Genomic DNA, 56,154 nt, shown 5'->3' with positions numbered 1-56,154 from the left:
TAATAACAAGGTGTTTGTTCCTTCGGATGCCAAAAGAATCTCCTTGAATGTGAAGACTGTGTTGTTCGCCCTTAAAATATTCAATATTTCTGATTTTTGCATATGTGGACTGGAAGCTACCATGGGTGTTACCTCCAGTTCAATTGTAATCGGTATTTCGAAAAAACACAAGTTTTAGCTGTGGATAAGGAGTATTTACTTACCCCAACAACTTTCTGACATTATCCCAACCGGGGATAGTATCTATATTTCCCTCCTCCCAGAATGTCGGCTTGCGCCTGAAATCTTTTTGATTCCAGCGCTTCCAAGTGGAATTTTCTCCGTGAGAAACATCTATATTAGGAAACGCCGGCATAAAGTTTTCAAAATTACACCAAAAATTCCATCTAATCCTGCCGTGCGTAAACGGCTCAAAACCCATGTGGCGAGGCCTATAATCGTTGCCAAGTTTTTCTATCATTTCTACCCGCTCCCTGAAATGTTTTATGGCCGCCTCCCGATAAACCACCAGCCCCGATAAAGGCGAGGCATTATAATGAACCGCGAAGCCATCTTTCTGTCTTAAAAACCAATAGTTGCCGTTATAGTAAAAAGTGTTTTTGTCGGTTGGGGTAAAGAGGAAATGATTCGGGTGGTACAGAACATCATGCTCGCATAGAAAAACGATGTCTTCCTTTATCTCTTCCAAACCTTTGAGAATCTGCTTATACATTGTTTTATATCCCTTTTCCCCGCTTACTACAAAATTGGTGCCGAAGTTAGTAGGCTTCAATGTAACTGACGTGATATTGAGCCCCGATTTTGCGATCTGTTTCTTGATAGTTTTGGCAAATTTGATATTTAGCCGGTTGTCCGAATAATACAATATGCCCTTAGTCGGCGCGACCGGCGAAATCGTGGAAACATTGATTCCACGATTTTGATTCTGAAGCGGCCAGGCCTTGATTTTTGCTCTCATCTCTTCCGTCCAGCCCGGCACCGGCCAAAATTTTTCTATAAGCCATGACAACGGGCGGATTTGCTTGTCCCATTTATTATCAAAAAATATTTCTCTTACCGTTTTCTTCGCCTGCTGGACTTTACTGCCCGGGTTCTCATAAGGAAAACCAAAATCGCCGCCCTGCGTCCTGAACATGTGGGCATACCATGTTTTGTGATTAACCACTACCCTGCCTCCTGAAAGCCATGTTTTACATGCCACTTCAATCCCCTGCGAACCCCATGAGCCGAAAGATTCGTCACAAATATTTAGTTCCCAGTATTTGTCGCGAGTAAGCATGAAACAAGAGCCCTGAATAGACATTGTTTCCGTTAAATTTATTTCTAAATCTTTTTTATATTCGGGACGCTTTTTGAATCCTCTGAAATATTGGAAATGCGGTTCCTGATCAAAACAATAAGCGGTGCTTTGCGGGTTTGTTTTCGCTATCCAGACCACATCCTTGATTGTGGGCTTGCCGCACTCTTTGCACGGGCCGGAAGGACTTTGGTATCTGCTATGCCCGTCCGGACAAACCCAATTAAAAGCATGGAGATTCCTCATAACCGGAATCATCGTCCAGTTATCTTTCATTTCGGCTGTCATCTTGACGTCAAATCCTTTGTCAAAAGCGCAATGAGCGTCGCATTTCATTATATATTTTGCTTCCGAAAGCCGGCAGGCCTGGTTGGTAGCGGCCCGTTGGCCCTTGCTTTCCGGATTGCATATTACTTTCAATCTTGGATCGTCCGGCAGTTCTGTCTCATAGCCGTCTAAGACGGCGATAATTTCCGTATTTCCTTCAATGTTGCTCAAAATATCCTCAATTGTTTTTTTGAGGAATTCTTCGTTGCGAGCGGGGATAAGAATGCTTAGGTTGTATTTCATAAATTACGATTTTCATTCTTTTAGAGGCTGCGGGGCCTGATCATGGCTTAAATTATGAAATAAACCTTTGGGATTTAAATCACCTCGCACATGATATTGGCCGATTGGGAAAATATATATCTTGGGGCCCCAAATTGATTGTATACCGTTAGCTTTGGCATAACGATTCCACAAATGATTAAAATGACCGTCTTCTCCTCCTCTTGAAGGAGCGTGGTGGCCGTAAGTGCAGTATCTGGCCGAATAGCCCCCAATCCTTTCGAATGTCGTCTTTTTTATAGCATAAGTATTCCCGTGAACGCTGGCGTATAAGCCCCTTTCAGTTTTCAGCCTTCCCATATCCATGCCATACTCTTCTAAAACTGATGGCTCTTGGGAAAGAACGCCGTCTTCCAGTAAAACTCCGAAGTGGCGCGGAAAAACCATTTTATCGCCCGTAAATTCATAAACCGCTTCAATAGCTTCTTTTGAAATTATGTGGTCAATATCTGTAAAAAAAAGATACTCTCCCTTCGCTAATTTGGCGCCGGCATTGCGGGCCAGACCTTGGGTCCAAGGACGCTTATCGTTAGTGTAATGAATGCGCAGGTTCGAAAGTTCGTAATCCTCAATTTTATGCGGCGGGTTGCTGCCATCGTCCATAAAAATAAACTCAATATCATCCGGCAAATTCATCGCCTTGAAATGCTTCACTTGCCTGGCCACAGCTCCATGGCTATTATAAATCGCTATAATAATGGATATTTTAGTCGGATTCATATTATCTTTTTACATACATCCACGATGGACATTTATCCGCCCACGTAAATAATGGTTTTATGTCATAAGCGGAACACCAGCCATTTACGGCTTCTACGACTCCAAAATTATACTTGCGATTTTTAAAATAATCATGTCCCAACACCAGGCCTCCTTTGCGGACTTTCTTGCTCCAAGACGCGATATCGGCAACCACATATTCGTAATTATGGTTTGCGTCAATAAAGACAAAATCCAGCGACTCGTTCTCAAACCGCTTAACGACATCGAGAGACCAGCCTTTGATAAATTTTACATTTTTATATCCTTTGGTCCTTGCCATCGCTTCAACATAGGCCTCATTTTCTAAGTCCTTTGCGTCATAATCATTGTAACCGGGGTAAGCAGTCCAAGCGTCAACGCCTATCAACTCCAAATTGGGAGCTTTCTTAGCTATCCTACTCGTGAAGTTCCCTCTATATACCCCCAATTCAACTCCTTTTCTAAATCCTAGATCGTTGAATAAACAACCCATGTCATGCCACCGGCTCACGGGTATTTTAATTGGAGACGAAGTTTCGTTTAAATCAATTTTATATCGATTGCAAATAAAATTTAGCGTATCCATTTAAATAAAGAATTCTTTTTTTAATTTTTCATGATTTCCCCAAATAGGCAGGTCTTCTTCGCGCCCATGCGACATTCCTCCGAAATGCCTTAACCCATCGCCGGTTTTTACGCTTATGATAGGGTCGGTATGAAAATATTCCCATCTAAATTTTACGAAAGGATTTCTTATTTTATTGGAACCTCCGTTAACATACAAGGTGGAATGATTCCACATGGGCAAATTTTGAAGCGCCTCTTCAAGTATAGATAGATAAAATTCCCTACCGATTATCTGGCCCCCTTCAGAATATTCTTTTTTATGATACCCCGGCCTTGTTTTGTATAAAATCCATATGTTGTCGCTTCTGTAAACTTGATCCAGGCGCGAGGGAATAAATTTGAAGTAATCCTTGGGATAAATGACATCCGACTCCGTAGATATTATGTAATCGGCATCCGTGTTCTGACAAGCAATTTGGACTTGCCTGAATAAATTATCGTCATTAATGCCGACTTCGCCGACACATATATTTTTTCCGAAATCTATTGGCCTTTGGGATACGGAAATAATAGGTATTCCGCCACAAACATTCAGGATATTCTGCCTGATTTTGTTTTCAAACTCTTCTTTTTCCCTGTTTGATGTGTAATATATTATCGCTGGTTTCATGCGTGTAATTGTCCCCCATTTAAGTCTTCCAAAAAATCAGTCACAAAATGCCACTCAACCGATTGGGGCAGTTTTAATAAAGCGGGAAGGCATTTGCCTAAATCATTTTTGAGTCCATAAACATGGCCGTGAAGTTTTAAAACTTCAGTATTAAAATCATGGTAAGGCTCATGCAAACTATGCGACCATTTATAAAACTTTTTGGTAGAAAGCATTTGGGGCTGGTTTCTGTCCACCGCTCCCCACCATCCTTCTTCATCCAGCGCCCTCACCACGCCCTCGCTCCACCTCCAATGGGGCGCGCAGAAACCTTTTTGAAAAGGCAGACCGTCCTTTTCAAAAGCAGCTGTAACGGCCGGCATAATTTCATACTTGAAAATATCGTAATCGCAGAATTCCAGATCTTTATTATGGGTTAAACCGTGCGGAATTATCTGTATCCAATCAAGATGTTTTTTGATTTCTTTGAGCATATCTTTCCGAATACAAAACGGCCCCCAATCCGCGCTTATATCCGAAGCGACGGTAAAAAGAGAAATTTTAAAGCCGGGAAAATGCTCCTTAAGTTTCAACAAAAGGTCTAGCCGATTATTCACAACACTAAAATCGTGGAGGTCAAGACAGACTTTTTTCATATTTATATCGAGAATTTTTTTAACCAAGTTTTGAAACATCTATAAAATTACTGACCGCGCTTGTCCAGGGAATATATTTAGAAAAATCCAGACGGTATTTGAATAAAGGGAAAATTTTGCTGTAGCGATAAACCCAGTCGCTTTGCGGTTGCGTATCATGTATGACAATAATGTCGGCATAATTGGCCAGCCTTTTTATGTCAATATATCTTTCCCTCATCGGACTATGGTCTATAAAAGCCAGCCCCCAATGCCGTTCTATATCCGCGCTTGCCCAATCTTGGCAAAAAATCACTTTATGAAAAGGCTTGCTTTCGCTAGCAGCTTTTTCATACCAATCCATTTTGCTTTCATAGGAATACAAAGTTCTTCCGCTCATCTCGCAAAGCCATTTTAATACCGGAGTGGAAAAATGCCCCATTCCCATCTCCAAAACATCGCCTTCGGTTTTATCAAACATTCTCACCAAGAGCGGCAAGTGAGTCCCCCATTCAATTATATTTTTACCCATATATTGTAATTATGGCTGCTGTGACCATTTTCTTATTTCTTCTTTCCAATTCTCGGGCCAGTCGGGAACCGGCCAGAATTTATCTATAAGCCAGTCAAAATCGTAGATTCTGTCCGGCCATTTGTTGTTTAACCAAAAATCGTTCGTATAATTTATTGCCGCACGTCTATTCTCGTGTATTTTTCTGACTTGTTCATTTGAATAATCCCAACCTTTATGTTTGGGTCCCCTTTCTCCCCATCTATGCGCGCACCAGGTTTTTTTATTTGTTACCACTCTGCCGCCGCCTAGCCATGTCTTGAGGCATACCTCCAAGTTCTCAAAAGATGGAAAGGCGCCATAATTCTTTTCATCAAGCAGGCCAAGTTTATTCCAATGCTCCCGTTTCATAAAATAGCACGCTCCGGCCGAAAGCATGCAATCATCTATCAATATCTCTTTCCTGCTCTCAAGCCACCCCGACCACGGCTTGCCGGAGAGTGTGCCATCTTTGAGAGGATATGTCACGTATCCCGCGTCAAACGGCGCTCTGCCGGCGTTATCTTTGGTCCAGCCTTCATCTTTTAATGCATACAATCTTGGAACAACAACCCAATCATCTTTACAATCAGCGGCCAACTTTACATCAAATCCTTCATCAAGAGCGACATGGTCGTCTATTTTCATTATATATTTTCCTCTGGAAACCAATACGCCTCTATTTACACTCGTTCGAAGTCCGAAATTTGAACGTAGTTCTCCGTGGTGTATTACTATAACCCGCTTATCATCTCTTACCATCGTACCGGGCCAATAACCATCCAGCACAACAACTACTTCTACCTCCCCTTTCGCCTTATTTAAAACATCATCTACAGTTTTTTGCAGATAAGCATCGCTTCTTGATGGAATTATTACAGATAACATAAGTTATAATTTTTTAAACTTAGCATAGATGCACTGCTCTTTCAAAACAAGAAGCGTCCGGCCTTCCAGAGTAAACCCTTGCCCTTCGACAAACTTTACGAGCTCTTCTTCCGTCCATTCCTGATAATGATATTTATCCATTCTTCCCAGCATGCCTCTCGGCGGCGTGGCGATGTAGATATAATATTTGAGAACCCTCCTTGCTTCCTTGAGCGCCTTTTCCGGAAATTCGAAATGTTCCAGCGTATCTACCAAAAGCACGGAGTCAAACTCTTCATCTTTATAAGTCAGATTATAGGCGTCGCCAAGCACCACATTTGCCCCCTTTTCTATTGCTAACCTTACCGCCTCCGGTTCATCGTCTACTCCTATTATACCCAGAAGGTGAGTTATTCTCCCATCCCCGGCGCCGATATCGAGAATATTTTTTTCTTTTACCCACTCCTTTATCCTATGCGCATGCTCGCGGTAATATCTGTCCTCATCGTACATTTTCCAATGATAGGCCCCTTTTTTCCGGTATTTATCAAACTTCATAATTTAATAACCAAATCCGTTTCTAACATCTCCTATATGTATCACTCTTGGCTTATCGGTGCTTTTGCCCCAATAAGCGCATTTTGCATTTGGATCCTTAAATAGCATTCGCCCGTATTTACGTTCTGAATATGGCATATCTGGCCAAGGATGTTCGTAAATAAGAGATTTATTATAAACAGAAGGATTGGTAGAATAATTAACTCGATGTTCTATCCAATAATTAGTACCGTCAGTTTTATCTTCATATCGTTCAGGGTGCGAAGCTATTATCCCTCCTTTTCTTCGCTCCCGGTTGCCGATCGGCTGTCTGAGAAGCACGATTTGTTTGATATAGTCGTTATTTTTAATGACATTAATCATGTTGTCAATATATATATCCTCCATAAAAATAAAGTCGTCTTCCAGGTGGAAGACCCAGTCATTGGAATCTTCTTTGAGTTTTTGCCATGCGGAAACTATGGCCTTTGTGAATCCGACTCGCTGGGTTGTGGCAAGCTCGTAGCCGAATTGTTTAAGCCAATCACGATAATCTTCATCTCCCGAATCGTCATGAATCAGAATTCTCGAAAAATTACCGTGAAGTTTCCCCAGTGTGGACAAAGTTCGTTCTAGATATTCCCGGCGGCCATTTGTCATTATAAGAAGCGTTACCATTGTGAAGTATGAATTTTAGTAACCATGTTTTTCAAATATTCCGATTAAATGATCTGGGAGAAGCGGTTTAACTTCTTCATAAAGCTGGGTCATCCGGGGGTGGAAATGGAATACCTTAATGGGTTTATCCGCTTTTTTAAAAGTAAGTTCATTGTGTCTCATTCGCCCCAAGTTATAAGTATTATTAAGTTTTATATACCGTTCGTTAATATTGTTTATATTTCTAGAAGTCAGCCATCTTAAGGCTATTTCTTCATTTACAACCCTCGCGTTCATAGTCTGACGGATAAGTTCAAAAATATCCCTTGCTTTCTGGGTAAAAAAGAAGCTTCCGGTATTCCACATTGTATTAAACCCATAATCGGTAAAGGCCGCGTCTTTGTTTCCTAATATATCTTCCGGAAATATATCAACTTGATACGCGTCAAAATCATGAAACCAGCACATGTCGTCTACCATGTAGTTATCCATCATGTGGCAAATTACATTTATCTTACTGGCTCTTTTGCGATGGTTACAAAATAAGTCATCGGGCACCACTATTGAATTAATCCCCCCGTAGGAATAAGGGAAATTAGTTACCAATAAGATATCTTTTCTATCCCATGTTCGTATAGAATTATCTATCTGCACCTTAACCAGGCGTATATAATCTTCGGTAAATTCTTTTAACGGATTTATGTAAATCATTAAGTTTTTCATGTAAACATTTGTTTTCTAAGTTCTATAGCGCTTCCCCAATATGGCAAGCTATATCGTGGAGGAACCCCCCTCTTGGTAGCCGTGTTTGATTTAACTCCATTGAGGGTTTTGAATGTGACCACCGGATTACCGTTCCACATACACGCTCCATTTGCCCGATATTGTATCCGATAAGATTCTTTATTTTCTTTTGATGTCCATTTGGGGGTCGAATCTAAGACCTTATTGATCTTTTCCAACCACATACTCCTGTCGATTACTTGAGCGCAATCACTGTTTTTTTTGAACCAAAATTTAGGTTTACCGTTGAATCGAGTGTAGTGAACCCATACATTGTCATACATATAAGCATGCCCTCTTTCTGGCGGTCTGAACGCAAAGTAATCCGGCGGGTAAAGCGTATCTGCTTCGGCGATAATCACATATGGCGTCTTCACGGCCAGCAACCCTAACTGTATCTGGCGAAATTCATTATGGTAGCAGTTATCTTGTGTTCCCACGCAGATATTATATCCAAAATTCATGTGTTTTTGAGAAACAGAAACCACAGGCAAACCTCCCTTGTTCTGTATTATTGTTTCTACAACCTTATTCTCAAAAAATTCATCCTCTCTATTTGATGTGTAGTAAAGTACTGTTAATTCCATAAACGTTCTTTCCAGTCAGCTGGCCATCCCGGAATCGGCCAGAACTTTTCTATTACCTTTATGAAACCCTCTTTGTTCTCGTTAGCCCAATAATTATAAGAATATCTATAGCAGTCCCTGCCCTGATTTCTGTCAATAAAATAGCCACGCCCGTATTTCTTCCCTTTGAACAGGTGCGCATACCAGGTTTTCTTATTCGTCACTACCCTGCCTCCTGAAAGCCACGTGGTCAATCCCAATTCCTCCGGCTCTCCGTAAAGCAGGCCGTGGAATTCTTTTACCTTCAGAAACTTGTGCTTTTCGAAGTGACTCTTTTTCATAAACCAGCATGAGCCTTGGAATGTCAGAGTATCGTCTATTAAAATATCTTTTCGCTCTTCGGCTCTGCTTTTCCACCTAAATCCGTGAAGGGATACCGGGTCGTATTTTAGGGGATATATGAAATGCTCGTAATCAATCGGCGTCTCATTCATATTGGCGCGCCAATTCTCGTCGTCCAGCTTGTATCTCCTCGGTATCATAACCGTATTATCCCCGCAATCCGCCGCCAGTTTCTCATCTATACCTTTGTCTACAACGCAATGCGCGTCGATTTTCATCAAGAATTCGCCTTTGGCGATCTTCACGGCGGAATTTATGCCCGCCCTCATACCAACGCTATCTTCATGAAGAATGTACTTGACCCTCGAATCAGAATTTCTCTCCGGGGGATTGTAGCCATCCAAGACAACGAGAATTTCAAACTCACCGGTACAGTTATCGAGAAGACCTTTGACCGTTTTTTCGAGAAATATCTCGTTTCTTGATGGAATTATTATTGAGACCATTTGGATAGAAGTTCTTTCCAGTTATCCGGCCAGTTTGGCAGCGGCCAGAACTTTTGGATAAGCCATTCAAAATCATGAATTCTTTTTTCCCAGCGATTGTTTACCCAGAAATCGTATGAATAGTTATTGCATTTCCTGATTGATTCCTTGCTCATATGATACATTCGGCCGTATTTGGGTCCCTTGTGCAGATGCGCGTACCAAGTATTCTTATTGACCATCACCTTACCCCCCGATAACCAGGTTTTAAAACAAATTTCCTCTCCTTCTTGTCCCCACCCGCTGAATCCTTCTATCTGCATTAAATCTATTTTGCGAAACCAGTCCTTGGTCATAAACCAAAAACTTCCCTGTATGGTTATGGTTTCGTCAGTCGGGATGTGGGAACGGGCCAGAGTTCTCGCGTCCCACTTAAAGCCGTGCAATGCCGGATGGTAATCTTTCTTTGGCTCTTTGGGCGAGCCTGACATGCGGTGATAATTCAAGGGAAACATTAGATATTCATAGTCAATTGGCGGCCGGTTATCGGACTGGGTTTGCAGACACCAATTTTCTGCGTCTAATCTGTGCCTGCGAGGAACTTGCACCCAGTTTGGCTGATGATCTTTGGCTAACTGTTCGTCAAATCCTTTGGCCATCATGCAATGCGCATCCAGAGAAGAAACGTATTCTCCCTTGCATACATCGACCATCATGTTTATGCCCTGGCGCTTATGGCATTTCCCATCCCCTAAAGGAATCCGCAAATAATGAACCCTGGGATCATCAACAATTTCTTCGCTTGGCGGTTCATATCCGTCCAGAACAGGAAAAATCTCAATTTCTCCGGTAGCGTTAGCCAATACATCAAGAATTGTTTTTCTCAAAAATATTTCGTTTCTGCTTGGTATTGCTATTGAAAGCATAATATTTTAATTAGATATGCCAAATATACAAAAAAATACCATAAACGACAGGTATTTGAAAAGAGCTCTCAATATAAGGACGTCCGACGTCCTTAATTATGTATGAGTAATATAGTCCGCGGACGGATTGAAATTAATAGTGTCGGTGTGGGTGGCGATTCCGACAACCTGAATTACATCGTTTGTCGCCGCAGGTTGAGATTGGGTTATTCCTCCCACTGTAGTTGACAGATAACAAACGCCCCAACAGTTAAGACGCTTCCTCCGGTCCATTTAACGCTGTCTCTGTAAATACCGTGCAAGAGGACATTGTTTGACCCGCTGCTCGCGGTGGCCAAAGCCAAACCCGCCACCGGATAAGTGGAAGCCCCGTTCGCGTCCGCCTTATAAACTTTTTCGTCCGATTTGAAATATAAAAGGTCGCCTAAAGTAATAGATTCGCCATAGGTCATACTAACTATGAGTCCGGAAGCAGTTTGATTGGCCGTCGGCGATTCAACCAATTTAATGCCGAGAACATTATTTATGGGCAGTTCGCCCATATCCAGACGATATTGAGAAATTTTAATGGTCTGTTCGCCGACTTTAAGGTCTCCGCATTTTAGACAAGTAAAAAGAGAGGTAACAACGCCTTTTCCCTTATTAATCCCTAAAAGAGGGATCCATTCATGATTTTTACATTCTATTTTTTCTGCCATCCTGTTAGAAATCTATGTTTAATTTATTATAATTTATCAAAAATAATTACTGATTTATAGTCCCGGCAGGTTATATTTTATAAATTTCTAACGGGACCATTGATTTATTGTAATGAAATTTTACGCCTCATCATCAATTTGAAATATTTCTTCTCCCGAACTGTCGCGAATAGACAGTTTTTCTTTATTTTCCACAATTTTAAAATTCCCAAAACTGGTTTTATTAAGCAAACCGGTTTTGGCGGATGAATCATTTAGAAACGAAAACAGAGGAGTTAAAACCTTCTCCGCTAAAATAGCCCCGCCGCCAATCAGTATTATTTTAAGGAATTTTCTTCTATTTTCATCCATCCCGTTAGAGATAGGAAACTTTCGTTTCCGTTATTAAGTCTAATACGTGATTTAACATGTTTTGATAATTTATGATACCCGTCAGATCTAAACAAGGCCTGAATCTCTAACGGGATCCATCCTCGTTTACTACGATTTTTTATCAGATTTAAATTCTTTTTCGACTTTTTTTATTTCTTTTTCCATTTCCGCTTTGCCTTTTTTAAATTCTCCGGTAAACCGGCCCAACGCCCTCGCCAATTCCGATAGTTTTTCCCCGCCAAAAAAGAAAATCACCGCCGCGATTAAAATTATTGTTATTTCGGGGATACCTAGTCCAAACATATTGTTATTGAGCCTAATTTTTTATCAATCTATTTTTTTTTCCAGTAAAAAAAATAAATTACGACGGCTGCCGCGACTAAAATTATTGTTATTTCCGTAAACCCTAGTCCAAACATATTGTTATTGTATTTAATTTTTTACAAATTTTCGACCTTTTTTATAGTCGCATGTCTATTACTAAGTTTAACAGCAAAAAAAGACCCTATAAAGTACAAGAACGACAAAGGAATGAAAAGTAAAATCATAGTGATTCCCGTCCCATCCGGAGTGATTATGGCGGCCAAAACCAGAAAAAGAAAGTTAGCGTATCGCCAATTTTTTTTCCATACCCAAGCCGGTATAATCCCTAAAATGCTCAATAAGACCATAAATAGTGGCAGTAAAAACATAGTCCCGGTGGCAATAGTAAGGCCGAAAACATAATACATAAATTCGTTTATTGAAAAAAATGGAATCGCGCCGATAGCCGCGGTGTACGGATAAAGCGTTTTAAAGGTGGTCGGGATCAGAAAAAAATAAGCGAACGCGGAACCGGAAAAAAATAAAAAAACAAAAGGCAGCAAAGACAACATTACCGCCCTTCTTTCGCGAAAAAGAAGGGCGGGCCGGAGATACATAATAATTTTATAAAGAAAAAAGGGAACGGTTACCAAAAAACCTAATAACAGAGAAAGCGTTATCTGGGATATAAAAGCGCTCATTGGATTGGTGGCGATAAGAGCAACGTCCGGCGGAAGAAGATCGTGCCTGATTTTTTTAAAAACTTGCGCGGAAAAAGAATTTTCGGTCGGCAGCGGCAGAAAATAATTTTGCCCGAAAATCGCCGCTTTTTTTAAACCAAAAGCGAAAAAGAAAAAAGAAAAACCGATAAAGGACAGAATCCAATAAAAAATATTTTTTATGAATATTTTTAGTTCTTCAAGAAAAGACATGGGGGGGGCGCGTCATCATTGCTCCTGGTCAAATATCAGTATTGGAGTCCCTGTTGAATTATACATGGTTGTTGTTGTGGCGCTGGTGTATCCAAGTTTAAAGTTATTATTAAAAATAACTTTCGTTTCCACTATTACATTTCCCTTATCCGCCGGATCATCTGCGCCACAACCCGCACCCTCGCAGATCCACAAATTTTCATTATCTCCCCTAATATTTCCGCCGGTTGAAGAAATTTTAATGTCACCAGAAGAATCGGCTTGAAACTCGCCGTAGTTGGAATTTGACTGGTTCAACCTAAACTGCGGAACGCTATCCGCGCTAAAAACATTAAATTTCCTGGTCAGAGTTGTTGTACCAACGCCGACATTACCAAGGATTGCGGTGGTTGAAGCGGAAAAAATACCGCCGGAGTAATCAATAGAAAACAAAAGGTCTGAAATTGAATTTTCAATTCTAAATAAATTTGCCACCTGCCCCAGCGCGCCGCGTATGAAAAGAGGAATGGCGGAAGTGGTAGTAGCCGCGACAGTAACGATGGCTCCCGAACTTGGGGTTGTGGTGCCAAAAGATGATTGACCCGTTCCGCTTACTGCCGCGGCAAGCCGGGCGAAAACAGCGGAAGAAATTCGCTGTCTTGGGTCAAGAGTTTCAAAACCGCTACCACTTGAAGAAGAAGCCTCAACCTGAAGATAAATATCTTTATTGGTATTAAAATTATAATCTAAAGAATCCGGATATCCATTATCCGTGTCGCCTATATTCACGTTAAACACTCCGGACGTAACCGTAGCTGAAACTTCAGCGGGACCGCCCGATGGCCAAAGACGATTGGTTCCGGCAGTTCCCCCCGTAGCCACGTCCCATATGGAAAATTTAAAATAAAAAGTACCGGTTTGCAAAGCGCCGGCGGCATTAGTCAGTCGCCCCTGATAACTAAAAATTGTCGGGGTTCCGGTAGCGGCATAAGAGGTGGTATTCAGGGACAAAAAAACTATAAAAATTATAACAAATTGCCATTTTATCGTTTTTATCATAATTAAATTATACCACGATAAACTCCCGCCGTAGACGGGAGTTTATCCACATCAAAACGCTTATGCCCCCACCAGGAATCGGACCTGGGTCAATTCCGACGCTCCAATGCTTTGGAGGTCGGAACTCCGACTTCTGGCGTAAACCAGAACGTCGGAGTTGCTGTGCGCCCTGAAGGATTTGAACCTTCGACCATCTCCTTAAAAGGGAGTTGCTCTACCGGGCTGAGCTAAGGGCGCATGTTAATCTTTCCATCTTCTACTATTTTCTCAATCTACATAAAATTTTCCACTTTGACCCCTTAAGATATACACAAAGGCGTTCATATTTTATTTTCTTTCTAACCAATATAAAACAAAAATAGGGATGATAAACCAAATAAACTGCGCCGTATCAAAACCAAAAAGTAATTTTGTCAGTGGAGCTAATTTTAAAGCCTCTGTATTTAAATCCAGGGCATAACCAAAAATTATACTAGCCCAAAGTCCGACATTAAGAAAACTTAAAAATAAAATTTGACCGGTTTTTTTATTTATTTCTTTTCTTGAAAATCCCAGATTACTTAAAATCCAGAAAATAAAAAAAGTTAAAATAAAAAAACTAAAAGCTCTAATAAACAGACCCTGATAAATATTTAGATTATTTAAAAATCTCCCGTAAAAAGGCACATGACTATTGATGAGGGCGGCAGGATAAGAAGCTAATAATAACACAATTATTCTATTTCGTCCAACAACAAGACCATAAATAAAAACAGTCGCGAAAAAAAATAATAAAAGCAAAATATCCCAAGTGGGATCAGATAAAAACGAGTTAGTTGTTTCTCTTAATACATTTATATATTCCATAACTCATTTTTGATTTTTAATCCACCTCATTTCTTAATTCTTCAAGAAGCTCTTTTGCTTTTTTAGAAATATGTTTAGGCATTTTAATGTTGATAATAAAAATTATATCACCGTTTTTACCGTGATGCACCAGGGCTTCGTTATTTTGAATGCCGGAAGGAATTTTAAGTCTTATTCTTTCGCCTCTTACGGAAACTTCAACATCTCCTCCCAATACGGCGGTTACAAAATCAATAACTAAAGTCGTCTGCACGGTTGACCATTGGCGGCCAAACCCTCCTCCCCTACCAAAATCAAAACCAAAGCCGCCTTCGCCCCGCTCCGCGTGGCTTCGGCGGCCAAAGCCAAACAATTCTTCCAAAATATCCGACAGACCGCCAAAATCGCCAAAACCTTCCCTACTTGAAAATCCCTGATTCTCAAAAGAACTCCCGAATCTGTCGTATTGTTTTCGCTTATCACGGTTTCCTAAAATCTGATATGCCTCATTTATTTCTTTGAATTTTTTATCGTCACCTTTATTTTTGTCGGGATGATATTGGTGCGCCAATTTTCTGTAAGCGCGCTTAATTTCATCATCAGACGCGCTCTTTTGCACTCCTAAAATTTCGTAATAATCTTTTGCCATTTATTTTATTTTCCCTCCCGCCCTTCGGGGCGAGGCTCGCCTTCGGCGGCGCCCTCCGTAGCCCCGCTTTGCGGGGCGGAGGAGGGTTCTTCCTTACTCTCTTCTGGTTTTGTTTCTTCTTTTGAAGCTTCATCTTTTTTGTATAATGCCTCGCCGATTTTTTGGATTTCAGTTGAAAGTTCAGTTGACGCTTTTTTAATCGCTTCAACATCGGCGCCATCTTTTATTTTTTTAAGAGCCTCAATCCTTTCTTCAATTGTCTTTTTATCTTCCGGTTTTATTTTTTCACCAGCATCTTTTAAGGCCTTTTCGGACATATATACCATTGATTCGGCGGAATTTTTAATTTCTATCGTTTCTTTTTTCTTCGCATCTTCGACCGCATTCACTTCGGCTTCTTTTTTCATTTTCTCAATTTCTTCTTTGGATAAGCTTGTGGAAGCGGTAATAGTAATCGCCTGTTTTTTATTGGTTGCTTTATCAATCGCGGAAACATTCAAAATACCATTGGCGTCAATATCAAAAGTAACTTCAATTTGAGGAACGCCCCGAGGCGCAGGAAGAATGCCGTCTAAAATAAACTTGCCGAGCGTTTTATTATCGGTCGACATTGGCCGTTCGCCCTGTAGAATATGAATTTCTACCTGCGGTTGATTGTCGGCTGCCGTTGAAAATGTCTGGGTTTTTGCCGTCGGAACAGTCGTATTTTTAGAAATCATAGGAGTAGCAACGCCGCCCAAAGTTTCAATGCCGAGAGTCAAAGGCGTAACATCCAAAAGCAGAATATCGCGGACATCGCCGGCCATAACGCCGCCCTGAACCGCCGCGCCAAGAGCAACAACTTCGTCGGGATTAATACCCTTATGCGGTTCTTTGCCAAAAAGATTTTTTACCGCTTCAACTATCGCCGGCATTCTGGTTTGGCCGCCGACAAGAACAACCTCATCCACATCGGTTAGGGCAAACTTTGCTTCTTTAACCGTTTGTTTTGTGAGCTCAATAGATGCGGCAATAAAATCATGAACCAATTCTTCCAGTTTAGCGCGAGTCATTTTGGTTATGAAATGTTTGGGTCCGGAAGCATCTGAAGTAATGAACGGAAGGTTTATTTCAGTCTCTAAAACCGTGGAAAGTTCGTGTTTGGCTTTCTCGGCACCTTCTTTAAGGCGCGAAAGAGCCATGGCGTCTTTTGATAAATCAATCCCTTGTTCTTTTTTAAATAGATCCGCGAGATAATTAGTAATACGCTGGTCAAAATCGTCGCCCCCAAGATGCGTATCGCCGCCGGTTGATTTAACTTCAATCGTATCATCGCCAATTTCTAAAACCGAAACATCAAATGTGCCGCCACCAAAATCATAAACTACAATTTGCTCTGATTTCTTTTTATCCAAACCGTAAGCTAAAGCCGCCGCCGTCGGTTCGTTGATAATTCTTAAAACTTTTAAACCTGCGATTTCGCCGGCGTTTTTTGTCGCTTGTCTTTGGGAATCATCAAAATAAGCCGGAACCGTAATAATTGCTTCGGTAATTTTTTCTCCGAGTTTTTCTTCAGCATCCGCTTTTAACTTCTGCAATACCAGTGCTGAAATTTCTTCAGGCCGATACCATTTATCCGCCATTTTAATTTCAACACCCCCTGATTCGGATTTTCTAATCTGATATGGCAGCCATTTTTGGTCGCGTAAAATTTCCGGATCATCCCACCGGCGGCCGATAAGACGCTTTATGGAAAAAAGAGTATTTTCCGGATTAACTACTGCCTGCCGCTTGGCCAAAAGACCGGCTAGCCGTTCGTTGCCTTTTGATACAGCAACTATAGAGGGCGTCGTTCTGTTGCCCTCTTTGTTTTCAATTATCTTTGGAGTGCCGCCTTCGGTAATCGCCATTGCCGAATTGGTGGTGCCTAAGTCAATTCCTAAAATCTTTGTCATATATTTATAAATTTTAAATTTTAATTTCTAAATTTTAAATTATTTATATACTTTTACTTTTGCCGGACGCAAAACTTCGCCATTTTTGAGATAACCTTTTTGTAATTCTTCCGCGACAATTTGAGACTCGCCTCCCTCTACTGATTCCACCGCCTCGTGTTTTATCGGATCAAACTTTTCACCTTTTGCCGCCATCGCTTCAACTCCTTGCGATTTAAGATAATCTTCAAGTTGTTTTTTAATACCTTCTATTCCTTTAATCCAGCCGTCGGTCGCAATACTTTCTGGAATATTGGCAAATGCTTTATCAAAACCATCCATAATTCCAAGAAGCGGTAACAGCATTATCTTTGACATCCAATCTTTAATCTCTATACCTTGCGACTCCATTTCTTTTTTAAGGTTAAGGTAGTCTGCCTTAGCCCTTTTCCAGCCATTTAAATATTCTTCGGCTTGTTTTTTTAAATTTTCAATTTCATTTTTATTTTCTTCGTTCATATTCATTGTTAAATAATTTATCTACTAAAAATTTCTTAAAAAATTCATCGGAGACCTCGGGAAACATTTTTGAAACACACGACATAATTTCTTGAGAAGTGCTTAACAGCTTATTCGTTAAAGCATTAAGCCGCGCCATTTCTTCCATTGAAAACTCATCTGGCTCATGAATTTCGTGAGTAAAATAATGCCAGCCCTTTGAAGTCGGAATTCGCCCGCCGGAAGGATGCGGCTTAGTAAGAAACCCCAGCTCTTCCCAAAAAGCCAAATCATTTCTGATAGTTGCGGAGCTTACTTCTAAATCGTAATTTTCAGCCAGAAACCGCGAACCGACCGGCCGGGCCGTTTTTATAAACTCCGCAACTACAATTTCAAATATATATATCTGTCTGCTATCTAAGTCCATGACAAATACTAGTGTATACGATGGCTGGCACTCTTGTCAAGAGATTGCCAAATTACGTGTTTTTAATCGATCGATTTATTATACGTAATTTGGCAAAAAATAAAACGGCGTTTAGCCGCTTAATTATTTCCCGCAGGATATGCCATCAAAAAATAAATATTATCAAGAGCTTGAATATGTTCTATAACCGTATGGCCGCAAGCAAGTTCTTTATTACCTTCCGTAAGTTGTCCCCTCTCTAAAATAGCAAGTGTTGCGTAGAATTCACGATGAATTCCCCGAGGAATGAAAATAAGGTTAATTGTATTTGTAAAGATTTCCGCCAAAATCGCCCAAGAGTGTTTCGGCTCTTTTTCCCCAGCTTTTTTAATGAATTCGCGAATAAATTCCCGATGAGTTGCGTTTTCAACCGCGATTTTTAAAGCACAGCACTCTTTTTCCCCAAACTCAACCGTTGAAGGATGGTTTTTGATTTCATCCATTTTTGCCTCCTCTAGGCAATTTTATTGTTAAAGATTGGGAATATAATATAACATTTTACTAACAAAGTCAAATAAATGTACCAGCCAAGCGCATCATTTGCCAGCGAAAGCAAGTAAATGCTTCGCAAAATCATGCGTGCTCGTCGCACAAACTTCCTATAGGATTCTTATGCGACAGTTTATATTCGCGGCCGCTATAATAAAAAAGAAAAACGGCCGAAAGCCGTTTGAAAAATCTGCTCCTTATATAACATCAACCCGGTTTATTGCTTGGTACCTTCCTGATCAACCAGTCGGCGAAGATGTTTCTTGTCGCCGCTGTCCTCCCAAATACCCCAGTCATAACCAGTGTATAGAGGTAAATCAGCCTTGGCAAACTGTTCATCGGTCCTAACTTCCACAAAACGCTTCTTAGGAAATTCAAGTGAAATACGCGAAATTGTCCCGCTCCACCATTTGCCTTGGCTAATCCAATTGTCTTGATAAAAAACTTCTACTCTGTCACCTACTGCGTATTTCTCGCAATTAGCTTCATGGGCTTCGCACCTAGCAGAATCTTTAAAATTATCGAAGCAAGTTTCGCAATAATAAGTCGCTTCAGTTATCATGGCTACCCCATAGGCTTTACATTCTACTAATTGTTAAAGATTGTTTATATCATATAATTCTTCCAAATGAAAGTCAAATTTTTTATCTGATATGTTTTTTTGGAATATCTGTGCTAAAATATAAGGGTTATTATTTAAATAAATCAAATGAAACAAATTACCGAAAATAATTTGACCTGGGTTGATATTGAGAAACCGACCCAAGAAGACATTGAATGGATTAAAAATAATTTTAATTTTCATAAATTAACTTTAGAAGAATTAATCCCCGCCTCGTCGAGAGAAAAAGTTGAACAATTCCCCGACTATCTTTTCTTGGTCATGTACGTGCCCGTTTTTAACAAAAAAAATCGGACCACAAAACCGACGGAACTTGATGTTTTAATAACCCAAAGCCATATCATTACCGTCCACGACGAACCAATTGAACCACTTGGGTCGTTCTTAAAAAAATGCCAAGCGATCGGCATACGAGAAGATTGTTTCGGGAAAACCTCCGGTCATCTTTTGTATTATTTAATAGAAGACGTATTAAGTTTCGCGGCGCGCCAGCTGGTTCACATCGCAAAAAACATAGAGCGCATTGAAGACGGGATATTTAAAAATATAGAGCGCGATATGATTAAAGAGATTTCCTTCATCAAAAGAGATATTTTGGATTTTAGAATCGCCATCAAGCCAATGCACCGAATACTAATTTCACTCGGAGAAAAGAGTAAAAATTTTTGGTTAGAATCTGGCGACCTTGCGGTTTATCTTAACGATCTTACAAGCGATTACGAGCGGGCGTGGAGCGAGGCTGATAATTATATGGAAACGATAAACGCGCTTGAGGCAACAAATACTAATCTTTTAAACGATAAAACAAACGCGATTGTAAAAACATTCACAATTCTTTCTTTCATAACATTCCCGACAATGCTTATAATTACACTTTTGCAAGTTGACATGGTTACTAATCCGATCAGAAATCTGCCATATGATTTTTGGATTATTGTCGGTTTTGCGATGCTTACGGTTCTAGGAATGTGGCTTTATTTTAAAACGAGAAAATGGCTATAAAACTTTACAATACTCTTACTCGTAAAAAACAGGTTTTTAAACCGCTTCGCGATAAAAAAGTTGGTCTATATACTTGTGGGCCGACAGTTTACAATTACGCGCATATTGGTAATTTAAGAACTTATGTTTTTGCCGATGTATTGCAAAAAACTCTTGAATATAACGGTTATAAAGTAAAAAGAGTTATGAACATAACCGATGTCGGCCATTTAACTTCCGACGCCGACACAGGTGAAGATAAAATGGAAAAGGGGGCACAAAAGGAAAAAAAATCGGTTTGGGAAATTGCCAGATTTTATACAGCTGCCTTTTTGAAAGATACTAAAGAACTAAATATAAAAAAACCAGAAAATATAATTCAGGCCACAAAAACAGTTGCTGATCAAATTAAAATAATAAATATATTAATTAGTAAAAAATACGCTTATGAAACTTCAAAAGCCGTTTATTTTGACGTTATTAAATTCAAAAATTATACTAAACTTTCACGTCAGCCTCTTTCTCAAAAAATTACCGCAGCACGTGGAGAAGTCGTAGAAGATCCGGAAAAAAAACATCCGGCGGATTTTGCCTTATGGTTCAAACTAGCTGGTCGGTACAAAAATCATAGTATGCGCTGGCCTTCTCCTTGGGGTTTGGGATTTCCCGGTTGGCATATTGAATGTTCCGCCATATCTACAAAATATCTCGGCCAGCCATTCGATATCCATACCGGAGGCGTAGACCACATAGGCACTCATCACACAAATGAAATAGCTCAATCTGAAGCGGCTTTTGGAAAGCCATTGGCAAGATTTTGGCTTCACGGAGAATTTTTGATTATAGACCAAAGCAAAATGGCAAAATCTGAAGGAAATTTTATTACTTTGGACACGCTAAAAAAACATGGTTTTAATCCGCTTGCCTTTCGTTATCTTGTTTTAACCGCTCATTATCGCTCAAAATTAAATTTCACTTGGGAATCGCTTGAAGCGGCAAAAAATGCTCTAAATAAATTAAAAGAAGCAATTTTGAATATAAAAAAAACGAGCGAAGCAAAGTCCAGTAGCGAAGCAAAACTTCTGCTACTGAAGAAATTTAAAAATTATATAAACAACGACCTGGAAACTCCGCGCGCGCTGGCGCTTTTGTGGGAAATTGTAAAATCCCAAAAATTAGATCCCAAAACAAAATATGCGCTGATTATCGATTTTGATAAAGTTCTGGGACTAAATCTTATCAAAATGAAAACCGAAAAAATTCCGATGGAAATTTTAAAACTGATAAAAGATCGGGAAAAAAGTCGCAAGGAAAAAAATTTCGCTAAAGCTGATGAGTTGCGAAAGAAGGCAGAAAACCTAGGCTGGATGATTGAAGATACGGAAAAAGGACCAAAATTAAAAAGAAGATAAAAGTTTTTATTATATGAAACTGCCGCAACATGTGGTAATTATTCCTGACGGAAACAGGCGCTGGGCCAAAAAGAATAACAAACAGTCCTTTTTGGGTCACATGGAAGGAGCTAAAACCACCAAAAAGATACTGGAGAAAGCTTTAAATTTAAATATACCCTATCTTACTTTCTGGGGCTGTTCTATCAATAACGTTACGAAAAGGCCGCTTTCAGAAGCGAACTTTTTATTTAAAATTTTTGAGCAGTACTTCAAAAAAATCGCCACCGATAAAATAATTCACGATAATAGAGTGAAAATAAATGTTTTAGGGAGATGGGAAACTTTATTCCCAGAAAAAACAAAAAATCAAATTAGAAAAGCCATAAAAGCTACGGAAAAATACGATCGCTTTGTTTTAACTTTTCTTTTGGCTTATAGCGGGACAGATGAAATGATTGAAGCCATTAAAAAAATCGTAAACGCTGAAAACAAACCGCCGCTTATAGGCGGAGAACTTATAAAAAATAACTTATGGACACACAATCTTCCTCCGGTCGATTTGGTCATACGAACCGGAGGAGAACCGCATTGGTCAGCGGGACTTATGATGTGGGACGTGGCCGAAGCCGCATTGCATTTTACAAAAACTTTGTGGCCGGATTTTTCAATCGAAGAATTTGAAAATGTTATAGAAAATTACGATAAAACCGAAAGGCGTTTTGGAAAATAATTAAATTTTAAAATACACATTAAACCAAAATTTTCTAATAATACTGCTGTTATTATAATGGTGTTACCACTTTTTATGATATATCATAAAAAGTGGAAAATTATTAGAATTTAGAAATTGCCTCATTTATTTGAAAAATATGGCGGACCGGGGTCCGCCATTCTAAAAAGGCTAGTGTAGTGCACCGACTAGGTTTACTTGTCTGCCCAGCAATTTATTTCTCTTACCATGGCGATAATGAAATGAGTGGGTCTCCTTAAAATTCTTTCAGCTGCGTTCATGGAAATCGAGATCTTGATACGAATAGAACGAACGTCTTCCCCCAGGTGCACTCATAAGCTCTGTCTCGCCATATTTCATGGAAAGACGCCTGGCTATCTCCTTAAAATTATTAACGTCAAGTTATGGTTGTTGTTTTAATAACTTAATCCACAGTTTATTCAGTTTTATAATTTGAAAGTGTTGGCTTTCGGAATTATACTAATTACTATCCATGCCTTCTCATTACGCTAAAAAACAATATTCAAAAACCTCAATCGACCCAAACCGCCTGCCGCCGCAGGATATTGAAGCCGAGCAATCGGTCTTGGGTTCGCTTTTTATAGATAAGGACGCGATTAATAAAGTCGCCGATATTATCGGTCCGGAAGATTTTTATCGCAAAATACACGAAATAATTTTTAGCGCCGTAATTGAACTTTACAAAAAGAATGAACCGATTGATCTTTTAACCGTTTCGAGCGCCTTAAAATCAAAGAAACTGCTAAAAGATATCGGCGGCCTTTCTTACCTTACAACCTTGATGAATTCCGTCCCGACCGCTTCCCATATAATCCACTACGCTAAAATAGTCAGACAAAAACGGGTTCTGCGCGATCTAATAAGCGCTTCTCATCAGATACAAGAACTCGGCTGGCAAGAAAGTGAAGATGTAGACGCCCTACTCGATGAAGCAGAAAAGAAAATTTTCAGCGTTTCTCAAACATCAAACAGCCGTGAATTTGCTCATATAAAAAACCACTTAAACAGTGCGTTTGAAAGAATTGATAAGCGTCATAAGGGCGACGGTGCCCATGGAATTGCCACCGGATTTACCGATCTGGACAATATCTTGGCCGGACTTCAGAAATCCGACCTAATTGTTCTTGCCGCCAGGCCTTCTTTAGGCAAAACATCGCTAGTGATTGATATAGCACGGCACGCCGCAACCAATGAAAAAGTGCCGGTTGGAATTTTCAGTTTGGAAATGTCAAAAGAGCAGCTGGTAGAGCGTTTGATTGCCTCCGAAGCTGGCGTTGATTTGTGGCGGCTTCGCACCGGAAAATTATCCGATGAAGGTACCGACGACAATGATTTCATTCGCATATCACAAGCGTTAAACCGCCTTTCGCTAGCACCGATTTATATTGATGACACCGCGAGCCCCAATGTTCTCCAAATAAGAACGATGGCACGCCGGCTTCAGGCCGAAAAAGGTTTAGAACTTTTAATTGTCGACTATCTTCAGCTGATGCAGGGACATGGAAGATTTGAAAACCGAACTCAAGAGGTCAGCGAAATTTCCCGCGCCCTAAAAGGCCTGGCTAAAGAACTGAACATTCCGGTTTTGGCCATTTCCCAGCTTTCACGTTCCCCGGAAACCCGAACTGATCAAAGGCCAAAATTATCCGACTTGAGGGAATCGGGCGCCATTGAACAGGACGCCGATGTAGTACTTTTTATCTACCGTGAAGATAAGGTGAAAAAAGACGCTGAAAGGAAAAATATTGCCGAGATTGAAGTCGCTAAGCACAGAAACGGGCCAACCGGAAGAATAGAATTGTATTTCAATGAAGACTTTGTGAGCTTTAAAAATTTGGATAAACAACATCAAAATGTATCCTAAAACAATCCAAAATTTTATAGATAAATTTTCCCGTCTTCCCGGAGTAGGACCCCGCCAAGCGGCGCGTTTGGCTTTTTGGCTTTTAAATGGGCCGAAAAATAAGCGAGAAGAATTAAAAAAAGCTATTGAAAGCTTAGACAAAGACGCTAGCGTTTGTTCTTCCTGCTTTTTTATTATTGAAAACAATGGGCAAAAATGTCACTTTTGTGATAATCCATCAAGAGACCACAAAACAATATGCGTGGTGGAAAAAGAAACCGATCTGGCTACGATTGAAAAATCGAGCGTATATAAAGGTCTTTATCATGTTTTGGGCGGACTTTTTTCCGCGCTAGATACGGCAATTCCCAAGAACCTAAAAATGCCGGAGTTGATAAACCGAATATCGGAAAAAAAAGACGTCAGCGAAAAAATCGAAGAAATTATTCTAGCGATTTCGCCAACGCACGAGGGCGATTTAACCGCTTATTACTTGGAAAAGCTACTCAAACCGCTCAAAGTTAAAATAACCCGCCTTGGGCGGGGCCTGCCTTACGGGTCGGACGTAGAATTTGCCGATGCCCAAACCCTTTCAGGCGCCTTAGAATCAAGAAAAGAAATAAAGTAACCAAAATCATTTTCCTCGCGCGCTCACTTCGCCAGCGCGAAGTTCGCTGTCCGTCCTCGGCATTTTATTTCCCTCAATTCCTTGCTATAGCAAGGAATTGAGGGAAAACCATGCTAAAATGCCTGCGGAAGCTTCAGAAAAATATTTGCATTCGCTTCTGTACTTTTATCCTTATTTTATTTTCAAAATTTCAACTTCCGTAAAATGCTGGCGATGGCCGCCTTTTTTCTTATACCGAGTCTTAGAATGATAATGGAAAATAATTATTTTTTTAGCGCGGCCGTTTTTTAAAACCTTGGCAGAAACTTCGACGCCTTCTAAAAACGGGGTGCCGATTTTTATGTCTTTATCAAAAACCAATAAAACCTCGCCAAACTTAACTTCCTCGCCTTCGGGCGTGTTTATTTTTTCAACCCTTATTTTATCCCCCTCTTTGACGAGATATTGTTTTCCCCCGCTTTTTATTACTGCGTAAGTCATGGGTAAAATTAACTAAACTATTCTAATTGACCAATCTTTTTAAGTCAAATTTAACGGTTTATCAAATATAAGGCGATTCCGGAAAGAACCAGAAAAATTTGGGAAATTAAAATAATAGCAGTGATAAAATATGATAAAATTCTGCTTTTGAACCAAAGTCGTACCGCCAAAACAGTGTTAAAAAACAGAATTAAAAAACCGATAACCGGCAAGGTAAAGACATCTTTAACTTCCCCAAAATAATCGACGCCCCAATTAACATTATAATGAAGAACAATGGGCACATTGCTTTGTTTTATAAAAAAATAAAAAAACATAAAAAGACCCGCATTCAAAACAACGCTTAAAATTAAGATTATTTTTATTTTAAAATCGCCTAAATAGGCTTTAAGAATATTCATCCTTAATTTTATTTAACCAAAACTGCGATTATAAAACCGATGATTGAAAAAGCGGCAAGCGGCGGCAAAGCCGGCATCGGCCGGCGGATTTTTTGAGAAAAGAATATAAGATGCATAATTAAAAGTCCCAGTAAGGAAAACCCCAGTACCAGCCATGGTGCCAAAGGGCTCAAAGCAAACGCCGAAGCAGCCATTACTATCGGGAAAACAAAATCGCCGGTTCCAAGCATCATAAAGCCTTCGCCAGGGTGGGCCCTATCAATATGTTCTGTAAAATCTTCAACTTTCTCTGGAAAAACCATTGCAAAAATTGCTCTTCCGGCAATCATGGCTTTAGCCATTTTCACCATATGTTTTGTTTTATAAACCGCTACATAATCATAAATAGACATAACTATCAAAAGTAGCGCCACCGTCCAAGGATTAAGCGATGCGCCAATTAAAGCGGCGATACCGGACAAAGTGAGAATAAGAACCAAATCGTGAAGCCAAACGTATGGCCAGAGAACGTAAGAAAAAATTAAAATAAGAGAAAGAATAAAGGCAAAGGTTTGCGAAGTGAAAGCTCCGAAAGTTATAAAAACTCCGGCAAACAACGCGAAAAGAAAAAAAATCCGTAAAAATAGGCCGCCGTGGGAAATACGGATAAGCCCAAGAACAATAGCGGTTCCGATGCCAAAGGCCAGAATAAATTGCCACCACTCTACAACTTGTGTTGGCGCTTCCATTACGGTTTTTAACTCGTAAAATCGTCCGGCCAAAAAAATACTAATAGTTCCTACCGACAGAAAAGCAACCGATTCTTGTATAAAAATTTTTAAATTTAAATTATGAGAAAGCATAGGGTTTGTACCGCTACGGGGAATCGAACCCAGGTTTTAGCGTCTTGCCCGCCTAAATTTTCTTAATAGCCCCAACGGGAGTCGAACCCGTGTTTTAGCGTTGAGAACGCCGCGTCCTGACCACTAGACGATGGGGCCAAAATTTTGGCGGGTGAAAGAACGCGACGTCCTAAGCCATTAGACGATAGCGGCTCGACTAATACGACATTTGGTATTTCCTTATATTATACTCTGTTTAAAAGCCGTTTAACAATATGACATAAAAAATTAAAACGCCCCGCAGCTACGGGGCGTAATTTTTAAAACCTTGCCGCAATACCTCTAAGTTGTTCGGCAATTTCTTCCGGATAAGTTGGATTCACAAATTTACCCGTATGGTATTCATATCCCGCCTCTATCGTGGTCTTGCCACGAAATTCAACATGCCAATGCAAGATGCCCTCCTTATGGTCGTCACGATATGGCGCGGTTTCAATATAGAAATTATAAAGCGGATCGGCATATTGCCGGAAATCCCCTCCCTGGACCGCGACTTTAAAAAGAAAAGTTGTTCGATGGAGTGTTTCAGCAAAATCTTTTTTTACCCGGTCGCTGTCGCGAAGCACATGAGCAAAAGAGGGATTGTGTTTAACAGGAAAGATTCTAAAATGATAAGGGACTCTCGCCGCATACGGGACTAATACTACAAAATGTTCGGTTTCAAAAATTACTTGACCTAATTTCCTCTGTTTTTCGATGTAATCGCAGCAAAGATACTGCCTGCTGTCATAAAAATAATCTTGCGCCCGGTTTAACCGCTCCCTAAATTTAGGGGGGATACAAGCTTCAACTGCCATTTGAAAATGAGGATGTTCCATGGAAGCTCCGGCGAGTTTCCCATAATTTTTAAAAGCCGAAAACCATTCTAATCGTGGATCGTTTCTTAAAGAAAAATATCGGATCGTAATGGCTCTAAACGCTTCTGAAAGTTCCTCAATGGAAACGGAAGAAAGAAAACCATTATGGCGCATGGTTTCAACAACAATTTCGTTAACGCCTTGCGCCGGTCCTTCGGCTTCAAGCGCTAAAATAGGATAAAGATTGGTAAAACCGCGAGTACCCCACGATGTAATATCAAACGGATCGCGCCTAAAAGAAACGAGTTCCGGGGGCGTTTTATCTTCGTTACGAGGACAAAAACCGCAATTTTCATCATAGTCCGGAAGAATAGGCGGATGAGTAGACTCTGGATCTATTTTGCTTTCTCGAAGCGCTCGCGCCGCTGATATAACCACCACATATCCATAAAGAGGATCGACTCTGCCTTCCGGCAATCTCCCGGGAACAACAACGACTTGTGCGGGCATTTTTACCTCCGTTTTGTGTTTTCAAATAACAAATATTAAAACAATGATACTAAAAAATCGCCGTATGGTCAACTTAAAATTTTTGTCATTTTAATAAATTTATGGCATAATCTTTGCAATGATAGACAATAAAAAATCGCTTGTTTTTATCCATGGCTGGGGGGTTTCTTCGGAAATTTTTAAGCCGCTTTATTATTTCTTAAAAGATGGGTTTAATATCTACGATTTTGACATGCCGGGTTTTGGGCAAACGCCAATAGAAAAACCAATGACACTCAAAGATTACTCTGATTTTGTTTATGAATTTTTAAAAACAAACAAAATAGAAAATCCAATAATAATCGGTCATTCTTTCGGCGGCGCGGTGGCAGTTAAGTTTAGTTTGCTTTATCCCGGTTACGCTTTAAAATTAATATTGGTTTCTTCCAGTGCAATTCGCCAGCCGCGTCGCAAAATGATTTTACTTAAAAAAACAGTGGATATTTTAAAACCGCTCATCCCTGAAAAATTGAGAAAATTAATTTTAAAATTGTTAAAATACGATAAAACCGATTACGCCCAAATAGAAGGTCCTGAACTTAAAGAGACATTCAAAAACGTTATTAAAGAAGATTTAAGGCCGTATTTTCATTCGATGAAAATTCCAACGCTTGTTATCTGGGGAGAAAAAGATAAAATAACGCCTCTTAGCGAAGGAAAAATTATCGCCGAAAATATTCTTGGCGCAAAATTTGCAGTCATAAAAAATGCCGGGCACTTCGTATTTTTAGAAAAACCGGAGGAATTCATTAAATTGATTAAAGAATTTGCCATATGATGCCGCTTAGAAATTTACTGTATTTGCTTCAACTTGAAGAATATGAGTTAAAACGCTTTAGCGATTGGCTAAAAAACAATCCCGATCGCGTTGTTTTAGAGAAAAAGAAGCATATTGACTGGACGCTGAAAATAAAAATGATTTTTGTTTTAGCCAACATCTTTAATATTTTTGTTAATGCTAAATTAGCACTTGAAATTTCAACTAAAATTTTGTCACCTGTTGACAATATATTAAAAAAGTCTTTAATTTTTTTAGCCAGTCAAAAAATAAAAAAAATGCCAAATTTAACAGTTATTGGCATCACCGGCTCTTACGGTAAAACCACAACAAAAGATGCTCTTTATCACATTCTAACGCCTAAATATAAGACTTTAAGAACCGAAGGAAACTATAATACGCTGTTAGGAGTTGCCAAAACAATTATCCGAAATCTCCGCAAGAACCACGAGATTTTTATTTGCGAAATAGCGGCGTATCAGCCGGGAGACATAAAATCAATTACCAAGCTTATTAAACCAAAGATAGGAATAATTACCGCCATCGGTCCGATGCATCTTGAACGGTTTAAAACCAGAGAAAATATATTGAAAACCAAAATGGAACTTATTGAATCACTACCTGAAGATGGACTTGGGCTAATTCCACGCGAGTTGGAATCGCAAATTAATAATTTCAAAATCAAGTCAAAAATCGCTTTTTTCAATTCAAAAGAAGAATTACTTTTTAAAATTGCCGCTTTTTTTGATGTTTCACCGGACGAGACACTGGGCCGAATAAAAACAGCGTCGTCTACACCTCACAGACAACAAATTATTAAAACATCGGCAAATATCACAATTATAGATGATACTTATAATTCTAATCCGGCCGGATTTAATTCGGCTTTGGAACTTTTGAAAAATACTTCAGCCGAAAGAAGAATTTTGGTTACTCCGGGAATGATTGAACTAGGCGCTGAACAATTTGAACTAAACAAAGAGGCGGCGCGAAGCGCCGCCAAAATCGCCGACTATACAATTGTGGTCGGAGAAACAAATAAAGACGCTCTTACAGAGGGGCTGAAAGAAGTTTATGGTAATGATTATATTTCTAAGGTTTATGAAGTTTCAGATTTAGACGCGGCCAAATCAAAACTTTCCGAACTCACAATCCCTAATTCCGCAATTTTACTGGAAAACGACCTCCCCGACCACTATTTTTAAGCACTTGACAAATTCTGTGGATTTGATATACTAGGTTTAGTTAAAAAGTTCGGAAGTTCGAAAGTCGGACTTTGGGTGGCAGACCCGGTGGGTCGTCTGGAGGAACCTGAACGGAAAATGGGTTCGATTCCCGCTCGTTTACGACGAGTGCCCTGGTGGGTACGGCAGGCTTATCCCGGATGACGTACGGTTCAACTCCGCTCTGCCATCCAATACAGCGTCTCATTTGCGGGGTAATACCAAGGGGGTTAGTCTTCCCGGGAGTTGGCCCCTACCCGCAAATGGGCGAATCTGCCCCCGCACCTGTACAGGTGCGGGGTCTCTTATTTTTATGTATTTAAATTTTTTATCTCTTAGTTCCGCCGCCTTTAGAAATCAAATCCGAATCATAACTGAAAGTCAGTTCTTGGCGTTCTTTGTGGCGTTCAAATCCAAGATTTATAAGCCGGTCAATCAATTCGCTGAAATTAATGCCTAATTTTTCCCAAAGGTAAAAAGATAAAGAGCCTGGCAAGGTGTTTATTTCCGTAATCCAAAATTCTTCCGTATCCAGCTTAACCATAAAATCAACTCTCGAAATTCCTGCGGCGTCAACTGCCTTAAATGCCCGCATTGCCGCTTCCTGAATTTTTTTAGTAAGTTCCTCGCTAATCGGCGCCGGCACCAAGCGTGAAAGGCCGGCCATGCCTTTACCCTGAGCCGAGTCGAAGGGTTTCACTTTGCCGCCCTTAAGATACTTATCTTCGTAAGTAAGCATCTCGCTATTTTTTATCGGCTGTTCGCAAACCGAAGCAATCAGATCATTATTGCCCATAACAGAGCAATTAATTTCAACAATTCCTATCTTTCCTTCTTCAACAATAAGGCGCCTGTCAAAGTGGGAAGCGATATCTAGCGCTTCCTGAAGTTCTTTAAAACCCGTTGCCTTACTTATAGCAATACTGCTTCCCAAGTTAGCCGGCTTAACAAAGACAGGATAGCGGAGAGTTTTTTCAACATATTTTATAATCCTATCCTTTTCGTTTTCCCATTCGCTTTTTGAAAACCAGACATAATTTACAACAGGTATTTCGTTATCTTTAAAAACAGATTTTTGAATAATTTTATCCATTCCGACGGCCGAACCGGTTACTCCGCTTCCAACATAAGGGACGTCGGCTATTTCGAAAATTCCCTGAAGCGTACCGTCTTCCCCGAAAGTGCCATGAACGGCAGGAAAATAGATATCGGCGGAAATTTTACTGAAAAATGATTTTATCGCGCTTTTTGGCAAGAGAGATTTAATGCTTGGCGAAGCGGCAAAAAAATATTCCGGCGCTTTTACCCGCCTAAATTTCCTCCAAAATTTTGGCGGGTTAATTTCTTTAAGTTTTAGATTCTTGAAACTTTCTATTTTTCCCAGTTCTTCGCTAACAAGCCAGCGCCCTGATTTATCTATATAAACCGGAATAATATCATATTTTTCACGATTAATATTTTCAAAAATTTGCATTGCCGTCACGATTGAAACCTCGTGCTCAACCGACCGGCCGCCAAAAATAACTGCAACTCTTATTTTATCGTTTATCATGGTTATTAGTATAAATTGTTTACGGCGATTGTTCAATCGGCTTATCCGGAGGTATCTGCAAATAACTAAATATAAACTCTGCTAAATCCCTAAAAATAGGAACCACCGTGCTTTCGGCAAAACGAACGCCTTTTGGATTATCTAATTTTATTAACGCGATAAACTTCGGATCATAAGCCGGCGCGAATGCCACAAAAGTATGGATATATTCATCTAAATACGCCCCTCCTTTTAAACTAGGCACTTGGGCAGTTCCGGTTTTTCCGGCAATAGTATATCCCTTAACTTGAGCGCTGCGGCCGCTGCCGTTTTCTATAACTTTTACCATCATACCGGTAAGTTTAGCGGCTGTTTCAGAAGAAATAATCTGTTTTTCGGGGCCGCCCGTCATTTCGCGAAAATCTCCATTGCGCCAAATTATTTTTGAAACGAGATGCGGCCTTACTAATTTCCCTCCATTGGCAATAGCCGCTAAATCGCGTATAAGCCCGATCGGAGTTACGGCTACTCCTTGTCCAAAAGAAGCGGTGGCAAAGTTAATATCGCGGCCGTTTAATAATACCGAGAGATCGCCCGATACTTCACTGACGTCAATGCCGGTTTTACCGTCAATGCCAAATTCTTTTAAATATTTAAGAAACACATCTTTTGGAACACGCTCCTGTACGAATATGGCGCCGGTGTTAAGCGACTGCTCTAAAACTTTTACCATCGTTTGAAGCCCCAAAATTTTGTCGGGAATGGAATTTGAAATTACACGGTCGGCAATTTTAACACTGCCTGTATTATAATATTGGGTTTCCGGCGTAACAGCTCCGGTTTCTATACCTATAGACATGGTAATCGGTTTGAAAACGGAACCGGGTTCATAGCGTTTTAATGTAACCGGATTTATAAAAACACTTTTGTCTTTTACTTCGGAATATTTATTAGAATCAAAATCCGGCAAAGAAGACATGGCCAAAATATCGCCATTATTAGGATTCATTACTATGATAGACCCGCCGTCAGCATCCCATTCGTTAACGAGCTTGTTTAATATCTGTCCCGCTTGCGCTTGAATTGAAGAGTCAATCGTCAAAATTAAATCGGCGCCCGAAATCGGATCTGATAGTTCCCTGTCATAACTTTCTTCAAGACCGTATTGGCCGGCCTGACCGCTTTCGGTAAAACCTAAAAACCCCAAAGCTTGAGATAAATAAAGGCCTTCCGGGTAGTATCTTTGAGTTTCATTATCAATACCGACGCCTTCAATTTTTTCCGTTTTAATTTTGCCAACAACCTCTTCGGAAACTTTCTTTTTTAAAACCTCGTACGGATCATTCGGTTTATTAAGTTTGTTGAGTAAAGTTGTCTCATCAATTTCCAAAATTAGCGCCAGCTTTTTTGCCGCATCTTGAGATTCTTTTATTTTTGACGGAACGGCGTAAACTAAGGGAAATTCCTTATTTAGAGCGGCGGCAAGCGGTAAAGTATCTTTATCGGTCAAAAAAATGCTTCCGCGAGGAGTAACCCGATCCAAAGAAACTAAGATTTTGGCTTTGGCCAAATAATAATCGTGGCGAATTACCGTCAAGTAAAAGAAGCGCCCCCAGATAAGGAGGCCTGCTACCGTAAAAATGAAGATTAAAATCAAAATCCGGCTTTTGGCGATTTGCTTCATGGATTTTTGGCTACCGGCCCAATTATTTTAATATACTGAATTCCCTCGTTAATAACAAGCCCTAAATCCTGTGCCGCTTTCATAAGAAAACCAACGCTTCTTTTATTGGTAAGTTCCAAATTAAGGTTTCTAATTTCCATTCTTAAACCTTCAATATCTTTTTGAAGCACTGTCTTGCCGTAATTAGCCATAGCCACGTTATTAGCCATAAAAAGATAAAAAACTATTAGAGCGATTATACTTAAAATCATGGCAGTATTTAATGTTTCCATTTTCATACTTTTAAACGCTGCAATTGTAAAACTGCGGCGTTCTCTAGCCAAGACCAGATTTTTTATTTTTAATACAGCTTCCGTCATCCCGTTAGAAATTTATTTATTTAATTATTAATTTATATTTCTTAACAATATTTCTTAAATTATTTTCCCATTATTTTGAATTTAGATTTCTAACGGGATCATATTATTTTAATTGTCCTTAGTTTAGCGCTACGGCTTCTTGGATTATTTTTTAACTCTTCTGCTGAAGCGACTATCGGTTTTTTATTTAAAATTTTTATCCCCCACCCTTGGAAGATTTCGCCCTTAGTATTTAAATTTTGTTTATCTTCCAAGGGTGGGGGATTTTTTGCACATTTTTTAATCCAATTTTTAATTATCCGGTCTTCCAAAGAATGGAAGGAGATAAATGCCGCGCGGCCATCATGCTTGATGACATTAGGAACGGCAGAAAGCGCTTTTTCAATTTCTGAAAACTCTTCATTAACTTCAATCCTCAATGCCTGGAAAATCAGGGTGGCGGGATGAATTTTTCCGGCGCGCCTTTTAACAGATTCGACTATTTTCACAAGCTCTCCGGTTGTTTTTATTCTTTTTCTTTTCCTCTCGGTAACTATGGCTTTCGCTATCAGCCGGGCTTTTGGTTCTTCACCCCATTTTTTAAAAATTTCCAAAAGTTCGAGTTCACCGTAATTGTTGATTATATCTTCGGCCGTAAGCGGATTTTTGGCATCAAATCTCATATCAAGAATTTCGTCTTTTTTAAACGAGAATCCCCTGCCGGAATTTTCAAGCTGCGAGGAGGACATTCCGAAGTCAAAAAGAATTCCGCAAACCTGGCTGATTCCCGCATCTTTAACAATTTTTCCAAGATTGCCGAAAGAATCGTTTATAAAAAGAACTCTTTTCCCAAACTTTTCAATATTGGCCCGAGCGCGGATTATTGAATCAATGTCGCGATCAATTGCCAGAAACATGCCGAAAGGTGCTGTCAGTTTTAAAATTTCTTTGGCGTGCCCGCCATCACCCACTGTGGCGTCAATAAAATTCTGATTCGGCTTGGGATTCAAATATTCCAAAACTTCTTTTAAGAGAACCGGGGTATGCATATTAAATACCGAATTGTTCTAGCCCTTCTGCCAGATTGCCAGATTCTTTTTCAGCCTCGGCAATATAGTTGTTCCAAATATTTTCATTCCAAAGCTCGACTTTATCCTGGACTCCAATTATTACGACTTCTTTTTTAATTCCGGAATATTTTTTAAGCGGTTCGGGAATAAGAATGCGTCCCATTTCATCAATTTCAATTTCATTAGCGCCTGAAAGCATGAATCTTTTAAAGTTTCTGGCTTTTTTCTGGCTTAAAGGAAGTTTTTCTAATTTCTCCATGAAAAGCTCAAAGTCGCGGTGGGGGTAAATGAACAAACAATTATCAAGCCCCCTTGTTAAAATCGGTTTTTCACCTAATTCTAATCTTAATTTGGCTGGAATTGTGATTCGGTTCTTGGAATCTAAATTGTGCTTAAATTCGCCTAAAAGCATATAAATTATTAACTTTATAGATGTCGGACATCTATAAAGTTATGCACAGATTAGCATACTTATCCACAAACTTACCCACAATCTCCCACTAAGTAATTTAATCTTAATACAAATAAAAAAGACCCGCAAGAGGCCTAATTGTGGATAACTTAAAATTTTTTTGTGGGCATTGCAGGTATCGAACCTGCGACCTTTGCAATGTGAATGCAACGCTCTACCACTGAGCTAAATGCCCTAAACTTTCAGTTTATTAATTAACTTTTCATGCTTAAAGTCCAATAAGTCGTGAACGAACCGATCGTACATGTCGTAGCGATATTTAAATTCTTTCGTTGTCATCAGGGCGTAATTTATTTCCTTGCCGACTTCGGCTTCCAAATCTTTTAAAAAGTTATTGAATTTTGACTGTTTAATTCCATCTCCCACTACTAGCAAATCAGCTCTTGATGTGTCGGAATTTATAAAAATTCCGGAAATTACCGCTAATTTTATTTTCCCGAGTCTTCTCAACCGCTCAAGCATTTTTTCTTTTGAGGCCGGGCTGGCTTTAGTAATTAATTCTTTCAGCTCGTCATAAAAATCAAAACTTCCATTAACTTTAAAAAACTGCTTTCCGCCAACATTTTTGGCGGTTATAAATTTTACTGCTAATAAACTTTTAAACTGCCTATTAATTACAGTAGAATCTGTGTTAAGCATTTTTTTAATTGTCTCAAAATCAAAATTTTTATCGGGACTATACAAAAATAACTTTAAAATCCTCGCCCTTATTTGAGAGTCAAAAATAGCGTCAAGAGATGGTTCAGATAAAAATTTCATGTGCTTATAATAAAACAAAACGCGCCGGTTTTCAACGGCGCGTTTTGTTTTAAGTAATGTAGAAACTTTTTACTTTAATTCTACAACAGCTCCGGCGGCCTCTAGTTTTATTTTTAGTTCATCAGCTTCAACCTTGGATACGCCGCTTTTAACTGTTTGCGGAGCGGCATCCACAAGCTGTTTAGCTTCCTGAAGACCTTTGTTGGTTACTTCGCGAACAATCTTAATAACAGCTATTTTTTGATCGCCTGCTCCCTTTAACACAACATCAAACGCGGTTTTTTCTTCTCCGACGCTCGCCTCTGGCGAGGTCGGAGCTCCGACTACGCCTGCGGCGTACGTCGGAGCCGAAGCGCTAACGCCGAATTTCTCTTCAAGCGCCTTAACAAGCTCTGAAAGCTCAAGAGCGGTAAGTTTTTCTACTTCTTCTATAATTTTATTATATTTGTCTGCCATAATTGTCTAAAATTTTCTTAAAATTTTAGCAACAATTATGAGCATCCGCCGAAGCTTTATGCGAAGGCGGACAGCTACATAAATGTTACGTCGACCTTTTATTTTGTAAATTATTTAATAAATTTATTAAGTTGCGCGTATTGCCAGAAAGCACGATGGCTAAACCGGAAAGCGGCGAGGCAATAACTCTTACAACCCGGCCTAGTAAAACTTCTCGTGGCGGTAGCTTAGCAAGTTCTATAACTTTAGCCTTGTCTTTCCAATCCAATCCGAGAAACCCGCCTAAAATTTTTAACGCTTCATTTAACCTTGAAAATTTGTAAAGCGAACTTGCCACTGGCACCGGATCATCATAACTTAAAACAAAAGCCACTTGAGTTTTTATATCGTCTATATTAATTTCTTCGTATTTTTCCGACTTTAAAACCCGGCTTATTAAAGTTTTTTTAACGACCCTATATTCAGCGCCGATGCCCGTAAGTATGCGGCGAAGTTCCATAGTTTTACTAACCGGAAGTTTATTAAATTCAACCAAAATTACCGCTTTAGCACGGCTGAATTTTTCTTTTAAATCTTTTAAAATATTTCCTTTTTGCTCGCGTGTTAAAGCCATATTATATCTAAATTTCTCTCGCTTCGCGAGATCTGGCGAAGCCAGATAAATCCTAATTTCTCCTTCGACAAGCTCAGGATCCCGAGCAAAGTCGAGGGATAATTTCTAAACAAAAAAACGGGCGTATGCCCGCAGACGACACAAAACACATAAATGTTTTGTAATCCTCGACGGGACTTACTTCGGCTCGCCGAATCCGCCAGTTGGCGGAGAAGGCAGCTTGTGCCCGTTGTCTGCAGAATATAACAACCTTATCAAATATTAAAAGGGGCGTCAAGCCCCTAAAATTTTCCTACCTAAATCAAGCCAAGCCAACGGAAAATACCACCGTTAACAAGCCAAACAAAAACTGTCCATAACAAAACAAATAAATTGACCATCCAAAAAACTAACACTACAAAGGGCCAAAAAATTATCGTGACTCCGTAAATTATATTCTTAGTTGTATTAGAATTATCTGCTTTGTCCCTATTAAGAGAATTCATAAAATTCACGGTTTTGAAAACAGCTTCGGAAAAAGCGGTCTGCGAAACTCCAGAATCAAGCGAATAAGCGACAAGATATCCTATATTCAAATAGAGAACCGACACGATAACACCCAAAACCACCCATTTTAGCTTTTTCATTAATCCGCCCCCTTTTGTTTTAAAATTAAAGAACAATGTTATTTATATTTTTATATCACAACTGGCTAAAAGCGTCAAGTTTTGATAAGAGGAACAAAAATAAAGCCGGGGTATTCTTTTTTTTCAAATTCTTCTTGCCCGCCTAAGTTTCCTTTGGAAATTTTGGCGGGTGAAGATTTTTTTACGTAAAGCCAAATGCTTTCTTTAATCGGAGCAACTAACCGACCGTTGATTCTTAATTCTTTCAGCCATGTCTCTGGCACTTCCTTGCCCGATGCCGCGGCGATTACTTTATCAAACGGCGCGTGGCGTTTTAATCCTAAGATCGCGTCGCCGCCAATCATTTTCACCGTGCCGTTTTTAATAAAACCGTATTTAGCAATATTTTTCCTGCCGAATCTAAAAAGTTCTGGGATTCTTTCAACTGCGAATATTCGTCCTTTTATTCCAACTATTTCCGCTAATAATGCTGTTTGCCATCCTGACCCAAAACCGATTTCAAAAATTTTATTTCCCGGCTCCGGCTGTAAAAGTTCCAACATAAAAGCAACGGTTAAAGGTTGTGATATGGTCTGCCCTTCCCCTATTGGCAATGGTTCATTAACGTACGCCCGTTCTTTTAACTCCGGCGGCACAAAATCAGCGCGGTTGATTTTTTTAAATGCCTCAATAATCCGCGGAGTTTTCAAAATGCCCTGTTTAATTAAATCAGAAACAAGCGTGTTCATAAAGATAAATATAACCCCGATTTGGGGTTAATTCAATTTAAATTTTCTTAACGGAATTCCTCCGGAAATATCAAAATTTAAAACTTTATAAAGCATCGCAAGCCTGTCGGCGTATCTTTCTCGCGCCTCTTTTGACAAATCCCATTGCTTTGTAACTTCCAACATACTAACGAAAGAAATGTTGCCGCTAAAAAGAGCATCGAATGCATCTTTATAAGCCGCATAGATTTCCAAATTAAGAATTCCATTTTGATCACAGAGTTTTTTCAAAAATACAATCTGCTCCTCGGGAACGCGATTGCCGAAAATAGCGTGCAATGCGTTGTGGGCTTTTATTGGGACGCCTTGAAGCACCATCCACTTGCCTAAAACTTTATTTTTTCCTCCGTGATACTTCGTCGGGATGCGGCTTTTTGGATAAGTGTGATGTCTGTTATAGTGTTTTGGTTGCGATAGCGTGTCAGCCGATGAGCCCAAGCTACCTCCGATGACTTATTTATATAAAATAAAGAACCATATAATTTACTTATCACCCAAATAATCTGTTGTCAATCCCACACATAACTTTTATGTGCGGGATCAATAAAAATCGCCCTGCGATTGCGGGGCGAAAAAAAGTAATTTAAGCTCTTAAAAGACCGAGTGAATCTTTAAGCTTATCAACGTCAATAGATTTTGAATAAGGTTCTTTCAACATAGGCTTATTAAAATAAGCGGTTTCATCCATATAAATCCTATTATCGTGAGAGAGAGTTCTTAATAATGTCGGCCCAAAATCAAGCTTTTTCATTTTACTACCTTCAAACGGCGTGTAAATAACTTGCGTTGACGCTTGAACCGCCACGCATTGGCCCAAATCGGGCCGCCAAACACGAACCGTGGTGGCTACATGGAAGTTGGCAATGCCAACAATTTGAGTACCCAGGGCTTCTAATGCTTTCTGGGCTCTTAGTGAGGTAGTATCCGCTCTTGCCATACCCGGATGGCGAGCGCCGAAGGTCAATACTGAAGGTAATGTGCAGACAGGATTAAAATCAGGTAATAGAATAATCTTTTTTTCAATCAAATCATAAAAATCGATTAGCGGAAGACCACGAGATGCAAAAAGGACACTGATTTCCCGATATAAAATTCTTGTTAATTTATCGCGGAAAGTTCCTAAGGGCGAAGTACCAAAGCCTAGCGGCCACGCATCATGATTGCCTACGATATAAATAAAATCCACAAGAACTAAGGGATCCGCAACTATAGATTTTAATTCAACAACAGTTGGTTTAACAGTCGTAAATTTTAAGAGCGCATCTTCAAATCGCTTTCTAAATGACTTAAAAATAATCGTTGCGACAAGTTCAGCAGCAAAAATTTGATGATCAGTTTCGTTAAGAGAGCCGATAATTTCGCCACGATGCATCAGGTCGTGCTTTAAACCAGCGACAAAATCGCCCAGGCCAATCAAGGTTTTAACTTTATGAGCTAAGATAATTTCAGGATACTTTAAAACGAAATGCTGATAATCCGTTGTAGTATAACTGGCGTGAAGACAGCCGAACATAAGCGATGTATTTTCAGAGTACTCAACAGGTAGGTGATGTCTTAGTTTTTCCTGAATCCAATCAAGGTGAAAATCGTATCGCTGGGATTTGGGATTATAATAAAGTCCTGGCCAAGTTTTTCTGGCCGACATTTTAGGCTCTTCAAGATATTTTATTTCCCGTTCAACTATTTCCCTTTCAATCCCAAGTTTATCCGATAAAAGCCCGACAGTCATTGCTCCGTGGTCTTTGATAACTTTAACGATCTTTTTGTGAAGATCAGAAGCTCCTTCTTTAATACCAGTAATAAACTGTCTTTCGGTATGAATTAAATCCTTGAGGTTCCAAAATCGTACAAAACGGTTACCGTCAATTGATTCTACAACGACTATTCCTTCTTGATTTTCGGCAACGGTAGTCGCTTCAAGCCGACAAGAAGCCGGAATAGTAATATATGGTCTTTCTTTCTCGCCGCTCGTTTTATGAATAGCGGAGGCATGCGTGCCAACTACCCAAAGATCCGGAAATAACTGATCTGATTGGGCTGATTTATCTCTAATTTCACGCTCGGCAGCCGCGCTATAATACTGGCTGGGCAAGCGATGTTTAACAGGACTGATTGCCCAATCAACTTCGTTAACGCCCTTAACTTCAAGACGAGCACTACCCTCGTTTTCAAGACGAATATCGTCAGGCCTCAATGCCTGAAGTCGGCGAGCGATTTCCTCGCCATAAGTGCTTTCATAAAGTTCGCTGTTAGGGCCATCGTAAATCGGGCTGGTAGAAATATAAAACCGAACAAATTCCGGTTTATTCGGATCAGCCCAAATACTTACGGGTTTCTTAATTTTAGGAATAATGAAAGCCAGTTCTTTCGCCGACTCATTAACAAAATGTTCCGCAACATTATCTCTATATTCAAGTTTAACATCCTTAAAACGTCTCTTTAATTCTTTCCTAACGTAGTTTTTACTCACCAAACCGCCAACAAGAACAATAAAACGGCACCCTTCTTCGGCAAACTTACGACAACCTTCTAAAATAATGCCACTACGATATCCGGGCCCTTTATAATCCCAACGCGAAGTATAGCCGCGTCTTACGCCTGGACGATTCCATGCCTCTTCGCTAACTTCCAAAACTTCCTGTTCTGGCCAAGAGCGTTCTTCCTTCTTTAATTGCGCGGTAAATTTCTCTATCTCTTCTTGCTTAACTTTTTCTTTATCAACCTTTGCCTTGGGCCCAGCCTTATCATTGCCCCAAGACAATTTTTTATCGCCAGACCTATATTTCATATGATCAAACACTGCATTCCAGGTTTTGATTTTCCGCGTACCGGGATCGCGTAAGTCATTAATGCGCTTTATGAGTTCAGTTCTAAGTTTGTTGCGTTCGACACCGCGGCTATAATCGGCGCTTTCCTTAAATCCATCAACCATAACTTGATCCATTTTTTCATTCCAGACCAAATTTTTTGTCTCTGGCATTCGCAATTTTATACTAGCGCGATTATATATTTTTTCAACAGCCATAACCGTCGGCTTATTGAGAAGCTTAGCTATCTTCCCCCTATCAAGACCTAATTTAAGAAGAGAAAGAAGAATTTTTTTACCTTGAGCCGTCAAATAAAAACCTATAGGAGGTTTTCTCGGAATGTTAAATCTTCTTCTCAACTCGGTAATTTCATCTCTTTTCATTTCTGTCCCCATTTTCATTTGTAAAAGACCCTTAGATTGTTTCCAGTTTATATTTTAAATTTTTTACCGTCAACCTTGACAATACAAAATTTAAATAGCGAAATAAAACCCCGCAGTTGTGGGGTTAATCCATTCGACAAGCTCAGGATTAATGCTGAGTGAAGTTGAAGCATTAAATTATTTCAATATCGTGAGGCTTGGATTCTTCCCAAGCAGCTTGGCTCATCCTGGTAAATTTCCTTTCAAATGGCCGCTGTAATTCTTTAATATTTGCCGCTCCGGCGTAAGTCATTCCCGAACGAAGACCGCTTACTAAAGAACCCAAAACCCGAATAAGAGGTCCGCGATAAGAAATGCGTCCGGTTTCTCCCTCCGGTTGAATCACCGCTCTCAAGTCAGAGTTCATAAATTTATCACCTTTAATTTCAAGATTGACGTCTAAAGAAGACATACCGCGAACAATTTTCATGAGCCGGCCGTTGTCATGAATGACATCTCCCGGGCTTTCGTCGGTTCCGGCAAATAAAGTGCCAATCATTACGCTTGAAGCGCCGCAACCGATGGCAATAGAGACATCTCGCGGATAACGGATACCGCCGTCGGCAATAATCGGTATTCCGAATTTTTGTGACTCACGAACACATTCCAGAAGTGCCGAAACTTGCGGTACGCCGGCGCCGGAAACAATGCGCGTTGAACAAGTGGCGCCCGGGCCAATGCCTACTTTAATGGCCGAAACGTTAAGCCGCGCATAATCACGAACCGCTTCTTTGGTGGCTACATTGCCAACAATTAATTCACAATTTGGCAATCGCCTGCGAATTAACCGCGCTATCTCCATAGGCTTTACAGCATGACCGTGAGCGATGTCTAAAACTAAAACGTCGACCCCGACATTAACGAGCGCCTGGGCTCTTCCAATAGTATCTTCACTCACCCCAATTGCGGCCCCAACCCTTAGTCGACCGAGTTCATTTTTTGTAGCCGAAGGATATGACGCCTCTTTAAGCAAGTCTTTTTTAATCAAAAGTGCTACTAAATTGCCTTTTTTATCAATGAATGGCAATTTACCAAGAAGATGCTGTTTGGCAAAAATCTTTTCAGCTAAAATACGCGCGTCTTTTTCAGTAAGAGATTTTCCATTAATTTCTGCAACAATTAAATCCCGCCTCGGTAACATATATTTTTCAATTGATTCCATGCTCTGAGCTTTTGCCAACTCATGCTTGGTAACAAGGCCGACTAATTTTTTTTTCTTATCAATTATCAACACACTGTCGATCTGTTTTTCCGCTAAAAGTTCCCGGGCTTGCCAGACAAGATTTTCAGGAAACAGTGTATAGGGATTTCGTATTAAGGCCTCGTCTGCTGATTTAACTTTCAAAACTTCCTTAACTTGATCTTCAATGCTCATATTTCGATGAATAATGCCAATACCGCCATATCGTGCCATGGCAATGGCCATTGTGCTTTCAGTAACGGTATCCATATTGGCGCTTATAATTGGAACCGCCAATTTAATTTTCTTTGTAAGATAACTAAAAGTATCCGGATCAAGACGGCTTTTCAAATTTGATTTCTGGGGACGCAAAGAAATATCAGAAAAAGTTAGCCCCGCTTCAATTATTTTGTCTCTAAAGTCCATACAAAATATATATTATTACAAAAAAACCATTGACGCAAAATTTTTGCGTCAATGGTTTTTCAAAAATAAGTTAATCTCGCACTAGTCGGTCATCGCCATCCTCCGGATCTTCCCATGGAAAATGAACCCATTTGTCATGCTTCTCATGAAGCCAGATACTGGGAACAAAAATGCTTTGTTTATGATAAAAAAGCGTAACGACAAAACTTCCATCTTTGACATACTTAGTAAGAGTTGCACCAGTATCAGCAATATCATCAACTATAATAGTGTTCTCAGTTATCTCTTCAGGAGTTCTGAAGATAGGTAATTTCAACCGATAATGAAGATAGGCCGCCAAAACATTAGCGCCTTCGGGAATACCGAATATGCCATCAAACAATTTTGTACAGTATTTAATTATGAATACTAGCGCTTGAATATCTTTATTAAAATCTTTTTGTTCGTATACAAGCCATTTTTCAGTTTCGTACATTTGCACTCCCCTATTTTTTAAAGTACCAGATTTTTTACCCAGTCAGTATATCAAAAAAAGAACTTTTTACAAATTTATGAATGTGACCATGCGTAATTTATAAAAATTTTCATAAATTACATGAATTACATAAATTACATATTATCAGACGATCGTAAATTAAACTGTTAAATTGAGAAGCTGCTAAAATCACTATGACAAATGAAATCGAACTTTTAGATCTATATCAATATCGGTATTTTTAACCCTCAAAAATCTGACATACGGTGAGAGATTGAAAATTTCTATTATAAAATCAATCTCGTCTTTGCATTCATACGGATAAAGAAAAACGCTTTTTTGCAGAGGATAAAATCCAAGCTCTTTTAATTTTTCAGCTAATGCAATCCTTCCCTGTCGTTTCTCTTCCGGAATGTCAAAAATTACCACTCTCCACATCATATCCCATTTTACGGGTTTTTTTATTTGAATTTTATCTAAATCATACTTTAGAATTTTTTTTCTTCCATTATCCGTCAAAACAATAGCAACTGTCCCATCGCGATTTTCCTTATAATCAATCAATTTTGATTTATACAGATTTTTAATTGCCAGTTTCAAATTTCTTTCATTAATCTTTTTCCATTCTTTAGCAATATTTTTGACAATTTTAAAATATTGATCAGGTCTTCTTGCTAAACTTAAAGAAGCGCCCCCTATCAAAAGGAGCATGACTTTTTTAGACATTGATCCCATTCGTTCCATGAATAAAAATTTAACTAAAGTTTAACAAAGATACTATATTTCAAAAGTTACAACTTTGCAACCGATCGGAAATTAAGTGGTTAAATTGCCGGCATAAATTATATAATCTTTTTTACTGATTTTGAGATAAAATAAATACCGCCATAAGACGGGTATCTGTTATTTATTTTCTTTTTCTACTTTTCTTTTGCGGCGTATCCATAGAGACGAAAAGTTCGTCCATAAACCGCACAACATCGCGACTATAATACTTTCGGAGCTTCTTCCAGGTTTCTTTCATCTGAGGCCATCGCTTACATCCATCTTTAAAATCTTTCTTAACCAAAATCGACCATTCTTCTTCAGTCCAGACATGATGTTTTTGAAGTCGGTATGCTAGCGTCATTCTGTTGAGCCAAGCCCCATAATGATCTGGTGATAATGCCCACATAAAGAACTGATGCTGAACATATATTAGCTGAAGAAGTTCTCTAAGCAACGCATTAGTTTTTTGCAGTTCAGTCATTAGACACTCCTGTTGGTGTGTTCAAAGAACTATACTTATATAAGTGCGAGTATATCCAAGCACTATTAGTAAGTCAAATCGCTTTTTTGATGCTTTTTTCTCCATTCCTCTATTTTTTTGTGATCTCCGGAAAGAAGAACTTTTGGAACAATGTATTTTTTATTTTTATATTTAATAACTTCCGGACGGGTGAAAACCGGAACACCAGCGCCAAAACGTTTTTCTTCAAGCGACTCGTTTTTCCCCAAAACTCCCGGAATATGGCGCGAAACCGAATCAATAACAATCATTGCCGGTAGTTCTCCGCCGGTTAAAATATATGGCCCGATTGAAATTTCTTCCATCTTAAAAATTTTTTTAATTCTTTCGTCTACTCCTTCGTAATGGCCGGCAACCATTATTATCCGATTATATTTTTTAGCCCACTCTGTGGCCATTTTGGAACTGAATTGTTTTCCGCTAGGTGAAAATAAAATAAGTTTTTCTTTACCGCCCTTCAGTTTCAGATTTGAAATCGCTTTAATAAGTGGTTCAATTTTAAAAACCATACCGGGTCCCCCGCCATAGGGCTTGTCATCTACCTTTTTATTTTTGTCGGCTGAAAATTTCCTTAAATCAACAATGTTAATTTTTATTTTCCCCGATTTTTGGGCGCGCAAAATTATGCTCTCGTTGAAATAAAATCTAAAGATATTTTTGGGCGCGCAAAATTATGCTCTCGTTGAAATAAAATCTAAAGATATTTGGAAAAATAGTTATAATATCGAATTGCATAAATTTTTGCCCGCCTTCTCCGCCAACTGGCGGATTCGGCGAGGTAAAACAATTCTAAGTTTTATTTCATAAAAAATCAAAACCCCCAATTGGGGGTATCTAAATTATTTATCTTCATTTTTCTCTAAAATTATATTCTCAATCTCTTCCGGAAATAAATCGGGCGGCCGGATCTTATAAATTTCTTTCATAATCTCAATAAAAATCGGAAGAGCTACTGAACCGCCGGTTTCTTTAAAATAACTTTCTCTACTTACTAGCGGTATAGATTTTCGGTCGAAGCCAATCCACACAGCGACAACATACTTTGGCGAGCCGCCTACAAACCAAGCATCGGTAAAGTTATTGGTCGTTCCGGTTTTACCAGCCGTCGCAAAGGGCAATTCTTTTGAAGCCGAACGGGCCGTACCAGCCAAGACTACCCATCGCATTGCTCCCAAAATTTTATTTGCCGATTCAGTGCTTAATGCTTGTTTTTCTTCTATAGTTTCTAAGTTTTTCGTTGAACCGTTTCTATCGGTAATTGAATTTATAAACCAATATGGTTTATAAATTCCCTGCCTAAAAAGCGTGGAGTAGGCATTAGCCATATCAATTACTTTTACATCGGCGGCACCGATGGCAGTCGGAAGATAACGAGGCAGATCGCTTGCAATACCCATGCTGCGGGCTAAATCCACCACATTATTAATCCCAACTTCTTTAGCCGCGTGAACGGCGGCCACATTTCGAGACCGCGCGATGGCAGTTTTAATCGGAATCGAGCCCATAAACGGCGGTAAAGATTTCTCTTCGTAATTCTTGGGGCACCATTTTGGCTTTTTAGGATTGCCGGTTTTAAAACAAATTGGAGTATCCAAAACATGGCTTTCCAAATCTTTATCCGGATACTTTTCAAAATAAGCGCCATAAACAAACGGTTTGAAAGCCGAGCCAGGCTGTCTTTCGGCCTGCATCGCTCTATTATACTTACTGACCTTGAAATCCCGGCCGCCAACAACTGCTTTTATCGCGCCGGTTGTAACTTCTAAAATTACTACCGCTCCTTGCGCCTCTGGCTGAACAATCTCAACAATAAAATCATTACTAGCGTTAACGCCGGTAATTTTAACCATTACCACGTCGCCTACTTTGAATACCCTTTTAAAATCCGCGATACCGTTCTGGATATTGGGAAGCGATTTAGCAGTAATAGTTGCTGTCTCGTTCCCAATTTTTAACACTACAAAAGAGCTGTCAACTTCAATAACCAAACCATCGACAGTGCTTTCAATGCCAAGTTCACCGTTCCATGACTCTGATTTAAAATCTTCAATGGATTCTAACTTATATTCGGAAAAAATATTGTAGAGAACAAGACGCTTTTCGTGTCTCTTATCATAAGCTTTCAACCCCTTGCTTAGAGCTTCACTTGCAATTAGCTGGAAAGAAGAATTAATTGAGGTCTTTACATTCAAGCCTTGATTTACCACTTTGCTGTAACCGAGACGATGAAGTTCATCCATAAAAAAGTTTGAAAGATACGGAGCTTTCGGATCAATACTTTTAATGCTTAAAACAACGGGTTTTTCTGTAAGTGCGATATACTCGCCATACTTGATAAAACCATTATTCATCATCCTGCTTAAAATCATATTGCGCCGGCTGGTTGCAATTTTTTTATTGACAATAGGCGAAAATTGATAAGGCCACTTAATAAGCCCGGCTAACATGGCAGCTTCATCAAACGTCAACTCTGACGGCTGTTTACTAAAATAAAATTCCGAAGCGGAAACAATGCCGTACTTGCCATGGCCAAAATAAACTAGGTTAATGTAAATTTCAAAAATCAGTTCGTCGGATAAATACTTTTCCATCCTATAAGCGAGTCGCGCTTCTTTAAACTTTCTTTTGAATGTTTTTTCGTTATTCAACCAAATTAACTTGGCAGTTTGCTGGGAAATAGTTGAACCGCCGGCAATTACTTTGCCGGCAATTATATTTTTAAAAGCCGCTCTTACAACTCCCGTAAAATCAATGCCATAAATTAAGCGTCCCTCAAAGAAATTTTTATCTTCTGCCGATACCGTTGCCAACAAAACAGCTACCGGTACCGAATGGAATGAAATATAAACCCGATCCTCAACTTTGAATTTATCGATTATTTCTCCACCGTCATCCCGAACAATAGTGGTCAAATTAAACTTATAATCCCTAAGGGCCAGAACGTCTGGTAAATCACCATCTTTATAGTCAAAATAGTACCAAAAAACCAAATAACCTGTAGAACCAAAAATTACCGTAAAACAGCATAAAATGACTAACAATTTCATCCACTTCCTTCCCAATTTTGCCTGCTCCTATTAAGTTTTTAAGATACCAAGACTTTTATAAACTATATAACCCTAAAAGCCATTAAAATCAAATAAAAAAACAACCCCGCAACTGCGCGGGATTGTTTTTTTCGGATTAAAGCTGTTTCAAATCTTCCACAACCTCATCCATTGTTTGAGTTCTTTCTTTTCTGGGACGAGCTCCGCCTTCCGGTTCCTCTATCTTCAGATTGACACGCGCGTTGTTGCGAGCGCCCACGATGCGAAGAAGGGTTCGGATAGCTTTAGCGGTTGAGCCTTCTCGACCGATAAGCATACCCATATCTTCCGGATTTACTTTAAGGTTTAAGAGGACGCCCATTTCATCTACCCTGCGATCAATTTTGACATCATTAGGATTATCAACAATTGATTTCACAAGGTATTCAAGAAACTCCTGATCAACCGATGTATTAGTCATTTCTTTGAATAACTTATTTAAGATTTAGAGTAGTCGACCAAGCCCCTCTGTAAAATTAGGGCAAACTACTAATTGCCATATAGTATAACGGAAACACAAAAATCCGTCAACCCCGCCCTTTGAGCTCAAAGGGCGGGGTCAAGATACTACTTCCGGCGTTTCAACTGGAGTTTCAGCCAGCGCCGCCTCTAATTTTACCTCTGTTTTAGCCACTTCTTTTTTTGATTTTTTATGAACCGGTTTTTTAGCGCCGGAAATTATACTTTGTGAAACTAATAAATTATGAATTGTGTCAGAGGGCTGGGCGCCTTTTGAAATCCAATATAAAATTCTTTCTTTGTTCAAACTCACCGCTTTGGTTTTTCGATTAACATTGCCGAGCAACTCCAAATATTTCCGCTTCGCGGCGGCAGTTTTTTGAGTTACCACAACCCTGAAGGTGGCAGTATGTTTTTTCCCGACTTTTTGCAATCTTATTACAAGCATAAATTTTACATCCCCATATCGCCCATACCGGGCATCCCGCCGGCTGGTGGGTTATTTTTTTCCGGTAGATCAGCCACTAAAAATTCACTTGTTAAAAGCATGGAAGCAACAGAAACGGCGTTTTGCAAAGCCGTGCGCGTCACTTTGAGAGGATCAATTACGCCATCTTTAATAAGATCGGCATATTCGCCGGTAACGGCATTAAAACCCGTTCCTTTTTCCACGGAACTGATAGTTTGAATTACTTCATTTTCATCTTTATTGGCATTACGCGCGATAACCCTCATCGGCGACTCAAGCGCGTTAACTACCAAATTAACGCCCTTAGCTTCATCGCCGAATTCAGAAATACCCGCCAAAGTTTTAAGGTTTTTTAGTTCTCTTGCAGCCTCAAATAAAGCCACTCCGCCGCCGGAAACAATGCCTTCTTCAATCGCGGCTTTAGTGGCTGCCACGGCGTCTTCTATGCGGAATTTCTTTTCTTTCATTTCTGTTTCGGTCGCGGCGCCTACTTTAATCACCGCCACCCCGCCGGAAAGTTTTGCCAGCCGTTCTTGTAATTTTTCGCGGTCAAATTCTGATTCGGTTTTTTCAAGCTGGACTTTTATTTGTTTTATTTTCTTTTCAATTTCCCCTTTTCCGCCGGAACCGCCGACAATCGTTGTGTTGTCTTTGTTGGCAATAATTTTTTTGGCTTCTCCAAGCATGTTTAAATCAACACTTTCAAGCTTCATGCCTTTATCTTCTGAAATTACCTCACCGTTAACAACTACGGCGATGTCTTCCAAAAGCTCTTTCCGCCTGTCGCCAAATCCCGGCGCCTTGACCGCGAGAACGTTGAAAACGCCGCGCAATTTGTTTACAACAAGAGTAGCGAGCGCCTCGCCTTCAACTTCATCGGCAATAATTACCAAATTTTTGCTTCCAGATTTAACAACTTTTTCCAAAAGCGGCATTATTTCTGTCAGAGAAGAAATTTTCTTGTCAGTTATTAAAATATGCGGTTTTTCCATAACCGCTTCCATTCTTTCAGTATCGGTCACCATATAGGCTGAAACATAGCCGCGGTCAAATTGAAGTCCTTCAACGAGCTCGTAATCAACTCCAAGCGTTTGAGCTTCCTCAACGGTAACCACGCCTTCTTTGCCGACTTTGTTTATCACTTCAGCGATAAGAGAGCCCATTTCCGCGTCATTGGCAGAAATCACGGCAACATCTTTAATTTTCTCTTTTGTTACCGGTTTGGCATTCTTTTTTAAAATTTCTGAAACCTTAGTTGTCGCCCTATCCATACCTCGTTTTAAAACCATGCCATTAGCGCCGGAATTTATAAGATTTATGCCTTCGGCGATCATCGCCTGCGCCAAAACTACGGCCGTTGTAGTGCCATCGCCGGCAATGTCGTTGGTTTTTGACGCCGCTTCTTTTACCAGTTGGGCGCCTATGTTCTCAAACTTGTCTTTTAGTTCTATATCTTTGGCAATAGTAACGCCGTCGTTGGTAATGACCGGCGCGCCATAACCTTTATCCAAAATAACATTGCGCCCGCGTGGGCCAAGGGTGATTTTTACGGCATTGGCCAACTGGTCAACGCCTCTTTTTATCGCTTCTCTAGCGGCAACGCCTGAAATTATTTGTTTTGACATATATTTATATAATTTACAATTTTTAATTTTCAATTTTCATTGAATTTTCAATGAATTAATTTTCAAACGTTTGAAAATTGTTAAATTAAATCATTTGTTGAAAATTGATAATTGGAAATTGAAAATTGGGGTTTATTCTAAAATCGCGAGGATTTCGTCCTCTTTTAAAATCTTATAATCAGTGCTGCCTGTTTTAAATTCAGTGCCGGCATACTTTTCATAAACGACTTCGTCGCCTTTTTTAATTCCGGATTTTTTTATTTTTTCACCCGCCCCAATCGCCACCACCCGGCCCTGGGCCGGTTTTTCCTTATCCACGGTTTCGGGCAAAATAATGCCGGATTTGGTTTTTTCGGTTTCTTTTATCGGCGCGATAACCGCCCGATCGCCTAAAGGTTTTATATTTAATTGTTTCGCCATAGTTTTTGTAATTAATAATTAAAATAGCAAAACATCAATCTGATGTCAAATTTTTATTTTTTGACAGCAAGATATATTTATATTATCGTATAGGATAATTAATTTTTTGTTCTTGAACAATACTAGATAGGAGTCGCAAATGTCAAAATGGACGCCGTATATTGGAGTTACGGGATTCATGACTAAGAAAGAAAGTGATGCCGTTTTGGCAATAATGCCATATGGTTCAAAACACAAATTGATGATTGGCGTACTTGCAAGTCAAAATACAATAAGAGGCGGACAGAATAGCAGACCAAATCTCTATCCAACGGCAAAAGATATTGCAGAAATATTTACCGACCATCCACGGGCGCTTAATTTGATGCATTATAATACCAGAGAGCTTTCTACGCTGTACGACCAAATGGTAGAGGCAACGGATATTTCGGGCCCGAACTTACACGGATTCCAGCTCAACATTGCATGGCCCGATATACATGCGCTTGAAAATTATCGAAGACGCCATTGGGATATGAAGATAGTTTTACAAGTTGGGCATAACGCTTTTGAACAAATAGGATATTATCCCGACGCGTTAGCAAAAAAACTTGAAGAGTACCATGACCTAGTTGACTATATTCTTCTTGACCAAAGCAGTGGATTAGGAAAAGCGCTCGATACAAATATAGCTAAAGATTATCTTGACGCACTTGCGGCAGAGAAGTTTCGTTTAGGTCTCGGAGTGGCTGGTGGATTAAATCTAACCGCACTCCATCTTGTTTCTCCTCTGGCATTCTGTTATCCAAGTCTCTGTATTGATGCCGAAAAACAACTTCGTGATGAAAACGATCGTCTTAATCTTTGGGCGGCTAAAGAATACGTAAGCCGAGCTCTAACAATGTTCGCAAATCTGAAGTACACTTGTCAGAACGCACGATGGGATATTAATACTTTCTACTCATCAAAAAGCAAAGACCGAGCTACAGAAGCCATGGTGAGAGTATTCCCGCATCTTAAAGACCGAGGAGATGGAACCCCATGTCTTGATTGTGAAATTCATTACTTCGAAAAAGTTCATTTAATCAAGGACAGATTTTTCAAAAAAATGTTAGAATAAGAATACGAACAATCGACTGGATTTATCCAGCGATTTTTTATTTTTCAGCATTAACACTTATATAAAATAAAAGAGCTTATTTAGGCTCTTTTACCCCGCCCTTAAGCTTAAGGGCGGGGTTTTAAAATTTTCTGCTCGCCTCGCTGGAGCTTTGGCGAAGCGGGCCAGGATTTGGGCAAAATCTTTTTCGGCGGATTGACAACCTGATGCGCCAAACCGAATTTTAAAGCAGTTTTAGCATCAATTCTGGTTAAAACGCGGAAATATTTCCTGATCGCTTTTTCCGACATATTTGAATTATCTTTAACAATTTTCACCATGGTTTCAAACATCTGTTTTTGGTAAAAAGCCAATTCCGCTGCTTCAACCGGTCCTTCGCTGTAATCACGTGAATAATAAATTGTCGGCGCATGAAAACCAAAAAGGGCATGCGGGAACGCTTTTCTCAAATCGCCTGCCAGAAATATTATAAATCCGGCCGATAACGCGCATCCGGCAACAACGGTTGTAATAAAAAGCGGAGAATTTTTGATATGGTCATAAATTTTAAACATATCGTCAACATCACCGCCCTCGCTATTAATGTAAATGGTAAGGGGTTTTCTTGACTTAAGCGACTCAAAACCAATCAGAGTATTAAAAAATTCGTCGGCCAATTTCTGGTCGATTTCTCCGGAAATAGAAATATAGCGCGAACTTTTATGAAAACTCAACCTGCCCGTCTCTCCATTACCACTTTCATCGCCAGACGATTTTCTGATTTTTTTCATAGCCGGCTCTTCATTGACATTATTCTCTCCTGCGATTTTAAAGAGCTTTAGACAAAGATACTTACAAAAATATAATAGCAAAAAACAGCGACTTGTCAAAAACGCGCCAAAGTGTTACTATTAAATTAATGATTATTGGTTTTTTGTTTCGTATTATCGCTAACGCTTTGGCAATTCTTGCCGCCGCCTGGCTGGTGCCGAACATTGTTTTTAATTACGAATTTATCGCTCTCCTAAAACTCGCCCTTATTTTGGCTCTCGTAAACACCTTTCTTAAACCGGTCTTGAAATTGATATTCAGTCCGCTTATACTTATCACATTGGGCCTCTTTACTTTTGTTATCAACATATTTCTTCTCTGGTTGGTGGTCTACTTTACCCCCGAACTTTCTATAAGCGGATTTTATGCCTACTTTCTGACAACGTTAATTTTAAGCGCCTTTAATTTTATTGTTTCAGCAGCAACCAATAAACGAGACTGATGTTAAATTATCTTACAATAATTCAAATAATAATTTCCGTTCTCCTAATCGGAGCGATCTTGCTTCAATCCCGCGGCAGCGGTCTTTCTTCGGTTTTCGGCGGCGAATCAACCTTTTATCATACCCGCCGCGGCATAGAAAAAATTGTTTTCTTCGCCACTATTATACTGGCAGTATTGTTTATCGCAACCAGTTTAGCCATGTTTTTAGTCTAAATAAATCACTTGCGTAAATTCGGTAAAATAAAAACCTGGAACAAGCTTTGGAATCATCTTAATGCTAAAGAAAGGCTTTGGTTGGCCTTTTTCGCTGTTATAATTCTCTTTTCAATTTCTTTTTTAACAAATAATCTTTACCGCAGCCAAACTAGGATAACTCCGGCGGAAGGAGGCGTATATGTTGAGGCGCTTTCTGAATCGCCCCATAACCTAAACCCAATACTGTCAACTAATGACGCCGACCGCGACCTTTCCAGATTGATATTTTCATCGCTATTAAAGTACAGCGAAAACGGTGAACTTATACCGGATTTAGCCGCGAGTTATCAGATTTCAAAAGATGGTAAAACTTATACTATAAAACTTAAAGATAAAATCTTATGGCACGACGGGACGGATTTTACCGCTGACGATGTAATTTTCACAATTAACGCCGCGCAAAATCCGGAATATAACAGCCCATTAAGGACAGCTTGGCAAGGAGTAAAAGCGGAGTCTCCGGACAAAGACACTGTTATAATTAATTTAAAAACGCCTTATGGCGCCTTCATTGAAAATTTGGCGCTTTTGGGCATTCTGCCAAAACATATTTGGAGCAAGGTTATCCCACAAAATTTTCCGCTGGCAGACTTCAACCTAAAACCAGTCGGTACCGGACCTTACAAATTAACTAAACTGCAAAAAGACCCGTTGGGGCGCATTATTTCCTCGAACTTAAGCGTAAACGACAATTATTTTGGTTCTGTCCCCCTGATAAAAAACATAGTATTTAAGTTTTACCTTTCCGAAGAAGAAGCGATCTCCGCCTTTAATCGAAAAGAGGTTGACGGCCTCTTACTTCAAACAGCGCAAAATAAAAATCAACTGCGCGGCTTGCCAAACTCTTCGATTTTTTCACTTCCTTCTTTCAGGGTTTACGCAATTTTCCTTAACACCGACCACAATATTTTTAAGGACAGCAACATTAGAAAAGCCATTAATTACGCGGTAAATCGAGAAGACCTTTTAAACAAAATCTTGGGTGGAGACGGAAAGGTAGCGATTGGTCCAATACCTCCCGGTATGTCCGGTTCAAGTCCGAATCTGGAGGGGTATACTTATGATCCGCAGAAAGCGGAAGAAATTTTACAGAAAAATGGTTGGAAGAAAAATGCCGATGGCATTTACGCCAAAAAGTTGGGAAAAGATAAGGAAGAAACGCTCTTGAAGATTACCATCATAACCACAAAATCAATTCAACTGGCTACGGTGCTTATTCATGATTACTTTAAAAATGTCGGGATTGAAAGCGATTTTAAAATTCTATCTTTAAGCGAACTCCACCAGAACTATATACGAACTAAGAATTACGATGCCATACTGATAGGTGAATCATATACCGGCATAATCGACCCTTACGTTTTTTGGCACGGCGCGGCTATAAAAGATCCTGGATTAAATCTCTCTTTATACAGCAACAGAAATGTTAATAAGATTTTGGAAGAAACTCGCCAAATTGCCGACCCGGTTAAAAGGGCTTCAAAACTTGAGGAATTTCAAAAATTGGTGCTAAATGATGCCGCGGCCGTTTTCCTTTACTCCCCTAACTATATTTACGCGGTAAATAATTCGATAAAAAACATTAATCTTAAAAAGCTGGCTATTCCCTCAAACCGGTTTTCAAAAATAAATGAGTGGTATGTGGAAACAGAAAGAGTTTGGAAGTAGTAAACATATGGTAGACTTACAGAAAATATCCGGCTTGCCGATTTTTCTTGACGAAGAAAAAATGAACTTAGAGTTTAATGGAGATTTTCAATTCATAAAAAAATCCGAGAGAAGCTTGGAGGAACTGAGGCCCTATCTTAAAAATCCCCATACTGATACAGGCCCGGATCCGGTTTATTACGTATGGCGCTACGTTCATTTAACGAAAGACACCCCGAAGTTAAAAAAGGCAAGTTTAAGATATGATTTAACGCTTATTCCTCCGGGAACCGTCGATGATGAATTCGTGAAAACCGCCGGTCATTATCACAAGGGTTATCCCGAGGTGTACGAAGTATTGCTGGGCCAAGCTTACTTTCTCATACAATCGGAATCAAATGCGTACGCAACTGAAGCGGGTCCGGGTGAAAAATTCTTAATACCGCCGTCTTACGGCCACAATACAATTAATGTCTCCGATAAGCCGCTTATTTTAGCGAACTGGGTAAGTGAAAGAGCGGTATATGATTATGAATCATATAAAAATAATCACGGCGCCATGTACTATTTTTTAAAAAATAATGACTTGATTGACCCCGTTAGAAGTCAGACACCTTCGGTGTCTGCCGATGCGCAAATGCATCGGACTTCTAACGGGGTTGATATTATTAAAAATCCAAATTATGAATCGGCAACGGAGTTAAAAAAAATTGCTCCCAAAGAATGGCCGCAATTCGGATTATTTAAAAATCAGCCGTTATATACTTTGGTAAATAATATTGATAAACTAAGAGTCCTTAATTATCCGGAGGAATTTAAATTAGAACTTTAGCCCAGGTGGCGAAACTGGCATACGCGCAGCGTTCAGGGCGCTGTGAGAGCAATCTCATGGGAGTTCAAATCTCCCCCTGGGCACAGTTTAAAAATAAAGCAAACACGCCCCGCAGTTGCGGGGTGCCGCAAGGCTTGAGGGTTCAACTCCCTCCTCGAGCACAAGTAGGCAGACGCGTCCCGCCACGGCGGGATGACCGCAAGGTCATGGAGGTTCGATTCCTCTCTCGCCCACCAGTAAGGAACTCATCGGTTTTTTGGAAGCCAAAATGTGGGACGCGCGAAGCGCGTCCCAAGGATTCCCGCCGAATTTCCCAAACGAATTCAGAATTTTTGGCGCGCTCACGCGCACTAATTTTTCGCCAAGAGAGAG

Annotated in this window: 65 protein-coding genes and 4 tRNA genes (1 of these 69 only partly in view); 13 read left to right on the top strand and 56 right to left on the bottom strand. The window is 39.7% G+C overall.

Annotated elements, in window-relative coordinates; translation table 11 throughout:
* The 27 genes from HYW79_00345 to HYW79_00215 all read right to left on the bottom strand — a co-directional run.
* Window positions 1-102 carry the beginning of a hypothetical protein gene (locus tag HYW79_00345; protein MBI2634990.1) on the bottom strand. It extends 483 nt beyond the left edge of the window, so only the first 102 of its 585 coding nucleotides appear in the window; the start codon lies at window positions 100-102; its stop codon lies beyond the left edge, outside the window.
* Between the two features lie 97 nt (window positions 103-199).
* The gene (locus HYW79_00340) at window positions 200-1,867 is read right to left on the bottom strand and encodes a glycosyltransferase family 2 protein (protein MBI2634989.1); all 1,668 of its coding nucleotides are present in this window, start codon (window positions 1,865-1,867) and stop codon (window positions 200-202) included.
* Between the two features lie 12 nt (window positions 1,868-1,879).
* On the bottom strand, window positions 1,880-2,626 hold the full coding sequence (locus HYW79_00335) for a glycosyltransferase family 2 protein (protein MBI2634988.1): 747 nt from the start codon (window positions 2,624-2,626) through the stop codon (window positions 1,880-1,882).
* A gap of 1 nt (window position 2,627) precedes the next feature.
* Window positions 2,628-3,233 carry a class I SAM-dependent methyltransferase gene (locus tag HYW79_00330; GenBank protein ID MBI2634987.1) on the bottom strand — a complete coding sequence of 202 codons (606 nt, stop codon included), beginning with the start codon at window positions 3,231-3,233 and terminating at the stop codon, window positions 2,628-2,630.
* Complete coding sequence (locus tag HYW79_00325; protein ID MBI2634986.1) at window positions 3,234-3,884, bottom strand: hypothetical protein; 651 nt, start codon at window positions 3,882-3,884, stop codon at window positions 3,234-3,236. It abuts the gene before it with no gap.
* A complete protein-coding gene (locus HYW79_00320; protein MBI2634985.1) occupies window positions 3,881-4,519 on the bottom strand; it encodes a hypothetical protein in 639 nt (212 codons plus the stop codon). The genes HYW79_00325 and HYW79_00320 overlap by 4 nt, the downstream gene beginning before the upstream one ends.
* A 19-nt stretch (window positions 4,520-4,538) precedes the next feature.
* The gene (locus tag HYW79_00315; protein ID MBI2634984.1) at window positions 4,539-5,030 is read right to left on the bottom strand and encodes a hypothetical protein; all 492 of its coding nucleotides are present in this window, start codon (window positions 5,028-5,030) and stop codon (window positions 4,539-4,541) included.
* A gap of 9 nt (window positions 5,031-5,039) precedes the next feature.
* Complete coding sequence (locus tag HYW79_00310; GenBank protein MBI2634983.1) at window positions 5,040-5,936, bottom strand: glycosyltransferase family 2 protein; 897 nt, start codon at window positions 5,934-5,936, stop codon at window positions 5,040-5,042.
* Window positions 5,937-5,939: 3 nt separating this feature from the next.
* Window positions 5,940-6,473 (bottom strand): class I SAM-dependent methyltransferase, encoded by a 534-nt coding sequence (locus tag HYW79_00305; GenBank protein MBI2634982.1) that lies wholly within the window; start codon window positions 6,471-6,473, stop codon window positions 5,940-5,942.
* A 3-nt stretch (window positions 6,474-6,476) separates the two neighbouring features.
* The gene (locus HYW79_00300; protein MBI2634981.1) at window positions 6,477-7,112 is read right to left on the bottom strand and encodes a hypothetical protein; all 636 of its coding nucleotides are present in this window, start codon (window positions 7,110-7,112) and stop codon (window positions 6,477-6,479) included.
* 33 nt (window positions 7,113-7,145) lie between these two features.
* Window positions 7,146-7,820: a hypothetical protein gene (locus tag HYW79_00295; GenBank protein ID MBI2634980.1), complete on the bottom strand. Its 675-nt coding sequence runs from the start codon at window positions 7,818-7,820 to the stop codon at window positions 7,146-7,148.
* A gap of 8 nt (window positions 7,821-7,828) precedes the next feature.
* A complete protein-coding gene (locus tag HYW79_00290) occupies window positions 7,829-8,479 on the bottom strand; it encodes a hypothetical protein (GenBank protein ID MBI2634979.1) in 651 nt (216 codons plus the stop codon).
* Window positions 8,470-9,306 carry a glycosyltransferase family 2 protein gene (locus HYW79_00285; protein MBI2634978.1) on the bottom strand — a complete coding sequence of 279 codons (837 nt, stop codon included), beginning with the start codon at window positions 9,304-9,306 and terminating at the stop codon, window positions 8,470-8,472. Before HYW79_00285 ends, HYW79_00290 begins: the two co-directional genes overlap by 10 nt.
* The gene (locus HYW79_00280; protein ID MBI2634977.1) at window positions 9,294-10,211 is read right to left on the bottom strand and encodes a glycosyltransferase family 2 protein; all 918 of its coding nucleotides are present in this window, start codon (window positions 10,209-10,211) and stop codon (window positions 9,294-9,296) included. The genes HYW79_00285 and HYW79_00280 overlap by 13 nt, the downstream gene beginning before the upstream one ends.
* Window positions 10,212-10,417: 206 nt before the next feature.
* On the bottom strand, window positions 10,418-10,909 hold the full coding sequence (locus HYW79_00275; GenBank protein ID MBI2634976.1) for a DUF2190 family protein: 492 nt from the start codon (window positions 10,907-10,909) through the stop codon (window positions 10,418-10,420).
* Window positions 10,910-11,029: 120 nt separating this feature from the next.
* Complete coding sequence (locus HYW79_00270; GenBank protein ID MBI2634975.1) at window positions 11,030-11,260, bottom strand: hypothetical protein; 231 nt, start codon at window positions 11,258-11,260, stop codon at window positions 11,030-11,032.
* A 129-nt stretch (window positions 11,261-11,389) separates the two neighbouring features.
* Window positions 11,390-11,584 carry a twin-arginine translocase TatA/TatE family subunit gene (locus tag HYW79_00265; protein MBI2634974.1) on the bottom strand — a complete coding sequence of 65 codons (195 nt, stop codon included), beginning with the start codon at window positions 11,582-11,584 and terminating at the stop codon, window positions 11,390-11,392.
* Window positions 11,585-11,721: 137 nt separating this feature from the next.
* On the bottom strand, window positions 11,722-12,516 hold the full coding sequence (locus HYW79_00260; protein MBI2634973.1) for a twin-arginine translocase subunit TatC: 795 nt from the start codon (window positions 12,514-12,516) through the stop codon (window positions 11,722-11,724).
* 15 nt (window positions 12,517-12,531) lie between these two features.
* Window positions 12,532-13,554: a hypothetical protein gene (locus HYW79_00255; GenBank protein MBI2634972.1), complete on the bottom strand. Its 1,023-nt coding sequence runs from the start codon at window positions 13,552-13,554 to the stop codon at window positions 12,532-12,534.
* Window positions 13,555-13,717: 163 nt separating this feature from the next.
* Window positions 13,718-13,791: transfer RNA gene (locus HYW79_00250), tRNA-Lys, on the bottom strand.
* Between the two features lie 90 nt (window positions 13,792-13,881).
* A complete protein-coding gene (locus HYW79_00245) occupies window positions 13,882-14,400 on the bottom strand; it encodes a hypothetical protein (GenBank protein ID MBI2634971.1) in 519 nt (172 codons plus the stop codon).
* Between the two features lie 16 nt (window positions 14,401-14,416).
* The gene (locus HYW79_00240; GenBank protein ID MBI2634970.1) at window positions 14,417-15,028 is read right to left on the bottom strand and encodes a DnaJ domain-containing protein; all 612 of its coding nucleotides are present in this window, start codon (window positions 15,026-15,028) and stop codon (window positions 14,417-14,419) included.
* Between the two features lie 5 nt (window positions 15,029-15,033).
* Window positions 15,034-16,962, bottom strand: coding sequence for a molecular chaperone DnaK (gene dnaK / locus HYW79_00235; protein MBI2634969.1), 1,929 nt, complete (start codon window positions 16,960-16,962; stop codon window positions 15,034-15,036).
* Between the two features lie 39 nt (window positions 16,963-17,001).
* Complete coding sequence (locus tag HYW79_00230; protein ID MBI2634968.1) at window positions 17,002-17,460, bottom strand: nucleotide exchange factor GrpE; 459 nt, start codon at window positions 17,458-17,460, stop codon at window positions 17,002-17,004.
* Complete coding sequence (locus HYW79_00225; GenBank protein MBI2634967.1) at window positions 17,444-17,866, bottom strand: hypothetical protein; 423 nt, start codon at window positions 17,864-17,866, stop codon at window positions 17,444-17,446. Before HYW79_00225 ends, HYW79_00230 begins: the two co-directional genes overlap by 17 nt.
* 119 nt (window positions 17,867-17,985) lie before the next feature.
* Complete coding sequence (locus HYW79_00220; protein ID MBI2634966.1) at window positions 17,986-18,348, bottom strand: hypothetical protein; 363 nt, start codon at window positions 18,346-18,348, stop codon at window positions 17,986-17,988.
* 263 nt (window positions 18,349-18,611) lie between these two features.
* Window positions 18,612-18,956, bottom strand: coding sequence for a hypothetical protein (locus tag HYW79_00215; protein MBI2634965.1), 345 nt, complete (start codon window positions 18,954-18,956; stop codon window positions 18,612-18,614).
* A 147-nt stretch (window positions 18,957-19,103) separates the two neighbouring features.
* On the opposite strand from HYW79_00215, the gene HYW79_00210 reads away from it, so the two are divergent.
* From HYW79_00210 to recR, 5 genes are all read left to right on the top strand, one after another.
* Complete coding sequence (locus HYW79_00210) at window positions 19,104-20,018, top strand: magnesium transporter CorA family protein (GenBank protein MBI2634964.1); 915 nt, start codon at window positions 19,104-19,106, stop codon at window positions 20,016-20,018.
* Window positions 20,009-21,409: a cysteine--tRNA ligase gene (locus HYW79_00205; GenBank protein MBI2634963.1), complete on the top strand. Its 1,401-nt coding sequence runs from the start codon at window positions 20,009-20,011 to the stop codon at window positions 21,407-21,409. Before HYW79_00210 ends, HYW79_00205 begins: the two co-directional genes overlap by 10 nt.
* Window positions 21,410-21,422: 13 nt before the next feature.
* On the top strand, window positions 21,423-22,121 hold the full coding sequence (gene uppS / locus HYW79_00200; GenBank protein MBI2634962.1) for a di-trans,poly-cis-decaprenylcistransferase: 699 nt from the start codon (window positions 21,423-21,425) through the stop codon (window positions 22,119-22,121).
* A gap of 493 nt (window positions 22,122-22,614) precedes the next feature.
* Window positions 22,615-24,006: a replicative DNA helicase gene (dnaB, locus tag HYW79_00195; protein ID MBI2634961.1), complete on the top strand. Its 1,392-nt coding sequence runs from the start codon at window positions 22,615-22,617 to the stop codon at window positions 24,004-24,006.
* A complete protein-coding gene (recR, locus tag HYW79_00190) occupies window positions 23,996-24,613 on the top strand; it encodes a recombination protein RecR (GenBank protein MBI2634960.1) in 618 nt (205 codons plus the stop codon). Before dnaB ends, recR begins: the two co-directional genes overlap by 11 nt.
* Before the next feature lie 171 nt (window positions 24,614-24,784).
* Here recR and rplU read toward each other — a convergent pair whose 3' ends face one another.
* The 5 genes from rplU to HYW79_00165 all read right to left on the bottom strand — a co-directional run bounded on the left by rplU (window position 24,785) and on the right by HYW79_00165 (window position 27,682).
* Window positions 24,785-25,093, bottom strand: a complete 309-nt coding sequence (gene rplU / locus HYW79_00185) for a 50S ribosomal protein L21 (GenBank protein MBI2634959.1) — start codon at window positions 25,091-25,093, stop codon at window positions 24,785-24,787.
* A 50-nt stretch (window positions 25,094-25,143) separates the two neighbouring features.
* Window positions 25,144-25,494, bottom strand: a complete 351-nt coding sequence (locus HYW79_00180; GenBank protein MBI2634958.1) for a hypothetical protein — start codon at window positions 25,492-25,494, stop codon at window positions 25,144-25,146.
* Between the two features lie 8 nt (window positions 25,495-25,502).
* Window positions 25,503-26,336, bottom strand: a complete 834-nt coding sequence (locus HYW79_00175; protein ID MBI2634957.1) for a hypothetical protein — start codon at window positions 26,334-26,336, stop codon at window positions 25,503-25,505.
* Between the two features lie 66 nt (window positions 26,337-26,402).
* A tRNA-Glu gene (locus HYW79_00170) sits at window positions 26,403-26,474 on the bottom strand.
* A gap of 161 nt (window positions 26,475-26,635) precedes the next feature.
* Window positions 26,636-27,682 (bottom strand): hypothetical protein, encoded by a 1,047-nt coding sequence (locus tag HYW79_00165; protein ID MBI2634956.1) that lies wholly within the window; start codon window positions 27,680-27,682, stop codon window positions 26,636-26,638.
* A 118-nt stretch (window positions 27,683-27,800) separates the two neighbouring features.
* Between HYW79_00165 and HYW79_00160 the strand changes: the two genes are divergently transcribed.
* Window positions 27,801-28,499 (top strand): alpha/beta hydrolase, encoded by a 699-nt coding sequence (locus HYW79_00160; protein MBI2634955.1) that lies wholly within the window; start codon window positions 27,801-27,803, stop codon window positions 28,497-28,499.
* The gene (locus HYW79_00155) at window positions 28,496-29,704 is read left to right on the top strand and encodes a UDP-N-acetylmuramoyl-tripeptide--D-alanyl-D-alanine ligase (protein MBI2634954.1); all 1,209 of its coding nucleotides are present in this window, start codon (window positions 28,496-28,498) and stop codon (window positions 29,702-29,704) included. Before HYW79_00160 ends, HYW79_00155 begins: the two co-directional genes overlap by 4 nt.
* 346 nt (window positions 29,705-30,050) lie before the next feature.
* On the opposite strand, the gene HYW79_00150 is transcribed toward HYW79_00155, so the two are convergent.
* The 23 genes from HYW79_00150 to HYW79_00040 form a co-directional block, all read right to left on the bottom strand.
* Complete coding sequence (locus HYW79_00150) at window positions 30,051-31,274, bottom strand: D-alanine--D-alanine ligase (GenBank protein MBI2634953.1); 1,224 nt, start codon at window positions 31,272-31,274, stop codon at window positions 30,051-30,053.
* Window positions 31,275-31,293: 19 nt separating this feature from the next.
* On the bottom strand, window positions 31,294-32,937 hold the full coding sequence (locus HYW79_00145; protein MBI2634952.1) for a penicillin-binding protein 2: 1,644 nt from the start codon (window positions 32,935-32,937) through the stop codon (window positions 31,294-31,296).
* Window positions 32,934-33,296 (bottom strand): hypothetical protein, encoded by a 363-nt coding sequence (locus HYW79_00140; GenBank protein ID MBI2634951.1) that lies wholly within the window; start codon window positions 33,294-33,296, stop codon window positions 32,934-32,936. The genes HYW79_00145 and HYW79_00140 overlap by 4 nt, the downstream gene beginning before the upstream one ends.
* A 98-nt stretch (window positions 33,297-33,394) precedes the next feature.
* Window positions 33,395-34,324 carry a 16S rRNA (cytosine(1402)-N(4))-methyltransferase RsmH gene (gene rsmH, locus HYW79_00135; GenBank protein ID MBI2634950.1) on the bottom strand — a complete coding sequence of 310 codons (930 nt, stop codon included), beginning with the start codon at window positions 34,322-34,324 and terminating at the stop codon, window positions 33,395-33,397.
* A gap of 1 nt (window position 34,325) precedes the next feature.
* Window positions 34,326-34,757 (bottom strand): division/cell wall cluster transcriptional repressor MraZ, encoded by a 432-nt coding sequence (mraZ, locus tag HYW79_00130; protein ID MBI2634949.1) that lies wholly within the window; start codon window positions 34,755-34,757, stop codon window positions 34,326-34,328.
* Between the two features lie 163 nt (window positions 34,758-34,920).
* Window positions 34,921-34,992 (bottom strand) — tRNA-Val (locus HYW79_00125).
* Window positions 34,992-35,576 (bottom strand): hypothetical protein, encoded by a 585-nt coding sequence (locus tag HYW79_00120; protein MBI2634948.1) that lies wholly within the window; start codon window positions 35,574-35,576, stop codon window positions 34,992-34,994. Before HYW79_00120 ends, HYW79_00125 begins: the two co-directional genes overlap by 1 nt.
* 69 nt (window positions 35,577-35,645) lie before the next feature.
* Window positions 35,646-36,032 carry a 50S ribosomal protein L7/L12 gene (rplL, locus tag HYW79_00115; GenBank protein ID MBI2634947.1) on the bottom strand — a complete coding sequence of 129 codons (387 nt, stop codon included), beginning with the start codon at window positions 36,030-36,032 and terminating at the stop codon, window positions 35,646-35,648.
* A gap of 85 nt (window positions 36,033-36,117) precedes the next feature.
* The gene (locus HYW79_00110) at window positions 36,118-36,645 is read right to left on the bottom strand and encodes a 50S ribosomal protein L10 (GenBank protein ID MBI2634946.1); all 528 of its coding nucleotides are present in this window, start codon (window positions 36,643-36,645) and stop codon (window positions 36,118-36,120) included.
* A 296-nt stretch (window positions 36,646-36,941) separates the two neighbouring features.
* A complete protein-coding gene (locus HYW79_00105; GenBank protein MBI2634945.1) occupies window positions 36,942-37,271 on the bottom strand; it encodes a hypothetical protein in 330 nt (109 codons plus the stop codon).
* Window positions 37,272-37,345: 74 nt separating this feature from the next.
* Entirely contained in the window at window positions 37,346-37,999 is a 654-nt protein-coding gene (gene pcm / locus HYW79_00100) for a protein-L-isoaspartate O-methyltransferase (GenBank protein MBI2634944.1), read from the bottom strand.
* Between the two features lie 27 nt (window positions 38,000-38,026).
* Window positions 38,027-38,476, bottom strand: coding sequence for a hypothetical protein (locus HYW79_00095; protein MBI2634943.1), 450 nt, complete (start codon window positions 38,474-38,476; stop codon window positions 38,027-38,029).
* A gap of 145 nt (window positions 38,477-38,621) precedes the next feature.
* Complete coding sequence (locus HYW79_00090) at window positions 38,622-41,228, bottom strand: hypothetical protein (GenBank protein MBI2634942.1); 2,607 nt, start codon at window positions 41,226-41,228, stop codon at window positions 38,622-38,624.
* Window positions 41,229-41,400: 172 nt separating this feature from the next.
* Window positions 41,401-42,873, bottom strand: coding sequence for an IMP dehydrogenase (locus tag HYW79_00085; protein MBI2634941.1), 1,473 nt, complete (start codon window positions 42,871-42,873; stop codon window positions 41,401-41,403).
* A gap of 70 nt (window positions 42,874-42,943) precedes the next feature.
* On the bottom strand, window positions 42,944-43,348 hold the full coding sequence (locus HYW79_00080) for a phosphoribosyltransferase (protein ID MBI2634940.1): 405 nt from the start codon (window positions 43,346-43,348) through the stop codon (window positions 42,944-42,946).
* A 192-nt stretch (window positions 43,349-43,540) separates the two neighbouring features.
* The gene (cas2, locus tag HYW79_00075) at window positions 43,541-44,074 is read right to left on the bottom strand and encodes a CRISPR-associated endonuclease Cas2 (GenBank protein ID MBI2634939.1); all 534 of its coding nucleotides are present in this window, start codon (window positions 44,072-44,074) and stop codon (window positions 43,541-43,543) included.
* Between the two features lie 181 nt (window positions 44,075-44,255).
* Complete coding sequence (locus tag HYW79_00070; GenBank protein ID MBI2634938.1) at window positions 44,256-44,597, bottom strand: hypothetical protein; 342 nt, start codon at window positions 44,595-44,597, stop codon at window positions 44,256-44,258.
* Window positions 44,598-44,662: 65 nt separating this feature from the next.
* Window positions 44,663-45,289 (bottom strand): tRNA (guanosine(37)-N1)-methyltransferase TrmD, encoded by a 627-nt coding sequence (trmD, locus tag HYW79_00065; protein MBI2634937.1) that lies wholly within the window; start codon window positions 45,287-45,289, stop codon window positions 44,663-44,665.
* Between the two features lie 186 nt (window positions 45,290-45,475).
* Complete coding sequence (locus HYW79_00060) at window positions 45,476-47,683, bottom strand: transglycosylase domain-containing protein (protein MBI2634936.1); 2,208 nt, start codon at window positions 47,681-47,683, stop codon at window positions 45,476-45,478.
* Between the two features lie 136 nt (window positions 47,684-47,819).
* Complete coding sequence (locus HYW79_00055) at window positions 47,820-48,143, bottom strand: KH domain-containing protein (GenBank protein MBI2634935.1); 324 nt, start codon at window positions 48,141-48,143, stop codon at window positions 47,820-47,822.
* Window positions 48,144-48,281: 138 nt separating this feature from the next.
* A complete protein-coding gene (rpsP, locus tag HYW79_00050) occupies window positions 48,282-48,629 on the bottom strand; it encodes a 30S ribosomal protein S16 (GenBank protein ID MBI2634934.1) in 348 nt (115 codons plus the stop codon).
* A gap of 5 nt (window positions 48,630-48,634) precedes the next feature.
* A complete protein-coding gene (gene groL / locus HYW79_00045; protein ID MBI2634933.1) occupies window positions 48,635-50,275 on the bottom strand; it encodes a chaperonin GroEL in 1,641 nt (546 codons plus the stop codon).
* 132 nt (window positions 50,276-50,407) lie between these two features.
* Complete coding sequence (locus HYW79_00040; GenBank protein MBI2634932.1) at window positions 50,408-50,695, bottom strand: co-chaperone GroES; 288 nt, start codon at window positions 50,693-50,695, stop codon at window positions 50,408-50,410.
* A gap of 178 nt (window positions 50,696-50,873) precedes the next feature.
* Between HYW79_00040 and HYW79_00035 the strand changes: the two genes are divergently transcribed.
* Window positions 50,874-51,794 (top strand): hypothetical protein, encoded by a 921-nt coding sequence (locus HYW79_00035; protein ID MBI2634931.1) that lies wholly within the window; start codon window positions 50,874-50,876, stop codon window positions 51,792-51,794.
* A 107-nt stretch (window positions 51,795-51,901) separates the two neighbouring features.
* Here HYW79_00035 and HYW79_00030 read toward each other — a convergent pair whose 3' ends face one another.
* Window positions 51,902-52,564 (bottom strand): ATP-dependent Clp protease proteolytic subunit, encoded by a 663-nt coding sequence (locus HYW79_00030; GenBank protein MBI2634930.1) that lies wholly within the window; start codon window positions 52,562-52,564, stop codon window positions 51,902-51,904.
* Between the two features lie 128 nt (window positions 52,565-52,692).
* Here HYW79_00030 and HYW79_00025 point away from each other — a divergent pair, with 128 nt between their 5' ends.
* The 5 genes from HYW79_00025 to HYW79_00005 all read left to right on the top strand — a co-directional run bounded on the left by HYW79_00025 (window position 52,693) and on the right by HYW79_00005 (window position 55,865).
* Window positions 52,693-53,046: a phage holin family protein gene (locus tag HYW79_00025; protein ID MBI2634929.1), complete on the top strand. Its 354-nt coding sequence runs from the start codon at window positions 52,693-52,695 to the stop codon at window positions 53,044-53,046.
* On the top strand, window positions 53,046-53,261 hold the full coding sequence (secG, locus tag HYW79_00020) for a preprotein translocase subunit SecG (GenBank protein MBI2634928.1): 216 nt from the start codon (window positions 53,046-53,048) through the stop codon (window positions 53,259-53,261). The genes HYW79_00025 and secG overlap by 1 nt, the downstream gene beginning before the upstream one ends.
* 9 nt (window positions 53,262-53,270) lie before the next feature.
* Window positions 53,271-54,971 carry a hypothetical protein gene (locus HYW79_00015; protein MBI2634927.1) on the top strand — a complete coding sequence of 567 codons (1,701 nt, stop codon included), beginning with the start codon at window positions 53,271-53,273 and terminating at the stop codon, window positions 54,969-54,971.
* A 7-nt stretch (window positions 54,972-54,978) separates the two neighbouring features.
* Window positions 54,979-55,782: a hypothetical protein gene (locus HYW79_00010; protein ID MBI2634926.1), complete on the top strand. Its 804-nt coding sequence runs from the start codon at window positions 54,979-54,981 to the stop codon at window positions 55,780-55,782.
* Window positions 55,782-55,865 (top strand) — tRNA-Leu (locus tag HYW79_00005). Before HYW79_00010 ends, HYW79_00005 begins: the two co-directional genes overlap by 1 nt.
* The last annotated feature ends 289 nt before the right edge of the window (window positions 55,866-56,154 follow it).

The organism is Parcubacteria group bacterium (assembly GCA_016186325.1).
Classification (GTDB): Bacteria; Patescibacteriota; Minisyncoccia; order UBA10092; family UBA10092; genus JACPHB01.
This window is presented reverse-complemented; position numbering and strand designations above follow the sequence as displayed.

Excerpts from the sequence above, each read along its gene's own strand:
- HYW79_00340 (MBI2634989.1), bottom strand. The coding sequence starts at position 1,867 with ATGAAATACAACCTAAGCATTCTTATCCCCGCTCGCAACGAAGAATTC.
- HYW79_00335 (MBI2634988.1), bottom strand. The coding sequence starts at position 2,626 with ATGAATCCGACTAAAATATCCATTATTATAGCGATTTATAATAGCCAT.
- HYW79_00330 (MBI2634987.1), bottom strand. The coding sequence starts at position 3,233 with ATGGATACGCTAAATTTTATTTGCAATCGATATAAAATTGATTTAAAC.
- HYW79_00325 (MBI2634986.1), bottom strand. The coding sequence starts at position 3,884 with ATGAAACCAGCGATAATATATTACACATCAAACAGGGAAAAAGAAGAG.
- HYW79_00320 (MBI2634985.1), bottom strand. The coding sequence starts at position 4,519 with ATGAAAAAAGTCTGTCTTGACCTCCACGATTTTAGTGTTGTGAATAAT.
- HYW79_00315 (MBI2634984.1), bottom strand. The coding sequence starts at position 5,030 with ATGGGTAAAAATATAATTGAATGGGGGACTCACTTGCCGCTCTTGGTG.
- HYW79_00310 (MBI2634983.1), bottom strand. The coding sequence starts at position 5,936 with ATGTTATCTGTAATAATTCCATCAAGAAGCGATGCTTATCTGCAAAAA.
- HYW79_00305 (MBI2634982.1), bottom strand. The coding sequence starts at position 6,473 with ATGAAGTTTGATAAATACCGGAAAAAAGGGGCCTATCATTGGAAAATG.
- HYW79_00300 (MBI2634981.1), bottom strand. The coding sequence starts at position 7,112 with ATGACAAATGGCCGCCGGGAATATCTAGAACGAACTTTGTCCACACTG.
- HYW79_00295 (MBI2634980.1), bottom strand. The coding sequence starts at position 7,820 with ATGATTTACATAAATCCGTTAAAAGAATTTACCGAAGATTATATACGC.
- HYW79_00290 (MBI2634979.1), bottom strand. The coding sequence starts at position 8,479 with ATGGAATTAACAGTACTTTACTACACATCAAATAGAGAGGATGAATTT.
- HYW79_00285 (MBI2634978.1), bottom strand. The coding sequence starts at position 9,306 with ATGGTCTCAATAATAATTCCATCAAGAAACGAGATATTTCTCGAAAAA.
- HYW79_00280 (MBI2634977.1), bottom strand. The coding sequence starts at position 10,211 with ATGCTTTCAATAGCAATACCAAGCAGAAACGAAATATTTTTGAGAAAA.
- HYW79_00275 (MBI2634976.1), bottom strand. The coding sequence starts at position 10,909 with ATGGCAGAAAAAATAGAATGTAAAAATCATGAATGGATCCCTCTTTTA.
- HYW79_00270 (MBI2634975.1), bottom strand. The coding sequence starts at position 11,260 with ATGGATGAAAATAGAAGAAAATTCCTTAAAATAATACTGATTGGCGGC.
- HYW79_00265 (MBI2634974.1), bottom strand. The coding sequence starts at position 11,584 with ATGTTTGGACTAGGTATCCCCGAAATAACAATAATTTTAATCGCGGCG.
- HYW79_00260 (MBI2634973.1), bottom strand. The coding sequence starts at position 12,516 with ATGTCTTTTCTTGAAGAACTAAAAATATTCATAAAAAATATTTTTTAT.
- HYW79_00255 (MBI2634972.1), bottom strand. The coding sequence starts at position 13,554 with ATGATAAAAACGATAAAATGGCAATTTGTTATAATTTTTATAGTTTTT.
- HYW79_00245 (MBI2634971.1), bottom strand. The coding sequence starts at position 14,400 with ATGGAATATATAAATGTATTAAGAGAAACAACTAACTCGTTTTTATCT.
- HYW79_00240 (MBI2634970.1), bottom strand. The coding sequence starts at position 15,028 with ATGGCAAAAGATTATTACGAAATTTTAGGAGTGCAAAAGAGCGCGTCT.
- dnaK (MBI2634969.1), bottom strand. The coding sequence starts at position 16,962 with ATGACAAAGATTTTAGGAATTGACTTAGGCACCACCAATTCGGCAATG.
- HYW79_00230 (MBI2634968.1), bottom strand. The coding sequence starts at position 17,460 with ATGAACGAAGAAAATAAAAATGAAATTGAAAATTTAAAAAAACAAGCC.
- HYW79_00225 (MBI2634967.1), bottom strand. The coding sequence starts at position 17,866 with ATGGACTTAGATAGCAGACAGATATATATATTTGAAATTGTAGTTGCG.
- HYW79_00220 (MBI2634966.1), bottom strand. The coding sequence starts at position 18,348 with ATGGATGAAATCAAAAACCATCCTTCAACGGTTGAGTTTGGGGAAAAA.
- HYW79_00215 (MBI2634965.1), bottom strand. The coding sequence starts at position 18,956 with ATGATAACTGAAGCGACTTATTATTGCGAAACTTGCTTCGATAATTTT.
- HYW79_00210 (MBI2634964.1), top strand. The coding sequence starts at position 19,104 with ATGAAACAAATTACCGAAAATAATTTGACCTGGGTTGATATTGAGAAA.
- HYW79_00205 (MBI2634963.1), top strand. The coding sequence starts at position 20,009 with ATGGCTATAAAACTTTACAATACTCTTACTCGTAAAAAACAGGTTTTT.
- uppS (MBI2634962.1), top strand. The coding sequence starts at position 21,423 with ATGAAACTGCCGCAACATGTGGTAATTATTCCTGACGGAAACAGGCGC.
- dnaB (MBI2634961.1), top strand. The coding sequence starts at position 22,615 with ATGCCTTCTCATTACGCTAAAAAACAATATTCAAAAACCTCAATCGAC.
- recR (MBI2634960.1), top strand. The coding sequence starts at position 23,996 with ATGTATCCTAAAACAATCCAAAATTTTATAGATAAATTTTCCCGTCTT.
- rplU (MBI2634959.1), bottom strand. The coding sequence starts at position 25,093 with ATGACTTACGCAGTAATAAAAAGCGGGGGAAAACAATATCTCGTCAAA.
- HYW79_00180 (MBI2634958.1), bottom strand. The coding sequence starts at position 25,494 with ATGAATATTCTTAAAGCCTATTTAGGCGATTTTAAAATAAAAATAATC.
- HYW79_00175 (MBI2634957.1), bottom strand. The coding sequence starts at position 26,336 with ATGCTTTCTCATAATTTAAATTTAAAAATTTTTATACAAGAATCGGTT.
- HYW79_00165 (MBI2634956.1), bottom strand. The coding sequence starts at position 27,682 with ATGCCCGCACAAGTCGTTGTTGTTCCCGGGAGATTGCCGGAAGGCAGA.
- HYW79_00160 (MBI2634955.1), top strand. The coding sequence starts at position 27,801 with ATGATAGACAATAAAAAATCGCTTGTTTTTATCCATGGCTGGGGGGTT.
- HYW79_00155 (MBI2634954.1), top strand. The coding sequence starts at position 28,496 with ATGATGCCGCTTAGAAATTTACTGTATTTGCTTCAACTTGAAGAATAT.
- HYW79_00150 (MBI2634953.1), bottom strand. The coding sequence starts at position 31,274 with ATGATAAACGATAAAATAAGAGTTGCAGTTATTTTTGGCGGCCGGTCG.
- HYW79_00145 (MBI2634952.1), bottom strand. The coding sequence starts at position 32,937 with ATGAAGCAAATCGCCAAAAGCCGGATTTTGATTTTAATCTTCATTTTT.
- HYW79_00140 (MBI2634951.1), bottom strand. The coding sequence starts at position 33,296 with ATGACGGAAGCTGTATTAAAAATAAAAAATCTGGTCTTGGCTAGAGAA.
- rsmH (MBI2634950.1), bottom strand. The coding sequence starts at position 34,324 with ATGCATACCCCGGTTCTCTTAAAAGAAGTTTTGGAATATTTGAATCCC.
- mraZ (MBI2634949.1), bottom strand. The coding sequence starts at position 34,757 with ATGCTTTTAGGCGAATTTAAGCACAATTTAGATTCCAAGAACCGAATC.
- HYW79_00120 (MBI2634948.1), bottom strand. The coding sequence starts at position 35,576 with ATGAAATTTTTATCTGAACCATCTCTTGACGCTATTTTTGACTCTCAA.
- rplL (MBI2634947.1), bottom strand. The coding sequence starts at position 36,032 with ATGGCAGACAAATATAATAAAATTATAGAAGAAGTAGAAAAACTTACC.
- HYW79_00110 (MBI2634946.1), bottom strand. The coding sequence starts at position 36,645 with ATGGCTTTAACACGCGAGCAAAAAGGAAATATTTTAAAAGATTTAAAA.
- HYW79_00105 (MBI2634945.1), bottom strand. The coding sequence starts at position 37,271 with ATGAAAAAGCTAAAATGGGTGGTTTTGGGTGTTATCGTGTCGGTTCTC.
- pcm (MBI2634944.1), bottom strand. The coding sequence starts at position 37,999 with ATGAACACGCTTGTTTCTGATTTAATTAAACAGGGCATTTTGAAAACT.
- HYW79_00090 (MBI2634942.1), bottom strand. The coding sequence starts at position 41,228 with ATGAAAAGAGATGAAATTACCGAGTTGAGAAGAAGATTTAACATTCCG.
- HYW79_00085 (MBI2634941.1), bottom strand. The coding sequence starts at position 42,873 with ATGGACTTTAGAGACAAAATAATTGAAGCGGGGCTAACTTTTTCTGAT.
- HYW79_00080 (MBI2634940.1), bottom strand. The coding sequence starts at position 43,348 with ATGTACGAAACTGAAAAATGGCTTGTATACGAACAAAAAGATTTTAAT.
- cas2 (MBI2634939.1), bottom strand. The coding sequence starts at position 44,074 with ATGTCTAAAAAAGTCATGCTCCTTTTGATAGGGGGCGCTTCTTTAAGT.
- HYW79_00070 (MBI2634938.1), bottom strand. The coding sequence starts at position 44,597 with ATGACTGAACTGCAAAAAACTAATGCGTTGCTTAGAGAACTTCTTCAG.
- HYW79_00060 (MBI2634936.1), bottom strand. The coding sequence starts at position 47,683 with ATGAAATTGTTAGTCATTTTATGCTGTTTTACGGTAATTTTTGGTTCT.
- HYW79_00055 (MBI2634935.1), bottom strand. The coding sequence starts at position 48,143 with ATGACTAATACATCGGTTGATCAGGAGTTTCTTGAATACCTTGTGAAA.
- rpsP (MBI2634934.1), bottom strand. The coding sequence starts at position 48,629 with ATGCTTGTAATAAGATTGCAAAAAGTCGGGAAAAAACATACTGCCACC.
- groL (MBI2634933.1), bottom strand. The coding sequence starts at position 50,275 with ATGTCAAAACAAATAATTTCAGGCGTTGCCGCTAGAGAAGCGATAAAA.
- HYW79_00040 (MBI2634932.1), bottom strand. The coding sequence starts at position 50,695 with ATGGCGAAACAATTAAATATAAAACCTTTAGGCGATCGGGCGGTTATC.
- HYW79_00035 (MBI2634931.1), top strand. The coding sequence starts at position 50,874 with ATGACTAAGAAAGAAAGTGATGCCGTTTTGGCAATAATGCCATATGGT.
- HYW79_00030 (MBI2634930.1), bottom strand. The coding sequence starts at position 52,564 with ATGAAAAAAATCAGAAAATCGTCTGGCGATGAAAGTGGTAATGGAGAG.
- HYW79_00025 (MBI2634929.1), top strand. The coding sequence starts at position 52,693 with ATGATTATTGGTTTTTTGTTTCGTATTATCGCTAACGCTTTGGCAATT.
- secG (MBI2634928.1), top strand. The coding sequence starts at position 53,046 with ATGTTAAATTATCTTACAATAATTCAAATAATAATTTCCGTTCTCCTA.
- HYW79_00010 (MBI2634926.1), top strand. The coding sequence starts at position 54,979 with ATGGTAGACTTACAGAAAATATCCGGCTTGCCGATTTTTCTTGACGAA.